General features: G+C 64.9%; 37 protein-coding genes, 1 tRNA gene and 1 other RNA gene. 20 read left to right on the top strand and 19 right to left on the bottom strand.

The window, feature by feature from the left end:
- Window positions 1-110: 110 nt before the first annotated feature.
- Genes ubiB through D5687_RS09010 form a run of 3 tightly spaced genes read right to left on the bottom strand, consistent with a single transcriptional unit; the run spans window position 111 to window position 3,548 of the window.
- Complete coding sequence (gene ubiB, locus D5687_RS09020) at window positions 111-1,769, bottom strand: ubiquinone biosynthesis regulatory protein kinase UbiB (protein WP_125199450.1); 1,659 nt, start codon at window positions 1,767-1,769, stop codon at window positions 111-113.
- The gene (locus tag D5687_RS09015) at window positions 1,769-2,407 is read right to left on the bottom strand and encodes an SCP2 domain-containing protein (protein WP_125199449.1); all 639 of its coding nucleotides are present in this window, start codon (window positions 2,405-2,407) and stop codon (window positions 1,769-1,771) included. The genes ubiB and D5687_RS09015 overlap by 1 nt, the downstream gene beginning before the upstream one ends.
- A 25-nt stretch (window positions 2,408-2,432) precedes the next feature.
- Window positions 2,433-3,548 carry a phospholipase A gene (locus tag D5687_RS09010; protein WP_158611833.1) on the bottom strand — a complete coding sequence of 372 codons (1,116 nt, stop codon included), beginning with the start codon at window positions 3,546-3,548 and terminating at the stop codon, window positions 2,433-2,435.
- A 161-nt stretch (window positions 3,549-3,709) separates the two neighbouring features.
- Here D5687_RS09010 and D5687_RS09005 point away from each other — a divergent pair, with 161 nt between their 5' ends.
- Window positions 3,710-4,654 (top strand): CHAD domain-containing protein, encoded by a 945-nt coding sequence (locus D5687_RS09005; RefSeq protein ID WP_158611832.1) that lies wholly within the window; start codon window positions 3,710-3,712, stop codon window positions 4,652-4,654.
- Between the two features lie 37 nt (window positions 4,655-4,691).
- Window positions 4,692-4,767: transfer RNA gene (locus D5687_RS09000), tRNA-Thr, on the top strand.
- 211 nt (window positions 4,768-4,978) lie between these two features.
- Here D5687_RS09000 and D5687_RS08995 read toward each other — a convergent pair.
- Window positions 4,979-5,632: a GNAT family N-acetyltransferase gene (locus tag D5687_RS08995; protein WP_158611831.1), complete on the bottom strand. Its 654-nt coding sequence runs from the start codon at window positions 5,630-5,632 to the stop codon at window positions 4,979-4,981.
- 553 nt (window positions 5,633-6,185) lie between these two features.
- Between D5687_RS08995 and ssrA the strand changes: the two genes are divergently transcribed.
- The 5 genes from ssrA (at window position 6,186) to D5687_RS08970 (ending at window position 14,550) form a co-directional block, all read left to right on the top strand.
- Window positions 6,186-6,547, top strand: a transfer-messenger RNA (tmRNA) gene (ssrA, locus tag D5687_RS08990).
- A 201-nt stretch (window positions 6,548-6,748) separates the two neighbouring features.
- The gene (locus D5687_RS08985) at window positions 6,749-9,643 is read left to right on the top strand and encodes an EAL domain-containing protein (RefSeq protein WP_158611830.1); all 2,895 of its coding nucleotides are present in this window, start codon (window positions 6,749-6,751) and stop codon (window positions 9,641-9,643) included.
- A 74-nt stretch (window positions 9,644-9,717) separates the two neighbouring features.
- Complete coding sequence (locus tag D5687_RS08980) at window positions 9,718-11,022, top strand: Glu/Leu/Phe/Val dehydrogenase (protein WP_125199444.1); 1,305 nt, start codon at window positions 9,718-9,720, stop codon at window positions 11,020-11,022.
- A 75-nt stretch (window positions 11,023-11,097) separates the two neighbouring features.
- Complete coding sequence (gene uvrD, locus D5687_RS08975; protein ID WP_125199443.1) at window positions 11,098-13,302, top strand: DNA helicase II; 2,205 nt, start codon at window positions 11,098-11,100, stop codon at window positions 13,300-13,302.
- A 120-nt stretch (window positions 13,303-13,422) separates the two neighbouring features.
- Window positions 13,423-14,550: a TRAP transporter substrate-binding protein gene (locus tag D5687_RS08970; RefSeq protein WP_125199442.1), complete on the top strand. Its 1,128-nt coding sequence runs from the start codon at window positions 13,423-13,425 to the stop codon at window positions 14,548-14,550.
- A gap of 1 nt (window position 14,551) precedes the next feature.
- Here D5687_RS08970 and D5687_RS08965 read toward each other — a convergent pair whose 3' ends face one another.
- A complete protein-coding gene (locus D5687_RS08965; RefSeq protein WP_125199441.1) occupies window positions 14,552-15,223 on the bottom strand; it encodes a metal-dependent transcriptional regulator in 672 nt (223 codons plus the stop codon).
- 140 nt (window positions 15,224-15,363) lie between these two features.
- Here D5687_RS08965 and D5687_RS08960 point away from each other — a divergent pair, with 140 nt between their 5' ends.
- Window positions 15,364-16,329: a metal ABC transporter solute-binding protein, Zn/Mn family gene (locus D5687_RS08960; protein WP_158611829.1), complete on the top strand. Its 966-nt coding sequence runs from the start codon at window positions 15,364-15,366 to the stop codon at window positions 16,327-16,329.
- Window positions 16,330-16,375: 46 nt separating this feature from the next.
- Here D5687_RS08960 and D5687_RS08955 read toward each other — a convergent pair whose 3' ends face one another.
- A complete protein-coding gene (locus tag D5687_RS08955) occupies window positions 16,376-16,906 on the bottom strand; it encodes a gamma carbonic anhydrase family protein (RefSeq protein WP_125199439.1) in 531 nt (176 codons plus the stop codon).
- 165 nt (window positions 16,907-17,071) lie between these two features.
- On the opposite strand from D5687_RS08955, the gene ubiA reads away from it, so the two are divergent.
- Both ubiA and D5687_RS08945 read left to right on the top strand, forming a co-directional pair.
- Window positions 17,072-17,932: a 4-hydroxybenzoate octaprenyltransferase gene (ubiA, locus tag D5687_RS08950; RefSeq protein WP_240031471.1), complete on the top strand. Its 861-nt coding sequence runs from the start codon at window positions 17,072-17,074 to the stop codon at window positions 17,930-17,932.
- Between the two features lie 112 nt (window positions 17,933-18,044).
- A complete protein-coding gene (locus tag D5687_RS08945) occupies window positions 18,045-18,545 on the top strand; it encodes a DsrE family protein (RefSeq protein WP_125199437.1) in 501 nt (166 codons plus the stop codon).
- Window positions 18,546-18,623: 78 nt separating this feature from the next.
- Here D5687_RS08945 and D5687_RS08940 read toward each other — a convergent pair whose 3' ends face one another.
- Entirely contained in the window at window positions 18,624-20,258 is a 1,635-nt protein-coding gene (locus D5687_RS08940) for a methyl-accepting chemotaxis protein (RefSeq protein WP_125199436.1), read from the bottom strand.
- A 204-nt stretch (window positions 20,259-20,462) separates the two neighbouring features.
- On the opposite strand from D5687_RS08940, the gene D5687_RS08935 reads away from it, so the two are divergent.
- Together D5687_RS08935 and D5687_RS08930 are read left to right on the top strand one after the other, a co-directional pair.
- Window positions 20,463-20,891 carry a hypothetical protein gene (locus D5687_RS08935; protein WP_240031470.1) on the top strand — a complete coding sequence of 143 codons (429 nt, stop codon included), beginning with the start codon at window positions 20,463-20,465 and terminating at the stop codon, window positions 20,889-20,891.
- Complete coding sequence (locus D5687_RS08930; RefSeq protein WP_125199435.1) at window positions 20,888-22,762, top strand: diguanylate cyclase domain-containing protein; 1,875 nt, start codon at window positions 20,888-20,890, stop codon at window positions 22,760-22,762. Before D5687_RS08935 ends, D5687_RS08930 begins: the two co-directional genes overlap by 4 nt.
- A gap of 63 nt (window positions 22,763-22,825) precedes the next feature.
- On the opposite strand, the gene D5687_RS08925 is transcribed toward D5687_RS08930, so the two are convergent.
- The 6 genes from D5687_RS08925 to D5687_RS08900 all read right to left on the bottom strand — a co-directional run bounded on the left by D5687_RS08925 (window position 22,826) and on the right by D5687_RS08900 (window position 33,062).
- Window positions 22,826-27,025 carry an EAL domain-containing protein gene (locus D5687_RS08925; protein ID WP_125199434.1) on the bottom strand — a complete coding sequence of 1,400 codons (4,200 nt, stop codon included), beginning with the start codon at window positions 27,023-27,025 and terminating at the stop codon, window positions 22,826-22,828.
- A 155-nt stretch (window positions 27,026-27,180) separates the two neighbouring features.
- Window positions 27,181-28,044, bottom strand: coding sequence for an amidohydrolase family protein (locus tag D5687_RS08920; protein ID WP_125199433.1), 864 nt, complete (start codon window positions 28,042-28,044; stop codon window positions 27,181-27,183).
- Entirely contained in the window at window positions 28,022-29,101 is a 1,080-nt protein-coding gene (locus tag D5687_RS08915) for an ABC transporter ATP-binding protein (protein ID WP_125199432.1), read from the bottom strand. The genes D5687_RS08920 and D5687_RS08915 overlap by 23 nt, the downstream gene beginning before the upstream one ends.
- Before the next feature lie 27 nt (window positions 29,102-29,128).
- The gene (locus tag D5687_RS08910) at window positions 29,129-30,760 is read right to left on the bottom strand and encodes an iron ABC transporter permease (protein WP_240031469.1); all 1,632 of its coding nucleotides are present in this window, start codon (window positions 30,758-30,760) and stop codon (window positions 29,129-29,131) included.
- Window positions 30,761-30,843: 83 nt separating this feature from the next.
- Entirely contained in the window at window positions 30,844-31,905 is a 1,062-nt protein-coding gene (locus tag D5687_RS08905) for a Fe(3+) ABC transporter substrate-binding protein (protein WP_125199430.1), read from the bottom strand.
- A 215-nt stretch (window positions 31,906-32,120) separates the two neighbouring features.
- The gene (locus tag D5687_RS08900) at window positions 32,121-33,062 is read right to left on the bottom strand and encodes a LysR family transcriptional regulator (protein WP_125199429.1); all 942 of its coding nucleotides are present in this window, start codon (window positions 33,060-33,062) and stop codon (window positions 32,121-32,123) included.
- Window positions 33,063-33,334: 272 nt separating this feature from the next.
- Here D5687_RS08900 and D5687_RS08895 point away from each other — a divergent pair, with 272 nt between their 5' ends.
- From D5687_RS08895 to D5687_RS08880, 4 genes are all read left to right on the top strand, one after another.
- A complete protein-coding gene (locus D5687_RS08895; RefSeq protein WP_125199428.1) occupies window positions 33,335-33,889 on the top strand; it encodes a cytochrome b in 555 nt (184 codons plus the stop codon).
- A gap of 31 nt (window positions 33,890-33,920) precedes the next feature.
- Window positions 33,921-34,511 carry a YceI family protein gene (locus tag D5687_RS08890; protein WP_125199427.1) on the top strand — a complete coding sequence of 197 codons (591 nt, stop codon included), beginning with the start codon at window positions 33,921-33,923 and terminating at the stop codon, window positions 34,509-34,511.
- A 204-nt stretch (window positions 34,512-34,715) separates the two neighbouring features.
- Window positions 34,716-35,495, top strand: coding sequence for a PhzF family phenazine biosynthesis protein (locus D5687_RS08885; RefSeq protein ID WP_125199426.1), 780 nt, complete (start codon window positions 34,716-34,718; stop codon window positions 35,493-35,495).
- A gap of 340 nt (window positions 35,496-35,835) precedes the next feature.
- Window positions 35,836-38,007, top strand: coding sequence for an SEC-C metal-binding domain-containing protein (locus D5687_RS08880; RefSeq protein ID WP_125199425.1), 2,172 nt, complete (start codon window positions 35,836-35,838; stop codon window positions 38,005-38,007).
- Between the two features lie 47 nt (window positions 38,008-38,054).
- Here D5687_RS08880 and D5687_RS08875 read toward each other — a convergent pair whose 3' ends face one another.
- Entirely contained in the window at window positions 38,055-38,480 is a 426-nt protein-coding gene (locus D5687_RS08875; RefSeq protein ID WP_370271314.1) for an integrase core domain-containing protein, read from the bottom strand.
- A gap of 758 nt (window positions 38,481-39,238) precedes the next feature.
- On the opposite strand from D5687_RS08875, the gene D5687_RS08870 reads away from it, so the two are divergent.
- A complete protein-coding gene (locus D5687_RS08870; RefSeq protein WP_125199423.1) occupies window positions 39,239-40,333 on the top strand; it encodes an ADP-ribosylglycohydrolase family protein in 1,095 nt (364 codons plus the stop codon).
- Between the two features lie 222 nt (window positions 40,334-40,555).
- Here the strand turns inward: D5687_RS08870 and D5687_RS08865 are convergent, their stop codons facing one another.
- The 5 genes from D5687_RS08865 to D5687_RS08845 form a co-directional block, all read right to left on the bottom strand.
- A complete protein-coding gene (locus D5687_RS08865) occupies window positions 40,556-42,727 on the bottom strand; it encodes a TonB-dependent receptor domain-containing protein (RefSeq protein ID WP_125199422.1) in 2,172 nt (723 codons plus the stop codon).
- Between the two features lie 87 nt (window positions 42,728-42,814).
- A complete protein-coding gene (gene hemP, locus D5687_RS08860; RefSeq protein ID WP_125199421.1) occupies window positions 42,815-42,997 on the bottom strand; it encodes a hemin uptake protein HemP in 183 nt (60 codons plus the stop codon).
- Window positions 42,994-43,407, bottom strand: coding sequence for a biopolymer transporter ExbD (locus D5687_RS08855; protein ID WP_125199420.1), 414 nt, complete (start codon window positions 43,405-43,407; stop codon window positions 42,994-42,996). The genes hemP and D5687_RS08855 overlap by 4 nt, the downstream gene beginning before the upstream one ends.
- Before the next feature lie 3 nt (window positions 43,408-43,410).
- Entirely contained in the window at window positions 43,411-44,145 is a 735-nt protein-coding gene (locus tag D5687_RS08850) for a MotA/TolQ/ExbB proton channel family protein (protein WP_125199419.1), read from the bottom strand.
- Window positions 44,146-44,241: 96 nt separating this feature from the next.
- Window positions 44,242-45,144 (bottom strand): energy transducer TonB, encoded by a 903-nt coding sequence (locus D5687_RS08845; protein WP_125199418.1) that lies wholly within the window; start codon window positions 45,142-45,144, stop codon window positions 44,242-44,244.
- A 246-nt stretch (window positions 45,145-45,390) separates the two neighbouring features.
- Here D5687_RS08845 and D5687_RS08840 point away from each other — a divergent pair, with 246 nt between their 5' ends.
- From D5687_RS08840 to D5687_RS08830, 3 genes are read left to right on the top strand one after another with little or no spacing between them, the layout of a single operon-like run.
- The gene (locus D5687_RS08840; protein ID WP_125199417.1) at window positions 45,391-46,362 is read left to right on the top strand and encodes a calcium/sodium antiporter; all 972 of its coding nucleotides are present in this window, start codon (window positions 45,391-45,393) and stop codon (window positions 46,360-46,362) included.
- Window position 46,363: 1 nt separating this feature from the next.
- Window positions 46,364-47,029 (top strand): class I SAM-dependent methyltransferase, encoded by a 666-nt coding sequence (locus D5687_RS08835; protein ID WP_125199416.1) that lies wholly within the window; start codon window positions 46,364-46,366, stop codon window positions 47,027-47,029.
- A 29-nt stretch (window positions 47,030-47,058) separates the two neighbouring features.
- Complete coding sequence (locus D5687_RS08830) at window positions 47,059-48,102, top strand: zinc-binding alcohol dehydrogenase family protein (protein ID WP_125199415.1); 1,044 nt, start codon at window positions 47,059-47,061, stop codon at window positions 48,100-48,102.
- Window positions 48,103-48,216 lie beyond the last annotated feature (114 nt).

The following is a 48,216-nucleotide window of genomic DNA, read 5'->3' as shown; positions in this document are numbered from 1 at the left end:
CCATAAGAAAACCCCTGTCAGTTGGATGGGTGTCCAACTTTCAGGGGTCACTTCATGACTGCGGGGGTTTTTGTTTGCGCGGCTGGAAAGCCGATCGATTTACAGATTCGTCAGCGACGCAGGGCGGCGAAAAGAAAGCTGGCAGCACCCACGAGTTCCGCCCAGCCGATCCACGACAAGGCCGTGATGCCCTCCTGCTCGATGCGTCCACCCTGCGTGGCGAGGAACACCACCAGCAACAGCGCACCGATGAGCGTCAGGCGGTTGCGGGCCCGATCACGATGGGCCTCGTGGCGGAGCGATACCAGCTCGCGGCGTTGCCCTTCGAGGATCTCCGACTGGCGATGGACCTGCTGCATGGCCTGGATGGACAGGCGCGGAAGTTCGGACAGGTGCTGGTTGAGATAGGGCAGTTCGTCTTTGAAGCGCTCGAGAAAGGCCTTGGGGCCGATGCGCTCGCGCATCCAGCGTTCGATGAACGGCTTGGCGGTCTGCCAGAGGTCGAGGTCCGGGTAGAGCTCCCGGCCCAGTCCCTCGATGGCCAGCAGTGTCTTCTGCAGCAGGACCAGCTGCGGCTGGACTTCCATGTCGAACTGGCGCGCGACCTGGAACAGTCGCAGCAGGAAGTGGCCGAAGGAGATCTCGCGCAGCGGCTTCTGGAAGATCGGCTCGCAGACCGTGCGGATCGCCGCCTCGAATTCCTCGACCCGCGTGGTGTTCGGCACCCAGCCCGATTCGACGTGCAGCTCGGCCACGCGGCGATAGTCGCGGTTGAAGAAGGCGTGAAAGTTCTCGGCGAGATAGCGCTGATCCTCGGGCATCAACGAACCGACGATGCCGAAATCCACCGCCATGTAGCGCGGCTGCTCCGGGTCGCTCGCGTCAACGAAGATGTTGCCCGGGTGCATGTCGGCGTGGAAAAAGTTGTGCTTGAACACCTGGGTGAAGAACACCTCCACGCCGCGTTCGGCCAGCCGCTGCATGTTGACGTTCGCCGCGCGTAGCAGGTCCGTGCGCGCGATCGGAATGCCGTGGATACGCTCCTGGACCAGCACGTCGGTGCGACACCAGTCCCAGTAGACCGCCGGCACGTAGAGCATCGGCGAGCCCTCGAACTGGCGCTTGAGTTCGGCGGCGTTGGCCGCCTCGCGCTGCAGGTCGAGCTCGTTCATCAGGGTCTTGTCGAACTCGGTGACCACTTCCACCGGGTGCAGGCGCGGGCCTTCCGACCAGTAGCGTTCGGCCAGTCGCGCCACGGTGTAGAGGATCTCGAGATCGCTGCGGATGCGGCGATGAATGCCCGGCCGGGTGATCTTGACGATCACCTCCTGGCCGTCGTCCAGCGTGGCGGCATGCACCTGGGCGATCGACGCCGAGGCCAGCGGCTCGGCCTCGAAGCAGGCGAAGTGTTCGGTGACCGAGGCGCCGAGTGCCGCCTCGATGCGCGCTCGGGCAACCTCGGCGGGGAAGGGGCGGACTCGATCCTGCAGTGCGGACAAGGCCTCGGCCAGATCCGGTGGCAGCAGGTCGCGCCGGGTGGAGAGCATCTGACCGAACTTGACGAAGATCGGCCCGAGGTCTTCGAGTGCCGCGACCAGCCGTTCGCCGCGCGTGCGCTGGCGGTTGTTCGAGAACCAGTACCAGGGCGACGCGAACTTGAGGAAGCGGATTGGGCGGAAGATCTTGAGCGCCAGCACGATCTCGTCGAGGCCGTGGCGCAGCAGCACGAACTGGATCACCACCAGGCGCCAGAGCAGTCGGGGTCGCATCAGGCCTCCTCGGGGTTGTTGCGGGGCGCGTTGCCAGCGGCTGCCTCGAGGCGCTCGATGCGACGCTCGAGCCGCTCGACGGCCGCGCGTGTCTCGTCCACGCCCTCGAGAAAGTCCGGCAGGTCGAAGTCATCGGCAATGATCCGGGCCTCGTGCACCAGGTAGTCATGCTGTTCGATGCGGCGGGTTTCGCGCCATTCAGCCGCGTTTCGTTGGGCTTGCTGTGCCGCCTGTTCGACCACCCCGGCGGCTGAGACGCCGACTTTTTCGGCCAGCCAGTCGGCCCAGTCAATATCGAGCTCGCTCAAGGCGCGTAGGAAGCGGGTGGCCGCCTGCTCGTCGCCCTCGATGGTGAGATCGCCGGTAAACAGCGAGTCCGAGGCGTGCTCGCGCTGCAGGACGGCCAGCAACGCCGGGCCGCTGGTATGAATGCGGGCATCGGGTGGCAGGTCATCGGCGGCTCGCCACATCAGCCCGTTGGTGGTAGGCGTGACGGTGATCGTGAGATGGGGGTGTTCGATCTCGACGGCGATCACCAGGCCGGACAGGTCTGCCAGTCGGGCGCGCGCGTTCGTGTCGCGCTGAATTAGTCGATTGATGACGGTTTCGGCGCTGAAACGCAGGGCGGTGGAAATCATGGGGGCACGGGCAGTGACGAATGGATCAGAGCCAGTCGGTCAGGGCGATGCCCAAGCCGATACGGCTGACCGAGCGATTGTAGTCGATCAGGCTTTCCCCGTAGCCATTGAAGTATTGCACATAGCCCTTGACGCGTTTCGACAGCGGGAAGCTGTAGTCCACCTGGACGGCGCCTTTGTTGTTGGCGAAGTCGAGGTTGTTGCGCAGGGTGGCCGCGATGGTCTGGTCTTTCCACTTGTAGGCCAGCATCAGGTCGCCGTATCCCATGTAGTCGGTGATGTCCGGGTTTTGCTCCTCACCCGCCTCGGGCAGGTGATACCAGCCGCGGAGGCGACCGGCGAAATGGCCGCGACCGAAGGAGGTGCTCGCGGCGAGCCGGTTCCAGCTGCGCGAACGCTCACCACCCTGGCCGTTGGAGGTGTGGATCAGCGATAGCCGGGAGCGCTTGAAGGTCAGGCCGGCCAGCGAGAAATCCGTGTTGAAGCTCACGCCCACCTCGGGCTCGTAGTTGGTCTCGCGAAACGGGGAGGAGGCGTCCTCGTCGGAGCCGAGAAACTCGGTGTTGTAGGTCTGCCAGAGCGAGAGCTGGGTGTAGCCGAAATACAGCGCGGTGTTGGGGCCGAATGGATCCTCGAACCAGTCGAACTGGAACGACAGCTGGAACTTGGTCTCGGCGTGCTGGGGCTCGAAGTCGTAGACGTCGCGTGACAGGTCGGTCGGTGTATAGGTCGCCGGCATGATGTAGTTCGGCTTGTAGCTGCGCATCACGAACGGATTGCGCTCACCCGACTGCTCCGACTTGAGTCGACGCTCCAGGGCCACCGGCTGGGATTCGTTGATCATCGGGGTGGACTCATCCTCTTCCGCTTGCGACGCGGCGACCGGTCCAGTACTGGTGTTGCTTGTCGTCTGCCCCTGCTCTTCGGCCTGCGTGGCATCGTCCTCGAGTGCTGCCGGGCCGCTGGAGGCCAGTCGATCGAAGCAGGCCAACCGCTTTGCGTCGGCATCGATCGCGGCACATGCCGACCAGTCGGGCGTGTCGGTCTGGGCGGTGGCCGGACTCAGAACGCCCAGCAGCGCGAGTCCGGACAGCGCAGCGGACAGGTGGAGGTGGTTGGGACGGAACAAGAAATGGGACATGGCGGCAAGTCTTTGATGGATGGCGGCCGGTGGGCCATGATAGACGGTACCGAATGGAACGCCGAACCGGCATGTCGAATCCGTGCCGGGAAAGGCCCGTCGGCGACTCATTCAGAGTTGCCGGATGGACGGGAGTTCCCCCGCGGACCCCGGAGGGCAGCATGGGACAGGCCAAGAAGCACGCTCGGCAACTGGACGCCGATTTCCTCACCCAGCCGGCCGGCGAGATCGCAGCCGTGCTCATTCGCGCCCAGCAGGCCGTCTTCCGTCGTGCCTGGGCCCATTACCTCGAGGCGGCCGACGACCCCGAGGCCCTGCACGACCTGCGGGTCGAGTTGCGGCGCCTGCGCGTCTGGTTGCGTTTGTCGCGTGACGTCGTGCGCACGCGCAAGTCAACGCGGCGGCGACTCAAGGCGCTGGCCCGTTCGAGCAGCCCGATGCGCGATCACGAGGTGATGCTCGAACTGCTCGACCGGGTCGCCAAGGATGCCGACTGTGCCGATGTGGCGGCGCGGATACGTCGCCTAGCCGATGAACGTCAGCCGGTGGTCGGCGATCTGGCGTTCGACGTCAAGCCCGGCCTCAAGCCGCGGGCACGCAAGGGCACCGTTCCGTTCGGTCGCTGGTTCGCGAGCCAGGTCTCCATGATGACCGAACACATCGAGCGTGACCTTTCGGCGGGTCGCTCGGGGTTTCATGCCGCGCGCATCCAGGTCAAGCATCTGCGCTACCTGATCGAACCCATGGACGAGCCCTTTGCCGTGGTCGAGCCCATGCTCGCCGATCTCAAGACCATCCAGGACTGGCTGGGCGACCTGCACGATCTGGTGGTCTTCCGTGCGCACTTGGCCGATTACGCCGGCTGGTTGCTGACTGACGCGCTGCCCGCGCCTCTCGCCCGCCCGGGTAAGCAGGCGAGACCCTTGAGCCAGACCTTCACTGGCGTGCGCGACGACACCATCCGGCTGTCGGCCTGGCAGGACGCCCAGTTCGAGGTGATGTGGCGTGACTGGGAAGCACGCCGTCCGGCGTCCGAGAAACGGCTGTATACCGCCCGTAACCGCCTGATCGGCGAGCTCGAAAAGGCCGCTCCGGCGGCGAATTGACAAGCCAGGGGAAAACGACAAAAATGCCCGGTCCCGCGCCGGAGTAGCTCAGTTGGTAGAGCAGGGCATTCGTAATGCCAAGGTCGTAGGTTCGACTCCTATCTCCGGCACCAGTTTCCTCGCCTGGAATCAGGGCGGCAGCAATCAACGCTGTTCCTGATTGCTCCCTCAACGTACACCCTCGGGCCCCGCAAGGTGGATTGCCCGACCGGTGGGCCGTTAACGCTTCCCGACTTTTTATGACTGTCTCCGATTCGGAGGCATGACCGGGCGTGTGGAAGGCATTCTCGACCACGGGAACACATATCCCCCGTGGACGACCCGCTAGAGCCTTTTCACATACCAGGTGACGCCCGAACCGCCGACACGATTGAACAGCAGCCAGATCGGACTCGGGTCTTCGCAAGCGATGAAGCCATGCCGCCGGTAGAACCGCTGAACGTGCTTTTCGCTGGCCCAGGCATCGAGCGTGACTTGTCGCACACCTTGCTCGCGCAAATGATCGATCGCCGCTTCGAGCAGGACGCTGCCGAACCCCCTGCCGCGGTACTCCGGGCGAATGATGAGCCGACTGATATAAGGCCCTTGGGCCGCCATCCAGCGCATGACGGCCTCTGCCCCCAGCGCACGTGGTGCGCCGTGGGGGCAGCCGAACTCGCGCCGCACGCGTGACCAGATCACTCGCTGCGGCCCCTTGCCATCGAGGTAGAACTGCAGGTGGCCGACCAGCGAATCGTCGGCACGCAGAAAGAGAATGCGCGAGTAGTCGACTGTCTCGGCGAAAATACGACGCTGGGTAACGGCCTCGCCGAGCAGCGGACGGAATACCGTGGGTCCGACCGCCGCCATCTGTTGTTCCTCGATCGTGGGGTGACGATCCCTGACCTGGTAGACCTCGACCCGTGTCGATAGCGCGTCCGCTGGTTGCATGACGACCCGTTCGGGCAGCTCGCTCAATGCCGCGCTCATGTCGGTCATCATCAGTTTTCCTTCGCGGTTGATGGTTTGTGCGGCCGCCGCCCTCACGGCGGGCCACGATGGCCTCTCCCCGGATCGGACGCAAACTGCTTTCCCCGAAGGTTCGGGTGTGCCCACGTGGATCCGCGGCGTTCACCTCAAGTCGGACGAGCAGGTCCGCCGACAGCGTTGAAACCCGGCCTTAATCTTCCGGGAAGGAGCTGTTGAACAGGTTCGAGCAATGACTGCTTAGTGCCCCCTGTCTCCGTCATGGTTCCCCTGAGCCCAAAAATACGGGCGTCGCGATACTTTCGATCGCATTTTCGACAGACGGTGAGGCATCCGATCGTCGGGTTGAGTGAGGGGCGGTGCGCGCCATTGGTTTTGTGCCCGGCGCGGTAATGACCTAGACTGCGATGTCCGGAGCATGGGCCGCGCCGACGGTCGTCGATGCGGAACTTCCCGCCCGTGCTCGGGTCTGATTCATCAGAAGATCCTGAACCCGGTTTGACGTCCTCGGACGGTTGCCGGGGACTTGAAATCTCGAGTGACGACCCAATACATGTAGCAAGCCGGGGGTGATACGGCTTCGACGTGGGTCACGAAACTCAAGGTGCATGCCGAGGTGTAGTCTCCTCGTTAAACAACTGCAAAACCAATAGTTGCCAACGACGACAACTACGCACTCGCAGCTTAAAACCCTGTAGGGTGCCGTCTGGCCGGAGCCGTGCTTGTGCGTCCGGAACCCAGGCGTCGACTCTCACAAGCTCGTGGTGAAGCGCGTCCGGCGTGGATCCACTAAAACTCTAGCCGGACTCGCCGAGTATCTTCCCTGCCTGTCGGGTAGTACTCGGTTAAAGCAATAGACAGGACAAGCATGTAGGACCGAGAGCGTAGGGCTTGCGGACGCGGGTTCGACTCCCGCCACCTCCACCAAACTCCGCCGAGAAGGGCCAGCCAGCGATGGTTGGCCCTTTTTTTGTCTCCCCCAGTCGTCGCCCAGTCGTCGCCGATTGACGAACGCCCCGCCGGCCATGCAGGCCGAGCCGTCGATTCAGTCGTTCCGCAATGCGGTAGGACATGCCATTATCCGGTTATGGAATTAACCGACTGTTTTGCGAAGGCTTAGGCCGGGCCATGCGGAGATTGGCCTGGGCACTGGCGTTGTCGTTGCTGGCCACCACGGCGTCGGCCCGCGAGGTGACGGTCGGGCTTTATGAGAACGACCCGAAGGTATTCCGTGATGCCGAGGGCCACCCTTCGGGCATTTTCGTCGAGCTCATCGAACGCATTGCGACGGAGGAAGGGTGGGTCCTGTCGTTCGAGGAATGCGCCTGGTCCGAGTGCCTGGACCGAACCCAACGCGGCGAAATCGACTTGATGCCCGATGTGGCCATAAGCGATGAGCGCGAGGCTCGACTCGACTTTCACACCCTGCCTGCCCTGCACAGTTGGTCGCAGGTCTATCGGCACCCGGACCTCGAGGTGAACTCGATCTTCGATCTGGCCGGGCGGCGCATCGCGTTGCTGGAGGGATCGATCCAGCAGGCGCGGATCGATGCCTTGTTCGACGAGTTCGGCATCGCCTTCGAGCCGCTGCTCGTCGAGGACTTTCATGCCGCCTTCGAGGTCGTCTCCGCCGAACGAGCCGATGTGGCACTCGTCAATCACCTGTTCGGCAGTCGCTATCACGCCGACTATGGCCTCAAGCGCACGCCGGTGGTCATGGAGCCGGCCCGGCTGTTCTTTGCGACCGGGCAGGGGCTCAATCCCGAGTTGCTGGACGCGATCGATCAGCATCTCGCGCGTTGGCAGGGCGATGGTGACTCGGTCTATTTCGACATCCTCGAGCATTGGTTGGGGGAGCGTCCGCGGGTGGCTGCGCCCGGCTGGGTGGGGTGGCTGATTGCCATCGGTGGGCTCCTGCTACTTGCGGCCCTCGGTGTGGTGTGGCGACTGCGTCGGGTGTCGGCGATCCGTGGTCGGCGGCTTGCCGAAACCCGTCGTGCCCTGGAGACGGCCCACGAGGTGATCGAGGCGAGCCCGGTGGTGCTGTTCCGTTGGTTGCCAAGGCCTGGCTGGCCGGTGGCGTTCGTCTCCGGCAACGTCTCGCGCTGGGGGTACACGGCCGAGGAGTTCCTCGACGGCAGCCGTCACTTCGCCGACATCGTCCACCCGGACGACATGGAACGGGTGGACGCGGAGGTCGAAGAGCGCCTCGCCGCCGGGGCGACCGCCTACCGCCAGGAGTACCGCATCCTGCATGCCGATGGCACCCCGCGCTGGGTTGGTGATCTCACCCACGTCTTCCGCGACGAGCACGGACAGGTCGAGCGGATCGAGGGGGTGGTCACCGACATCACCGAGCAGCGCGAGGGCGAGCGTCGCCAGCGCGAGGCGGCCGCGGTACTGGAAAACACGCTCGAGGGCGTGATCATCACCGATGCCGACGAGCGGATCGTGATGGTCAACCGGGCGTTCCAGTCCTTGACCGGCTACACCGAGGACGAGGTGCTGGGTCGGCCGGTTACCCTGCTGGACGCCGAGCACGCGACGAGTCCCTGGTCAGCGATTCGAGACGAACTGGCGGCGAGCGGGCACTGGCAGGGCGAGTTGACCAGCCGGCGCAAGAACGGCGAGATCTTCCCCGAGTTGCGCGCGATCAGCCGGGTGGTCGGGCCGGCCGGCGAGGGCGATCACGTGGTCCACCTGTTCACCGACATGTCGCGGCTGCGGGCCACCGAGGCGCGGCTGGATTTCCTCGCCCGCCACGATGCGCTCACCGACCTGCCCAACCGCGCGCTGCTCCTGTCGCATCTGCGTGATCGCGTCGCTTCGGCCGAGGTGGCGGCGCTGGGGCTGCTGCTGATCGATCTCGATCGTTTCCGCGACGTCAACGACAGTTATGGTCACCACGTGGGTGACACCCTGTTGCGCCAGGCCGCCCAACGGTTGGAATCGCTGCTCGAGGGGCGTTGCCTCGCCCGGCTGGGCGGTGACGAGTTCGCGGTGCTGGCGGAAAACGTCAGCCGAACCGATCTTGCGGGCCTGGCCGAGACGATCATTGAGGTGCTCAGCCGACCGTGGCGACTGGACAACGGCAGCGAGGTGCGCCTGGGCGCGAGTGTCGGCATCACCTGCTATCCGGATTTCGGCGGTAGCCCCGAGGCACTACTGCAACAGGCCGATGCGGCGGTCTATCGCGCCAAGGCCGAGGGGCGCGGGGGGTTCCGCTTCTTCGACGACAGCCTGACGGCCAGTGCCCGCCACCGCATCGAGATGGAAACCCGCCTGCGCCGAGCGATCGAGGCCGGTGAGCTCGAGTTGCATTATCAACCCCAGATCGAGATCGCCAGCGGCCGCATCATCGGTGCCGAGGCGCTGGTGCGCTGGCGGGACGGTGAACGGGGGCTGGTGCCGCCGGATGCCTTCATTCCGGTGGCCGAACAGACCGGGATGATCGCCACCCTGGGTGAATGGGTCCTGCGAGAGGCCTGCCGCCAGGGGAGCGAATGGCGCGATGCCGGCTTGCCGGTCCCCAGGCTGGCGGTGAACCTCTCGGCGCGGCAGCTGCACGATGAGTCGCTGGTCGACCGGGTCCGGGCGGCGCTCGACGAGACCGGCTACCCACCCGATCAGCTCGAGCTCGAGCTGACCGAGAGCGCACTGATGCATCAGCAGGAGCGTTCCGTCCGATTGCTGCGTGCCCTGCGTCGGCTGGGGTTGCACCTGGCCATCGACGATTTCGGCACCGGGTATTCCTCGCTGGCCTACCTGCGCCAGTTCCCCATCGATGTCCTGAAGATCGACAAGCGCTTCATCGATGATCTGGCCGACAACAACGATGACCGCGAGATTGCCGGTGCCATCCTCGCCATGGGGCACGCGCTGCGCCTGTCGGTGATCGCCGAGGGTGTCGAAACCGAGGCGCAACTGGGCTTCCTCCGCGCCAACGGCTGCGACAGCTACCAGGGTTATCTCTTCAGCCCGCCGCTGCCGCCTGCCGCCTTCGCCCGCCTCTTGGCCGAGTAACGCTGCTACGCTCAGAGCGATGGCCCCTCGGCGAAGGCCGGCGGGAACAGCCGCGTGACGATGGAGGAACGATCATGACGAAGTCCGGTGGACTGCTGGCCGATGCGCTGGTGCACCTCAAGCCGTTGATGGACGACGAACGCATCTCGGAAGACGCCCGACGGCGGTTGTCGCAACCCAATCGGCTGGTCGAGGTGGAGATTCCATTGCGCATGGACGACGGTTCGCTCAAGGTCTTCACCGGCTGGCGTTCGCTCTACGACAACACCCGTGGGCCCGGCAAGGGCGGCATCCGTTTCCACCCCAACGTCACCGGCGACGAGGTCGCCGCGTTGAGCTTCTGGATGGCCGTCAAGTGCGCGGTGGTCGACCTGCCGTTCGGCGGGGCCAAAGGGGGTATCTGCGTCGACCCGAAGCAGCTCTCGCGCCTGGAGCTCGAGCGCCTCTCGCGCGGCTACATCCGGGCGCTGCTCGACGTGATCGGCCCGGATCGGGACATCCCCGCGCCGGATGTGAACACCAACGAAACCATCATGGGCTGGATGGCCGACGAGTACCGTCAGGCCGCCGGTCAGCATCGCCGTGGCGTGATCACCGGCAAGCCGCCCGGCCACGGTGGTTCGCTGGGGCGCACGGCGGCAACCGGTCGCGGCGCACTGCAGGTGCTCAATATCTGGGAGCGCCGGCGCGGCCGTGCCGATCAGCGCCCGCGTGTCGCGGTGCAGGGCTTCGGCAACGCGGGCTTTCACTTTGCCCGCCTGGCGCACGATGCCGGCTACCGGGTCGTCGCCATTGGCGATTCGCGCGGCGCGATCTACCGGGAGGAGGGTCTGGACCCGCTGCCGATCTGGGAGCGCAAGCACCAGTCCTCCGAGCTTTCGGGGCAGGTCTACTGCGAGGCGTCCGTCTGCGCGGAGGTCGAGGTGGAAAAGCTCACCAACGAGCAACTGCTGGCGCTCGACGTCGATGTGCTCGTGCTCGCGGCCCTGGAAAACGCCATCACCGAGAAGAACGTCGATTCCATTCGTGCGCCGACGATCCTGGAAATCGCCAACGGCCCGATCAACAACGCCGCCGACGTCAAGTTGGCCGAGCGGGACGTGACGGTCATTCCCGACGTGCTCGCCAACAGTGGCGGGGTGATCGTCAGCCACATGGAATGGGTACAGAACCGGATGGGCGACTACTGGACCGAAGACGAGATCGAGCGGCGGCTGTCCGAGCGTCTTGCCGAACAGGCCGATCTGGTTTTCGAACGGGCGGTCACCGAGGAGGAATCCCTGCGTTCGGCGGCCTACCGGCAGGGGATCGAACGCATCGCCATCGCCATGGACGGGTTGGGTACCGAGCGGTATTTCTGCGGTGATACCGGACCGTAGAGCGGTCGTTGGCGCGCGGGTTGGACAACCCATTCGGGCGGTCGGTTTGCGGGTCGGTTCCGGTACAATGTGGCGATGTTTCAAGATCCGATTCTCGACCCCCTCAACGCCGCCCAGCGCGAGGCGGTGACCAGCCCGTCATTGGCCACCCTGGTGCTGGCCGGTGCCGGTTCGGGCAAGACGCGCGTGCTTACCCACCGCATGGCGTGGCTGGTCTCCGAGCAGGGCATCTCGCCGTATTCGCTGCTGGCGGTGACCTTCACCAACAAGGCCGCCGGCGAGATGCGCGGGCGGTTGGGCGCGCTGCTCGACGGGCAGGAGCTGGGCCCGCGCGGCGTCGACGGCATGTGGGTGGGCACCTTCCATGGCCTGTCGCACCGCCTGCTGCGTCAGCACGCCCGCGAGGCGGGCCTGCCCGAGGGCTTCCAGATCATCGATTCGGACGACCAGCTGCGACTGGTCAAGCGCCTGATCCGCGAGGCGGAGCTCGACGAGAATCGCTTCCCGCCGCGGCTGGTCGCCTCGATGATCAACGGCTTCAAGGAAGAGGGTCTGCGCGCCCGCCACGTGGTGCCGGGTGACGACCCCATCCGCGACCAGGTGATCGTGATCTACAAGGCCTACGAACGCGTCTGCGAACGCAGTGGCCTGGTCGATTTCACCGAGCTTCTGCTGCGCGCCACCGAGCTGCTGCGCGGCAACGATGCGCTGCGCGCGCACTACCAGCGGCGCTTTCGCCAGGTGCTGATCGACGAGTTCCAGGACACCAACGCCCTGCAGTACGCCTGGGCACGATTGCTGGTGGGCGAGGAAAACGGCATCTTCGCCGTGGGTGACGACGACCAGTCCATCTACGGCTGGCGGGGCGCGAAGGTCGAGCACATCCAGCACTTCTCGCGCGACTTTCCCAACACGCACCTGATTCGCCTCGAGCAGAATTACCGCTCGACGCGCACCATCCTCGAGGCGGCCAACAGCGTCATCGCGAGAAACGCCGGAAGGCTGGGCAAGAACCTCTGGACCGAGGGTGACCACGGCGCGCCGATCCGCTTCTACCGCGCCTTCAACGACCAGGACGAGGCCAACTTCGTGGTCGAGCAGATCGCCACCGCGGTGCGCGAGGGCCACGACCGCGCCGACTGCGCGGTGCTGTATCGCTCGAATGCCCAGTCGCGCCTGCTCGAGGAGGCGTTGATCCGCGAGGGCATGCCGTATCGCATCTACGGCGGGCTGCGCTTTTTCGAACGTGCCGAGATCCGCGATGCGCTCGCCTACTTGAAGCTGGTTGCCAATCGCCACGATGACACCTCCTTCGACCGGATCGTCAACCGGCCCACCCGCGGCATCGGCGACAAGACACTCAATGAAATCCGCCAGGCGGCGCGCGAGCAGGGCGCCTCGCTGTGGGACGCCGCGCTGATCCTGCTGGCGGAGAACCAGCTTTCTCCCCGTGCGGCCGGCGCCCTGCGCCAGTTCATGACGCTGATCGAGGCGATCGACCAGCAGACACTCAGCGACGAGCTGGGCGAGCGCATCGAGAAGACCATCGACAAGAGCGGCCTGCGCGCGCTGTTCGAGAAGGACCGTGACCGCGAGCGCGGCGAGGCGAAAATCGAGAACCTCGACGAGCTGGTCAACGCCGGGCGTGGCTTTGTCATGGATCGCGACACGGCTGAAGAGATGGGCGAGCTCGAGGCCTTCCTTGCCCACGCGAGCCTCGAGGCCGGCGAGGCGCAGGGTGCGGCGTGGGAGGACTGCGTGCAGATGATGACCCTGCACGCAGCCAAGGGACTCGAGTTCCCGCAGGTGTTCCTGGTCGGCGTCGAGGAAGGGCTGTTTCCGCACCAGATGTCGATCGACGAGCCGGGGCGGCTGGAGGAAGAGCGCCGGCTCTGCTACGTGGGCATCACCCGCGCCGAGCAGCAGTTGACCATCACCTGCGCCGAGTCGCGTCGCCTGCACGGCAAGCAGATCTTCCCCATGCCGTCGCGCTTTCTCGGCGAGCTGCCGCCGGATCTCGTCGAGGAGGTTCGGCCGCGCGCGGCCCGCGCGGCGCAGGCCTTCGGTGCCCGACGACCTGAGGGCGAGCCAGGTCCACGCACCCACAAGCAGAACGAGACCGGCTTCGAGATCGGCCAGAACGTGCGTCACGCGAAATTCGGCGAGGGCACCATCCTCGATTGCGAGGGCACCGGCGCCTCGGCGCGGGTACAGGTCAACTTCGGCCAGCACGGCGCGAAGTGGCTGATCCTGTCGTATGCGAACCTGCAACCGGCCTAGGAAGCTAGAAGCGGGGAGCTCGAAACGTCTATTCTTCCAGCTTCAGGTCTCGAGCTTCCGGCTCATGCCCCCCGTTTTCCGCACACACCGAACAATTTGAAACCTTCAAGGAGTCCTGCCATGAAACGGCGCGAGTTTCTCACCTGGGCCGGTGCCGCCGGCATTGCCGCCACTGCCCTGACCGGCTGCAACAGCGAGACCGGCGAACAGGCCGGTGCGGTTACCGCCAACGGCCCGACGCCGGCCGACCCGATCCGCTGGAAGATGGTCACGACCTGGCCGAAGAACTTCCCCGGCCTGGGCACCGGTGCGAACAACATCGCCAAGTACATCACCGATATGTCGGGAGGCCGGCTGGTGGTCGACGTCTACGGGGCCGGCGAGATCGTCCCGGCGTTGGAGGTGTTCGACGCGGTCAAGGCGGGCACCGCCCAGATGGGTCACGGCGCGGCCTACTACTGGCAGGGCAAGATGCCGGCGGCGGCCTTTTTCGCGGCCTTCCCGTTCGGTCTGACGGCCGACGAGATGAACGGTTGGCTTTACCACGGCGAAGGCATCGAGCTGTGGGAAGAGCTCTACGCCCCGCACGGCATCATCCCGCGTCCGGGCGGCAACACCGGTCCGCAGATGGGCGGCTGGTTTAGAAAGCCGATCGACTCGGTCGAGGACTTCAAGGGGCTGAAGATGCGCCTGCCGGGTATCGGTGGCGAGGTGCTGCGCCGGCTGGACGTGTCGGTCGTCAACACCCCGGGCGGCGAGCTGTTCCAGGCGCTCAACGACGGCACCATCGATGCCGCCGAATGGGTCGGGCCGTTCAACGATCTCGCCTTCGGCTTCCACCGAGCGGCCAAGTACTACTACGCGCCGGGTTGGCAGGAGCCGTCGGCAACCATGGAGGCGTTGATCAACCAGGAGGCCTTCGAGGCATTGCCCGCGGACCTGCAGGCGATCGTCGAGGGCGCGATCAAGAGCGCGGCGCTGGACATGCTGTCCGAGTTCACCGCGCGCAACAACCGGGCGCTCAAGACGCTTACCGAGGAGCACGGTGTCGAGCTGCGCTACTTCAGTGACGAGATCATGGAGGCGCTGTTCGAGAAGTCCAACGAGGTGCTCGCCGAGATCACCGAGGGGGACGAGTTCGCCAAGCGCGTGTTCGAGTCTCTGACCGACTACCGCCGCGACGTGGCCGGCTGGACCGAGGGCTCGGAGTACACCTTCCTCACCTCGCGCCAGCGCTTCCTCGACTGAGTCAGTCGCTGGCCGAGCGGATGGTCCAGACCCGTTCGGCCAGCGTCGCTGCGAGCGGGCGCTCGTGGCGACCGATGGTGACCACCACGTCGGCCGAACCCGGCTGGCTGGCGCGACGACGCACGAACTGGCCGGGCAGGATCCCCAGCTGGGTCAGGCGACGCAGGTCGGCGGCGTTCTCGGCGGCCAGCCGGACAACCGTCGCGCCTTCGTCGATGGCGAGATCCCCCAGGGCCACCATCTGGCGACGTTCGACCGGCGCCTCGTCGGGGCGCGGGATCGGCGCGCCGTGCGGGTCGAACTCCGGCTGGCCGAGGTGGTCCCACAACCGATCGATCAGGCGGCTGGAAAAGGCATGCTCGAGGATTTCCGCCTCGGCATCGACCTCGGCCAGCGGCAGCTTGAGATCCTGGGCGAGAAAGGTCTCGATCACCCGGTGGCGGCGGATCATGTCGACGGCGATGGTCCAGCCGGCATCGGTGAGCGCCGCGCCCTGGTAGCGGGCGTAGTGGATCAGCCCATCGGCGTGCAGGCGCTTGAGCATGGCCGTGACCGAGGCGCGGGCGATGCCCAGCCGGTCGGCAATCGCCGAGGTGGACACCGCCGGCTCCGGCGACTGCTCGGCCAGCTTGAAGATCGCTTTCAGGTAGTCCTCGTACGCGGTGCTCGCCATGGTTACGCCTCAGTTCGGAGGCCTTACGTTAGCATGGTCGTATCGAGCCGTCCTTGCGGAGACTGGCCCGGCTTTCTACCATCCGCAGCCCCCGATACATGACTCATATTGACCCACGCTTCACTCACGCGAGGCCCGTTGTGCAGATATTTACCCGTTGGCTTTCCCGTGTCGCGACCCTGTCGCTGGCCGTCGTTTTCCTGGTCCCCGGCGTCCAGGCGCAGGACGAGGTGCTGCAATATGGCGGCGGTGACCGGGACGTCGAACCCCTCCGAGTGGTGGTTGATACGTCGTTCACCGCCGAGCTGGTCGATAACATCGCCGGTTCGTTCGTCGAGGTCGAGGCCGTGGTCGACGGCGAAGAATCGCCGCTGGCGTACTCGCTCGACAAGGACGATCGGGAGCGGATCGAGTCGGCCGATCTCGTCGTCTACCAGGGCCTGGGGTTGATGCCGGAATTCATCCAGGCGGCCGAGGCCCGCGAGAAGACCGACCGGGTCGTGCTCACCGATCGCATTCCCGACTTCCGCCTGATCGAGACCGAGGATGGCGTCAACCCGCACACCTACCATGACCCCTCGCTGCTGCAGTACTCGGTGGATCACCTGACGATCCGGTTGAAGGAGCGTCTCGAGACGGTGGCCGGCGAGATCGAGGGCAACCGCCTGCGGATCAATATCGAGCTCCAGTCCCTGATGCGGGAGACGGAGGGGCTGATGGAAGACGTGCCGCGTTCCGAACGGGTACTGGTCACCGACAACGACGTGTTCGCCTATTTTGCCAAGGCGTATCACTTCGAACTGCTGGACGTTACCGACGAGGAGCAGAGCGAGAAGGCCATCGAGTTGATCGAGCGCAACGAGACGCCGAACGTCTTCACGGTTGCCGGGGCCGGCGAGGAGGCGATCGAGGAATGGCTCGAGGCCAAGCGCGGTTCGGCGATTCCCGAGTCCGTCGGAATGGCGCCGGAATTGACCGGCCTGTGGCTGGGCGATAGCAACCTGCCCACCGGCACCTATATCGGCCTGTTCCGTGAGAATGTCAGCGAGATTATCCTGGGGCTCAAGCCGCTGCCGGAGGCGGGAAGCGAGGCGCCGGCCGAGTAGGTTGGGGCCGGTCGGCGGTCGACCACCTGTCGGTGCCGAGGGGCGATCAGCCGCTGGCGCGATGATCCTGCGCCAATTCCCGGTAGAAGCGGGCCGATTCGGCAAGGTGCTCGCGCTCCTCGTCGGTCAGCGGCCGGACCTTGCGTGCCGGGGCGCCGACATAGAGGTGGCCGCTTTCCAGCACCTTGCCGGGTGAGACAACGCTGCCCGCGGCGATGATCACCTCGTCCTCGACCACCACGTCGTCCATCACGATCGCGCCCATGCCGACGAGCACTCGGTTGCCGACGGTGCAGGCGTGCAGGATGGCGCGATGACCCACGGTCACTTCCTCGCCGATGCGGCAGGGCATGCCCTGTGGATGAGCGGCCGACGGCTGGTTGACGTGCACGATGACGCCGTCCTGCAGGTTGGTCAGGCGACCGGCCCGGATCTGCTGGACGTCGCCGCGCAGCACCGCGTTCGGCCAGATGGAGACGCCTTCTTCCAGCACCACGTCACCGATCACCACGGCGGTCGGATCGACCCAGCAGTCCTCGGCCACGGTCGGGAGCTTTGCCTGGAAATTGCGGATCATGCGGAAACCTCGGGTTCGATCGGGCGATGGCTTGCTGGTGTTCTGGCGCGCATTCTAGCGCAGGCAGAGCGGGAAACCCGAAGTGGGCATTGCCGGGTCTGATATCGTTTCTGCCCACGACTGACGATATCCAGCAGAACCTACACAGCCGCCACAGGTAACACCGTGTCCGTGATCGCCGAGAAAACCCGCGCCTATCTTGCCCTGACCCGGCTGGATCGACCGGTGGGTATCTTCCTGCTGCTCTGGCCCACCTACTGGGCCCTGTGGGTTGCCGGGGAGGGTCGCCCGGACCTGTTCATCTTCCTGATCTTCACCCTGGGCGTGATCGCCATGCGTTCGGCGGGCTGCGCGATCAACGACTTTGCCGACCGGCACGTCGACGGCCACGTGACGCGCACCAAGGGACGACCGCTGGCAACCGGGCGGATCACCGCGCGCGAGGCGCTGGGCGTGTTCGCCGTGCTGGTGGGCATCTCTTTCCTGCTGGTCCTGCAGCTGAATACCACCACCATTGCCTTGTCGGTGGTGGCGGTGATCCTCGCGGCGACCTATCCCTTCGGCAAGCGCTTTCACCATTTGCCGCAGGTGCACCTGGGACTGGCCTTCGGCTGGGCGATCCCGATGGCCTTCGCTGCCCACCACGGCGAGGTGGCGCCGGTTGCCTGGCTACTCCTGCTGGCCAACATCGGCTGGACGCTCGCCTACGACACCCTGTATGCCATGGCCGACCGGCCGGATGATCTGAAGATCGGGGTCAAGTCCTCGGCGATCCTGTTCGGCCGGTTCGACCTGGCGGCCGTGGCCTTGGCCTACTTGTGGACGCTGGCCTGGCTGGTGGGGGTGGGCTGGATGGTCAATCTCGCCGCCGGTTACTTCGTGGGGCTCGCCATCGCTGCGGTGTCGGCCGTCTGGATCCTGCGCACCGCCCGGTCGCGGCAGCTGGACGACTGCGTGCTCGCCTTCCGGCGCAACAACGTCTTCGGTGCGATCGTCATGCTGGCGCTGATCGCGGGATTCCTCTGATTCAAGCAACACCGGTACGGCCCGGTTACACTCCGATAGCTGGCTATCTAAACACCCGTTGGCGCGTCACGGGCCAGCCGGCGTTCCCATTCAGGCGAAACGGAGTGTTCCCATGATCAAGCGCACGATCCAATCCTTCATGGCCGCCGTGGTGCTGGCCATCGCGATGCCCCTGTCGGCCCATGCCGCCGAGCCCAACGATGACACGGCGGCCCTGGCCGGGGTGGAGGAGGCCAAGGGCGTCTTCCAGATTGACTTCACCGAGGCCGAGAAAACCGCGTTCTACCTGGAAATCATCCGCGGCACGCACGCCAATTTCGTCCGTCAGGGACTGGAGCCGGATCTGGTGATCGTGTTCATCGGCCCGACGGTCCAGTTCCTGACCACCGAGGCGGACGAGGATGTCGCCGACCCGGCGACCCTGATGCGCATCGAGTCCGAGGTCGCGCGCCTGGCCGAGCTCGGCGTGCGTCTGGAAGTGTGCGCGGTGGCCACCGAGGTGTTCGGGGTCGACAACGACACGCTGTTCGACGGACTGGAGCTGACCGGTGACGGTTTCGTCGCCATGATCGGCTGGCAGGCCCAGGGTTACCACCCGGTCACCATGTTCTGACCACCCGCCCGGTCGAGGCGAGCATGAACGACGAAGGCCCCGCCGGAGCGGGGCCTTTATGGTTGCGACGTGTGGTATTCAGCCGCGTTCTAGGCGGAACTGCCCCACCATCTCGGAGAGCGAGGCGGCCAGGCGGGCGAGATCGGCGCTGGCCGTGTTGATTTGCTCGATGGCATCCAGCGACTCGTTGGAGACCTGGTCGATGTTCACGGCGTTGCGATTGATCTCCTCGGTCACGGCGGTCTGCTCCTCGACCGCGCTGGCCACCTGGGTGGAGAGATCGGTGATCTGACGCACCGACTGGGCGATTTCGTCGAGCAGGCCCTGGGTGTGGCCGGTGCGGTCGAGCGTGTCGCGGGCGCTTTCGCTGCTGCGATCCATCACGCCGACGGCCTCGCGTACGCCGGTCTGGAGCTTATCGATCATCTGCTCGATCTCGCCGATCGAATCCTGGGTGCGATTGGCCAGGCTGCGCACTTCCTCGGCCACCACGGCAAAGCCGCGACCCTGTTCGCCGGCGCGGGCCGCCTCGATCGCGGCGTTCAGTGCCAGCAGGTTGGTCTGATCGGCAATCCCGCCGATCACGTCGAGCACCGAGCCGATCGAGTCGCTGTGCTTGTTTACGTCGCGGATGACGTCGCCGGCGCGCTGCATGTCGTCGGCGAGCGACTGCATGGCGCGCATGTTGTCGTCCATCGCCTCCATGCCGGCCCGTGCCCGATCGTCGGTCTCGGTGGCCGAGTCGTTCACGCTTTGCATGTTGCGCGCGATTTCCTCGACCGCGCTGCTCATCTGGGTGATGGCGGTGGCAACCTGCGAGGTCTCGTCGCGCTGCTTCTCCGCCCCGCCCTTGGTCTGCTCGGAGACCGCCGACATTTCCTCGGTGGCCGCGGCCAGTTGCGAGGAGCTGTTGGAGATGTCGCCCATCATCTCGCGCAGGCGCTTGACGGTGGCGCCGAGACGCCGAATCAGCTGGCCGGTCTCGTCCTTGGCGTCCGAGGTCGGGTCGATGGTCAGGTCGCCCTGGGCGACGTGATCGGCGATGTCCACGGCCTCCTGGATCGGGCGGACCACCGAGCGGGTGATGAGTAGGCCGGCGAGGATGGCGATCAGCACGCCGATCAGGCTGCCGAAGAACAATACGCCCTTCATGCGGGCATCGACCGTTTGTAGGGTGGCCTCACGTTCCTCGAGCAGGGCGCGCTCCTCGTCGATCATCGCGTGATCGAGCTCGCGCATGGCGTCCATGTCGGTCTTGGCCTCGGTCATCAGCTGTTGGGCCTGGCGACGCACCTCCAGTGAGATATTGCCCGCCTCGCGGCGCAGATCGACCGCCGGTTGCATGTAGTTGTCCATCCAGCTGTGGTAACGCTTTTCCAGTTCGGCCAGGCGTTCCAGCTGCTGCGGGTTGTCCGCGGTCATCTCCTCGAGGCGGTCATTGCGGCGCAGGAAGGCCTCCTTGCCGTCGTGGTAGGGCTCGAGAAAGCTCTCGTCGCCGGTCACGAGATAGCCGCGCTGGCCCGTTTCGATGTTCACCAGCGCCAGCACCTGGCTCTCGAGTTCCTCGAGCACGAGGTAGCTGTGCTTGTTGAGCGCCTGTGCTTCACGCACCTGGCTGTACTGCGCCCAAACCGCCCCCGCGATCAGTACGATTAACAGGGTGAGCAGGCCGAAACCCAGGCCAAGTCGGGTGCCTATGGGCAGGTTCTTCATCACGGGTCTCCTGTGTCGGGACGACTTTTGGTGGGTCGGCCCGCGTGGGGCGGAAGGTGTTGGTGCATCGGCTTATCGGCCGGCATGGCCAGAGGTTTAGCGCCTACTCATAAAACGGATTGGCCGGTTGTGCCGATTGCGTAGACCGCGAACGGGTAGTCCACGAGCGATCCACTTCTCGCTTGAGCCGCTCTTGGTGAGTCTATGGCCGGGTTTCATGCGTTCATCGGCATGCGTTACAGTCGACTCAACATCGGGATGTTTTCCCGGCACGAGGAGTTGCCGATGTTGTACCTACCGCGAACCGCCCGCGCCGAGCCGGGCGAGCTGGAACCGACCTTCAAGGCCGAGATCGCTGCCTTGTCCCCGGACGACCTGCCTTTGCAGCAGGGCATGGCTCACGGCAACGTCGCCAAGGGTGATGCCCTCTCGGCGATGGTGATCAGCACCGAGATCACTCCCGGACAGGTGCGCATTCACGCGGGCCTGTTCTTCACCAGCGTGGTTGCCGGCTGCGCCTGCACCAACGATCCCACCCCGATGAATGACGAGCCGGAGTATTGCGAGGTGGAATTCGCAATCGACCGTCCCGGCGGGGCGGCGCAGGTGCGGCTGCTGGAATCCGATGGATGAGCACATCGTCAACGTCCTGCGGTGATGCCGTCGCGCCGTCATCGACGGACGTCCCTTCACGTCAAGCCGCGTGGCCTGCGCATCGGATCGGCTTGCTGCTGTTGGCGATCTGGGTGCTGATCCTCTCGGTTCTGGCCTGGTCGAGCCTGCAGGCCATCGAGCGCTACGAACGTCATGCCAATGAACAGGTCGAGCAGCGCACGCGGCTGGTGGCACTGATGCAGTCCACCCTGATCGAGAGCGAGCTCGATGCCATCGATCGGGACCTGCGGGTGATTGGCGAACGCCTCGTCCAGCGACTGGGCGAGCCCGTCTCGCAGCAGGCCCGGACGATCGAATCCTCCCTCGATGCCAACGCCCTGGTGCGTGACCTGTGGTGGCTGGACAAGGCGGGTGAGCCGCTGGCCACACGCCGCGGGAACGATGTGATGATCGATCCGGCCCAGGCCTCTTTTTTTCGCGCCCATCTCCAAGCGCCCGGTCGGCAAGCCGGTGACGAGGTGTTTCTCTCGCAGCCGATCGGCGTCGGCGACACCCGCCTGATGGCGATCAGTCGCGCACTTCGTGACGAGACCGGGGCCTTCCACGGCGTGCTGGTGGCGTATGTCGATCTCGCCGCGCTCGCCGCGCTGCTCGATCGGGTGACCGCCGGCGAGCGCCTCGTGTCGCTGGTCGCCCATCGGCAGGGGCAGTTGCTGCTCAACCTGGCAGAGCACGGCCTGTCGGCGGAGTCGCTGGCCCACTGGCTGCAGGCGGGCGATGCCTTGCCGCCGCAAGCGGGGCGGTTTGCCGGGCGATCGGACGGCCATGATTATCAATATTCCCTCGCGCAGCCCGAAGGCTGGCCGCTGAACGTGGTCGCCGCCGAGGACCTCACGGTGCTGGAGACGCGGCTGGCCGACAACGCCAGCGATCATTACTGGCGCCTGCTGATCTGGGCGGTAGTCTCGGGCCTGTTGCTGCTGCTGGTCGGCTGGCTGTTCGCCCGTCGCGCCACGGCACTGAGTCAGGTCGCCGAGAGCGAGCGGCGGCTCGCCGAGAGCCATCGCCGCAATGCCGCGATCATCGAGGCGATGCCCGACCTGCTGTTCACCATGGATGCCGAGGGACTCATCCTCGATTTCGAGCCGGGTGACGGCATTCCCTTGCTGGTCGAGCCCGAGGTGTTTCTGGGGCAGACGGTCAGGGAGGTGATGCCTCCAGCGCTGGCCGATCTCACTCAGTCGGTGATCGATCGCACCTTGTCGAGCGGCAAGGTGCAGACGTACCAGTATCACCTCGATTTTGACGGCATCCGCCATTACTACGAGGGCCGCTGCTCGCCACTGTCGGAGAACAGCGTGCTGATCCTGATCATCGACATCACGGCACGCAAGCAGGCGGAGAATGCGCTCGAGTGGGCGGCCACCCACGATGCCCTGACCCAGTTGCCCAACCGTCGCTTGTTCCTCGACCGGCTGGCGTTGGCGTCCAGCGAGTTTCACCGGTACGGCGGGATCGGATTCTGCCTGCTGTATCTCGATCTCAACGGCTTCAAGGCGGTCAACGACACCCTCGGTCACGCCGCCGGCGATCAACTCCTGCAGCAGGTGGCCGAGCGCCTGGGGCAACAGGTGCGCGGTGCGGACAGCGTGGCGCGCCTGTCCGGTGACGAATTCGTGGTGATGATCAGTCACGCCAGCCGGCCCGAGGCGCGCGTGGTGGTCGGCAAGCTGCGCGAGGAGATCGGGCGGCCTTACGCGTTGGACGAGGGCGAGGCCCGGATCAGCGTATCGATCGGTATGGCCTGCTGCCCCGAGGACGGCCGCGCGGCGGAGGCCCTGATGCGCGCGGCCGATGCCGATATGTACCGGCAGAAACCCGTCAGGTAGTCGGTTCGCTGACTGATGGGCATCCACCGGATGGCCGCGACATGCGTCTGACCTAGGCGCGGGTCAGCGTGAGGCGAGGTAACGCTGGACGAACTCGTCGGCCGGTAGCGGGTGGCTTTCGAGGTAGCCCTGGTAGATGTCGCAGTGGTACTGGCGCAGGAAGTCGAGCTGGCCCTCGCGCTCGACGCCTTCGGCGAGCACCTTGAGCCCAAGCGTGTGGCCCAGATCGATGATCACCCGCGCGATCTGTCCGCGGTCACTGGGCTCGTCGATCAGGTCGATGAAGCGCTTGTCGATCTTGAGCACGTCGATGGCGAACTCGCGCAGCTGGCCCAGCGACGAATAGCCGGTGCCGAAGTCGTCGAGGGCGACGTGCACGCCTAGCGCCCGCAGGCGATCGAGCAGGTCGCGGGCCTCGGACTCGCGCCGGACGATCGCGCTCTCGGTCAGTTCCAGTTCCAGCCGGTCGGCCGGGAAGCCGGTGTCCTCGAGCACCCGCTTGACCAGCCGGTCGACCTCGCCGTGGCGCAACTGGTGCGGCGAGAGGTTGACCGCCAGACGCCCGAACTCGTGTCCGGCATCGAGCCAGGCCTTGCCCTGGCGGCAGGCCTCGCGCAGCACCCATTCACCCAGTGGCCAGATCAGGCCGGTGGTCTCGGCCACCGGGATGAAACGGTCGGGGGAGATCAGCCCGTCGGTGGGGTGCTGCCAGCGTACCAGCACCTCGGCGCCATGCAGGCCGTGATCGTCGACGCGAGTCTGGGGCTGGAACACCAGCCGCAGTTCGTCGTTGTCGATCGCCTGGCGCAGTTGCAGCTCGAGGGCGACGCGATCGCGCGCCGCGTCGGTCATCTCGTCGGAGAAGAAGCGGAACGTGCCCCGGCCCTCGTCCTTGGCCCGGTAGAGTGCCGTGTCGGCCTGCTGGATCAGGCCCAGGGGCGAGGCGGCGTTGTCGGGGAAGAGGGAGATGCCCACCGAGGCGAGCACGCGTACCTGCTGGCCCTTGGTCAGTTCCCAGGGCTCGCCCAGCGCGTTGATCACCTGGTCGGCCAGTTCGCCCACCTCGGCGGCCGAGTCGATGCCGGCGACGGCCAGGGCGAATTCGTCGCCGCCCAGCCGGGCGATGGTGTCGGCCTCGCCGAACCGGTCGCGTAGTCGCTCGCTCACCTTGATCAAAAGCTGGTCGCCGACGGCGTGGCCGAGGCTGTCGTTGACGTCCTTGAAGCGGTCGAGGTCGACCATGAGCACCGCGAGGTGACCGTGCTCGCGGCGCGCCACGTCGATCAACTGCTCGAGGCGGGCCATCATCAGCAGGCGGTTGGGCAGGCCGGTGAGCGGGTCGTGATGGGCGAGGAAATCGAGCTTGGACTCGTTCTCCTTCTGCCGGGTGATGTCGACGAACAGCCCGACGTAGTGCGTGATGTTGTGCTCGCGGTCGGTGACCGTGCTGATGCTCAGGATCTCGGGGAAGGTCTCGCCGTTCTTGCGCCGGTTCCAGATTTCGCCCTGCCAGTGGCCGTCGCGTTCCAGCTCCTCCCACATGCGGTCGTAGAAGTCCCGGTCGTGCTGTCCCGAGGCGAGCAGATCGGGCGTCTGGCCGATCACGTCCTCGGCGCTGTACCCGGTGAGGTCGGTGAAGGCCGGGTTGATCTCGAGGATCACCTGGTCTCGGTCGGTGATCAACACGCCCTCGCGGGTGTTCTCGATCACCTTGGCCATCAGCCGCTCGTGTTGTTCGACCTCGTGCCGGTCGTGGATATCGGTGACCACGCCGTCGTACCACAGCGGCGCGCCCTCGGCGTCGCGGCGCACCAAGGTGACTTCCTCGACCCAGCGGTATTCGCCGTCGGCCATGCGCACGCGGTATTCCTGGTGGTATTGCGTCTCGCCGCTGTCGACCTTTTCTTCGAAACCGCTGGCGACCATCGCCTGGTCGTCGGGGTGGATGATCTCGGCAAACGGGAATTGCCGTTCCTGCCACTCCTCGGCCGAGTAGCCCCAACGCTCGATGTTGCTCGAGACGAAGGCCGTCGGCCAGCCGTCCTCCGGCAACCAGCGGAACAGCACGGCGGGGCTGGCCTGGACGGCCTCGCGGGCGCGCTCGAGGTCCTCGAGGCGGTCGAAATAATCCAGCGCGAACGAGATGTCGGTCGCCAGCTCCTCGACGGTGCGGCAGATCGCGTCGTCGAAGAAATCGCTGACCTCGGCGTACAAGGCCATGGCGCCGATGATCTCGCCGCCCCGGTGGATCGGGAACGACACCACGGCATCGACGCCCGCTTCGATGGCCTGCTGGTGCCAGATGCCCGTCGCTAGTGTCGTCTGGAAGTGGTTCACCACGACCAGTTCGTCGGCGCGGATCGCCCGGCCCACCGGCCCCTGGCCGGCCGGCTCGTGCGGGTGGATGCTGACCTCGAGTTTCTCGATGTAGCCGGTCTGGTCGCCGAATTGCACCACGGGGTCGACCGATCCGGTTTCCGAGTCGATCAGCCCGATCCAGGCAAAGGCGAGGTGCCCGTGCTCGACGGCCACGCGGCAGGCCGTCTCGAACAGTTCGTCGGCCGTACGGCAGCGGGTGATCGCCTGGTTGGTCTGCGAGAGCAGGTCGTAGAGGTCCTTCTGGTGTTCCAGGGCGTGGTAGGCCTCGCGCTCGCGGGTGACGTCCTCGGCGATCGAGACCAGCCGTTCGGCCCGGCCATCCTCCGAGCGCGTCAGGCGGGTGTCGAAACGCAGGTGGGCGGTCGTGCCGTCCGGGCGCTTTAGGCTGAATTCCTGGGTGCAGTGATCGACCTGACCGTCGATGAGGTCCTGCATGGCGCGGTGTTCGTCACCGTGCAGGGCATCGCCCAGCAACTCGTCCCAGCTCTTGCCGACCAGCGACTCGCCCGGGCGCCCCAGCATCTCGGCCAGCCGCGGATTGGCATCGGTAATGCGACGGTTGGCCGGGGAGCTGATCGCCATGCCGAAGAACGGCATGTCGTAGAACACGCGCAGCAATCGGTCCTGCTCGGCGCTGCGCGCCGTCCAGCGCAGGGTGTCGCTCTCGCGCGTGCGGTGCCACAGCAGGGCGAGGATCACGGCCATGATCGCCAGCAGGAAGAAGGCGACTACCGCGAGTAGCCACAGCGTCTGGTGCAGTGGCTGCAGTACGTTGGAGCGTGTCTGGGTGGCCACGACCGCCCATTCTCGTCCCGGGATCGGGTGAACGGCACCGACCACGGGTTCTCCGTCGACATTGCTGCCGTCGATCGCGCGGGGCGGGGCATCGGCGGTGAAATCCCTTGGCCGCAGGCCGCTTTGCTCCCAGGGCAGGTTGGGCCAGGGGTCGTCGGCGGACCGCCGGGCAGTATCGTCGAGCAGCAGCACGGTCTCGTCCTGGGCGCGTGCCAGGTGCGTGGTCGTGGCGTTATGTGCCATCCCGACGGGAATGGCTGGCACATCGGCGCGCAGCAGCACCTGCGCGATCGTTTCGTCGCCGCCGATCGGCACCAGCCAGTCGATATGGGCGTGTCGGTCGGTATGCAGGTTGGGTGAGAGTTCGACGATCCGGCCGTCATTGGTGAGATCCACGGCCTGGACCAGTTTGTCCGGCCAGCGAGTCACGCCGCGGTTGATCAGCGGGGTGGTGCCGCTCGCATCGAGCAGAGCGGCACCCTCGTAGTCGTAGGCGGCGCGCAGGGCCTCGAAGCGGCCGATGACCTGCTGGCGGGCCATCTCGGTTTCGGGGCCATCGGTCGGTGACTCGGCCAGCAGGCGGATTGCCTCTTGCAATGTCCCCGATGATTGCAGAACCAGTGCATCGCTGGCGCGTTCCTCGAGCCAGGCATCGATGAAATCCGCGCGCAGCGCGGCGATATCGGCCAGCCGGGATTGGGCCGATTCGATCGCCACGGGCGCGCGGTAGAGATAGGTGCCCGCTGTCACGATGGCGACAATCAGCAGGTTGGCGACAAAGACGATCAGTGGCCCGCTGCGACTGCGTCGCGGGATCTGCGTGACCGTGTCACTCGTTGGGGACGCAGGTCGAGCCGGCATCAGCCAGCGCAGCAGCAAGTAGAGAATCAAGCCGGTGACGGCGACAAAGGCCAGGCCCTTGAACAATCCCACCCGGGCGAGTTGCTCGGCTGGCACGAACAGCCCCAGCAGCCAGTCGGAGGCGAGGATCCACAGGCCGGCATAGACGACGTAGGAGATCGCCAGCGCCAAGGGCGAGAACCACCGGCGGCGTCGAGGGGTGTCGGACTGATGATCTCGCGACGTCATGTCGTCGGGGATGTCCCTGGCGTGGTTCGCGGTGGGTGGTCGTTGCAATCAACGCGGCGGCCCACACGGGCCGCCGATTGCGCCAGTTCAAGAATGGGCCAACCCGGTGGGTAAGTCCAGTGCGCCAGGGTGCCCTGGACCGCTTCGGTCCAGCCTTACGGATTGCCCAACAGCAGCGGGTCGAGCAGCAGTTCGCGGGCGTTCTCGCGGGCCAGTCGCCGGGCGACCGAGTCGGGCAACTGATCCAGCCATTGGCGGATGGTCTCGGCGGCCTCGTCGAAGCGCTGCCAGCGCGTCAGGCTGTAGGTATCCACCCCGACGACGAAGCGGTTGGGGTGGTCGACGAACAGGGCGCGCCATTCGGGCAACAACTGGCCGTCGTTATCCAGGAAGCGCTCGTCGCGTACCGACGTGTCGATGAACAGGTGTTCGGGGTGACGAGAGAGGGCGGCGCGCAGGATGGTCGGGTCGGGCGTCTCGCCCAGGTGCGCCCAGAGCACGTCGACATGCGGGGCGATCTCGAAGACGCGATCGATGATGGCCAGATCACCGTGGATCATCATCACCAGTTCGCGCTCGGCGGCGATCTCCACCAGGCGCTTTAATGTTGGGCTATCGCGGTCCTCGCCGAAGATGTGCAACTCGCCGATGCCCCGGTAGTCGCCCTCGTCCAGCCAGGTCTCTACCCGGGCGGGAAGATCCGGGCGATGCATCCAGTTTTCCTTGTCGGCCTTGGCGCGATAGACGCCCAAGAATGGCACGATGCGATCGGGGGCCAGTTCGGCGAGCAGGCGGGCATTCTCGGGTGGTCGGCTGGTGACCACGGCGTGTTCGATGCCGCTGGCCTCGAGTGTCTCGAGGATGGTCTGCGGGTCGATGGCGGCCCGCTGTTCGGCGTTGTAGTGCAGGTGGGCGTCGAACAGGGGCGTGGCCGTCAGGCCGGGGGCGGCCCAGAGACCGGCAAGCCAGGTCAGGCCGGCCAGTGCCGGGCCGTTCTTAGTCCTCATCCGAATCGGCATGGCGGGAAGCGCCTCCGCGCGGAAACAGCACCAGGTGGGTGAACGCCGGGCGCAGGTTGACCCGCACGTCCGGGGCGTAGTGATCGTGACTCGGCGCCAGGCTCAACAGTCGCGTCCCCCCCGGCAGGGCGAGGGTGTAGAGGAAGTCCGCGCCGCGAAAGACGCGTTCCTCGATCTCCGCCACCCCGGGCCCATCGGCATCGATGATCACGTCATCGGGACGGACCAGTACGTCGACCTCGGTGCCCGGCGGGTATTCGTGCGAGACCTGGCCCTCGAGCAGCCCCAGTTCGGTCTTGACCCGCCCCGGCCCGACCATGGTGCCGGCGATGCGCGTGCCCTGGCCGATAAAATCGGCGACGAACGGCGTCTCGGGCCGATGATAAAGATTGTAGGCGGTGTCCCACTGGTGCAGGCGCCCGGCCTGCATGACGCCGACGATGTCGGCCATGGCGAAGGCCTCGGTCTGATCGTGGGTGACCAGCAGGGCGGTGGTCTCCGCCTCGCGCAGGATGTCGCGCAGCTCGCGCGGCAGGGTTTCGCGCAGTTCGACGTCGAGACTGGAAAACGGCTCGTCGAGCAGCAGGATCTCGGGCTTCGGTGCGAGCGCACGGGCGATCGCCACGCGCTGCTGTTGCCCGCCGGACATGTGGTGCGGATAGCGCTTGCCCATGCCCGGCAGGCCGACGAGGTCCAGCAGTTCGTCGATGCGTTTCTGCCGGTTCTCGGCCGGTTTTTTCGGCAGGCCGAAGCCGATGTTGTCGGCCACGGTCAGGTGCGGGAACAGCGCCAGGTCCTGGAAGATCATGCCCACCCGGCGTTGCTCGGGCGGGTGGCCCCAGCCGGCGCCGGCCACCGTGTCGCCGTGCAGGCGGACCACGCCGGCGCTGGGCGATTCGAAGCCGGCTACCGTGCGCAGGATCGAGGTCTTGCCGCAGCCGGACGGCCCCAGCAGGCAGCCAATCACGCCGGTCGGCAGCTTGAGGTTGACGCCCTCGACGGCCGTGGTGCGACCAAAACGGACGGTCAGGTCCACCAGGCTAAGCCGTTCACTCATGAGTGAGCTCCACGGGAGGCCGCCGGCTTATTCATCGATCGGGTCACGGCTGGAAATGTTGCCTTCATGTCCTCTCGCGCGGGTGATCGAGCGACTCACCAGGATCACCGGGATCAGGCCCGCGGCCACGATGGCCAGGGCCGGCAGCGCGGCATCGCGCAGTCGCTCGTCGGAGGCCAGTTCGAACGCCCTGACCGCCAGCGTGTTGAAGTCGAATGGTCGCAGGACCAGTGTCGCCGGCAGCTCCTTGAGCACGTCGACGAACACCAGTAACGCGGCGGTGAGAAGACTGCCACGAATCAGCGGGATATGCACCCGCCACAGCGTGCGCCCGGCGTTCGCGCCCATCGAGCGGGCGGCATCGTCCATGCTCGGGCGGATGCGCCCGAGGCCCGCTTCCACCGTGTTGAGGCTCACGGCGAGAAAGCGCACCAGGTAGGCGAACACCAGCGCGGCGACCGTGCCCGAGAGCAGCAGCCCGCTGGAGACGCCGAACTGCTCGCGCAGCCAGGCATCGAGTGTGTTGTCGAAGGCGGCGAACGGGATGATCACGCCCACGGCGATCACCGTGCCGGGCAGGGCATAGCCCATGCCGGCGATGCGGTTGATGGTGAAGGTGAGCCGCCCGGGCATCAGGCGGTGGCCGTAGGCGAGGAACAGCGCCAGCAGCAACGCCAGGATGGCGGTCAGCCCGGCCAGGCCCACCGAGCGGGATACCAGCACCGCGAACTCGCCCAGGTCCCGGGTGGGGGCCACCTCCAGGCTCCAGGCCAGCAACTGGGCCGACGGCACCAGAAAGCCCAGCGCCAGCGGCAGGGCGCAGGCGATGAACGCCAGTGTCGCCGGCCCACGGCGCAGCTTGAACGACGGCCGGGCCTGCCAGTTGCCGTGATGGTGGTAGCGGGCCTGTCGCCGGGAAAGCCGCTCGATGATGATCACCGTGAAGATGAACGTCAGCAGCAAGGCCGAGAGTTGCGCCGCGGCGATGGCATCGTCCAGGCCGAACCAGGTGCGGAAGATGCCGGTGGTCAGCGTCGGGATGCCGAAGTACTGCACCGTGCCGTAGTCGGCCAGCGTCTCCATGATCGCCAGCGACAGGCCGGCGACGATCGACGGCCGCGCCAACGGCAGGGCGACCCGCCGGAACATCGCCCACGGCCCCAGCCCCAGCGAGCGGGCGACGTTCAGCGCGCTGGAGGACTGCTCGAGAAAGGCCGCCCGGGTGAGCATGTAGACGTAGGGGTAGAGCACCAGCGTGAGCATCACGATGGCCCCGCCCAGCGAGCGGATTTCCGGGAACGGGTAGTCGCCCACCGACCAGCCGGTCAGCGCCCGCAGGCCCGATTGCACCGGCCCGGCGACGTCGAGCAGGCCGGTGTAGGTATAGGCGATGATGTAGGCCGGCATCGCGAGCGGCAGCAGCAGTGCCCACTCGAAGATGCGCCGGCCCGGGAATTCGCACACCGACAACAGCCAGGCCGTGCCGGTGCCGAGAATGAAGGTGCCGAACCCGACACCAATCGCCAGCAGGGCGGAATTGATGACGTAGTCGGCAAGCACCGTGTCGGCCAGGTGCGACCAGGTCGCCTTGTCCGGCCAGAACACGGACGCGACGATCACCGCGAGCGGCACGGCCAGCAGCGCGGTGATCAGAATCATGCCCCCCTTCCACGCAGACAAGCCGCCCGCCCCTGTCGGGACGGCCGGCTTGTCGATCAGGACGTGGGGCTGTGGGTCCTGGCTTACTGCCATCCAGCCCGGTCCATGAGTTTCACGGCGGCCGGGTTGAGCTCACCCAGGGTGGACAAGTTGAGCTCGTCGGCCTTGAACTCGCCCCACTGGGCCAGTGTCTCGGCGGCCGGCACGCCCGGCCGGACCGGGAACTCGTTGTTCACCTGGGCATACCACTCCTGTGATTCGTTGGTGGTCAGGAACTCGAGCAGCTGCGTGACCGCTTGCGCCTTGTCGCTCGCCGCGACCATGCCGGCGCCGGATACATTCACGTGCGCGCCACGATCGCCCTGGTTCGGCCAGACGAGTCGTACGGCGTCGGCGGCGTCGCGGTCGGTGTCGCTGCCATTCTGCATGGCGCCATAGTAATAGGTATTCGCCACGGCGATGTCGCATTCGCCGGCGGCCACGGCGCGGATCTGGTCACGATCGCCGCCCTGCGGCTTGCGCGCCATGTTCTCGACCAGGCCCTTGGCCCATTCCTCGGTCCACTCTTCGCCATGCTCGGCGATCATCGAGGCGACCAGCGACTGGTTGTAGACGTTGTCCGAGGAGCGGATGCAGATCTTGCCCTTGAATTTCGGGTCGGCGAGATCGGCGTAGCTGGTGATCGCGCCTTCCTCGACGTTCTCCTTGTGGGTGAAGATCACGCGGGCGCGCTGCGACAGACCGAACCACTGGTTGTCGACGTCACGCAGGTTGGACGGGATGCGGTCGGCCAGCGAGTCGGACTCGATTGCCTGGAACACGCCGGCTTCCTTGGCGCGCTGCAAGTTGCCGGCATCGACGGTGATCAGCACGTCGGCCGGGGTGTTGCGGCCTTCGCTTTCCAGTCGGGAGAGCAGGGCGCCGGCATCGGCGGTCAGCAACTGCACCTCGATGCCGGTCTCGTCGGTGAAACGATCCAGCAGCGGCGCGATCAGGTCTTCCTTGCGTGCGGAGTAGACGTTCAGGGTGGTCGCGCCCTGGTCGGCGGTGGTGTCGCCACCCTGCTCGGCGTTGTCGCTGCAACCGGCAAGGCCGAGTCCGGCGGTGGCGAGGGCCAGGGCGGCCAACGGGAAAAGTCGGGACATGATCGAGACCTCTTGGCTCTTGTCTGAAAGGCGGTTTGGCTGATTTTTCGATCGAAAGCGAGGCCACGATAGCCAAGCTTTTTTCGGCTGTCAAATGAGAATCATTCCTAGTCCAACTTCGATTGGTATCTGAGTTTGGCTCTCGGGATTGGCGCGGGAGTTGTGGCCCGTCTCGGCGGGCATCGCCCGGCATGGGCGGCTTGCCGCCGATGGGATCAGGGCGAAGGCGGCGCCTTGCCCGCGATCGGCAGGTGGTGATCCCAGTAGGGTTCGCCGGCGAAACGCTGGGCCAGAAAGTCGATGAAGGCCCGTACCCGTGCCGAGAGGTGACGGGTCTGCGGGTAGACCGCGTAGGCGCCTATCTCCGGCCAGGGCACGTCGGTGAGGATGGGCACCAGCCGGCCCTCGGCGACCGCGCGATGCAGCAGGAAGGTCGGTTCGATCACGATGCCCGCGCCACGTATCGCCGCCTCGCGCAGGAAATCGCCGTTGTTCACCCGCAGCCGCCGCCGGCCATGCACCGGCTGCCAGCGCCCCTGGCTGTCGGTGTAGCCCCAGACGCGTGTTTCCGGGACGTTGCTGTAGATCAGGCAGTCGTGATCGGCGAGATCTGCGGGGTGGTGCGGCGTGCCGAAACGAGCGAGGTAGTCCGGGCTGGCGACGGCGAGGTTACGGATCGGGGCGAGCCGGCGGGCCATCAGGGTGGAGTCCGGCAGACTGGCCAGTCGGATCCCGAGGTCGTAACCGTCGGCGATCAGGTCGACCTCGTCGTCGTCCAGGTTGAGGTCGAAGCTCACCCCGGGATGGATGTTCATGAACGCGGTAATCGCCGGCTGCAGGTGCATCAGGCCGAACGAGAGCGGTGCGGCGATGCGCAGCACGCCGGAGAGCTCGCCATGTTCGCGGGTGACCGCCTCCTCGGCCTCGTCGAGATCGGCGAGCAGGCGGGTGGCGCGATGGTAGAAATCCTCGCCCGACGGGGTCAGCGCCAGGTGCCGGGTGGTGCGATGCACCAGCTCCACGCCGAGATGGTTTTCCAGCTCCCGCAGCCGTCGGCTGACGGCCGACTTGGCGATGCCCATCCGATCGGCCGCCGCGCTGATCGAGCCGGTATCCGCCACGCAGGTGAAGGTGGCCAGGGCCGTGAATCGGTCCATGGCCCCTCAAAAACCTATTGCGCCGCCCGATTGCAGCGTCGCGTGCTCACTCGCTTCTCGCCTATCTTGTTGATATGTCTCGTCGCTCGCTCCGCGGCTCCTTGCACTCGGGCGGCTCATGACGGTTTTTCGAGGTGCCCACATATCGTTCTCTTTTCAGCAACAGTGTTTTTCGAGATTAGTGATTTAAAAACACCCGCGCAACGGCCATGCTCTCTCTGGAATCGGAGGCCGCCGCGATAGGGCCGGCGACGTAACAGGGGAGGGCATCGATGCAGTGGCGCAACAGGGAAACGGGATACGGTCTCGTGGCCATCGGCTTTCACTGGCTGGTGGCCGTGGCCGTGATCGGCATGTTCGCGCTGGGCTGGTGGATGGTGGAGCTGACCTATTACGACCCCTGGTATCGCCAGGCGCCGGCGATCCACAAGGCGACCGGCGTGCTGCTGTTCCTGGTGATGACCGCGCGCTTGCTCTGGCGGTGGCTCAACCCGTCCCCGCGTCCGCTTGGCAAGCCGTGGGAACGGCGGATCGCCAGTCTGGTGCACGGCGCGCTCTACCTGCTGCTGTTCGCCCTGATGACCGCCGGTTACCTGATTTCCACGGCCGACGGCAGCTCGATCGACGTGTTCGGCCTGTTCTCGGTGCCCGCCACCATCAGCGACCTGCCTGACCAGGAAGACATTGCCGGGGACGTGCATCGCTGGCTGGCCTGGACCGTGATCGGCCTGGCCGTGCTGCACGCGCTGGCGGCCTTCAAACACCACGTGTTCGACCGGGACGACACCCTGCGCCGGATGCTCCGGCCCGCCGCGTCCCGGCGCTGAAACCAACCGACCTATAAGAAGGAGACGACCCATGATTACCCGACGCCTTTCCGCCGCCCTGCTGGCCGGCGCCATCGCCGCGCCCGTCTCGGCGCTTCCCATCACCGCCCAGGCGGCCGAGTACGTCATCGACACCGAGGGGCAGCACGCCTTTGTCGAGTGGCGTATCAACCACCTCGGCTTTTCCTGGCTGTACGGCCGCTTCAACGACTTCGAGGGCAGCTTCGAGTACGAGGACGGCGCCATCGAGGATGCCAGCGTCGACGTGACCATCGACATGGCCAGCCTCGATTCCAACCACGCCGAGCGCGACAAGCACCTGCGCGAGGCCGACTTCTTCCACGTGAAGGAATACCCCGAAGCCACCTTCAAGAGCACCGGCATCGAGTCGACCGACGACGGCTTCGTCATCACCGGCGATCTGACCATGCGCGGCGTGACCAAGGAGATCGAGATCGAGGCCGAGAAGGTCGGCGAGGGCGAGGACCCCTGGGGCGGCTACCGTGCCGGTTTCCACGGCACCACCACGCTGACGCTCAAGGACTTCGGTATCGACTACGACCTGGGGCCGGCGGCGACCACGGCCGAAGTGACGCTCTCGGTGGAGGGTGTTCGCCAGTAAGCCGATACCTTGCGGGTCCGTCCGGCCCGCCCATTGCTCCACACCCCGGCAGACGTGTCGGGGTGTTTTGTTTTCCGGGCCGGTCATGCCGATCCGGCCCGGCATCGATCAACCCTGTCGAATAGGGGCGCTGCTGTTTGGGCCGTTTCGGCCGGTTACCATCGGCATTGACGTTGTCGAGGAATATCACCGAGAAGATCGCCAATGAAACTGACGCAATACCAGGTCGATGCCTTTGCCACGCGCGCCTTCGAAGGCAACCCGGCCGCCGTGTGCCCGCTCGAGCGCTGGCTCGACGATGACCTGCTCCAGGCCATCGCCGAAGAGAACAACCTCTCCGAGACGGCCTTCTTCGTCCCCACCGAGAACGGCTTCGACCTGCGCTGGTTCACCCCCACCCGGGAAGTCGACCTTTGCGGGCACGCCACGCTCGCCGCCGCCCACGTCATCTTCGAGTCGATCGGCCACGACGAACCGGTGATCACCTTCGACAGCCGCAGCGGCCCGTTGTTCGTGAGACGGGCAGGCGAGGCCCTGCAACTGGATTTCCCGGCCTGCCCACCGACACCTCGGGACATTCCCGATCTGCTGGTTCGCGGGCTCGGCGCGCAGCCGCTCGAGGTGCTCGCCGGTGACGACTACGTGGTCGTGTTCGATTCCGAGGCGACCATCCGCACCCTGTCACCCGACCAGGCCCTGCTCGGCCAGCTCGACCGACGCGGCGTGATCGTGACCGCGCCGGGTGACGAGGTGGACTTCGTCAGTCGGTTCTTCGCACCGAAGCTCGGTATCCCGGAAGACCCGGTCACCGGCTCGGCGCATTGTCAGCTTGCGCCGTATTGGGCCGATCGGCTGGGTAAGGAGAGATTGTCCGCCAGGCAGGTTTCCAGGCGGGGTGGCAATCTCGGTTGTGAAGTGGTGGGTGATCGGGTGCGGTTGGCTGGTGGGGCGGTGACGGTGATGGTGGCGGAGGTTGCGCTCTGATTCCCCAAATCTCGGAAAACGCGGAAAATGGATCTGACCCCTTTTCTATATGGCGTGGATGCCGCCCCATGAGCCCATCAGGGACGATCAGCCGCCCCCAGGCTTTCAGACGTGCCATACGCAGGAAACCGTATGGCACGGTGCCCCTTATGCCGTGGAACCGCCGCATAAGGCAATATCATGCGTAATCGCCGCATAACAGTCCCAACGAATTTCTTCCTCCTGGTTGCAAGTCACTGACTGTGTGCATCATTCGGCGGTGGGACGAGCCAATCCCGGAATTTATGCGGCGCTTAGGTCGTCCATTTATAGCTAGGAAATTCAATCTGGAGAGTAGTGGATGCTGGAAAATAAAGTAGCCAGAAAAGAAAGCGACGTTTTTAAAGAACTAGAAGACCTTTGTCACTCTCCAGGATATATTCATGTAATCGCCTATTTCTGCTTTAGAGATAACACCATCAGATATGCCGATGAAGTAAAGCCCGAAGATGTTTTGCAGCAATTTTCAATGGAGCGATTGGTAAGAACAGAAATATCTACTCTAATTGGGCTGGCATGTAAAATAGATATAGATGAAACCTTGCCTTCTCCAAAGATGATGCAGGAATATCTTGGCAAGACTGAATCCCTGCTTCAGGAATTGCATCGCTCCATGATGCCGCCACTCGAAGACATATTCGACCCAAGTAAAATTGGGGATGATAACTTTAATCCTTTCAATTCTGGCGCTGTGTTAAGAGAATCAATTTTTTATGGGGGCGAATCAGCATATCACTTTCAATATAGAGATCTATCGAAGGATAAGTATAGAAACGATAACGAATGGCTGGTTGAAAATAAAGGCTACTCTCTCGAGCAAGCACTTTCTGTCGTGGCGTCTATTCAGGTTCTGCAAAATGATAAGCTCAATGATGTTCTTGTCGGCCTAATTAAAAAGCACCCAAATGAATGGAGTTTCCTTGAAGCCTATGCGTTTTCTTTAGAAGAAATAGCCGGTAGGTGCGAATTAGATGTTGAGGTTGCTAAAGAGGTTGTTGAGTCGTTTGTGTCGCCAGTCGGGCAGGAAGACTTCACGTCCTTAGGTGACTTTAATCCGATAAACGCCTATCCAATCATAAAGATTCAAGACGACAAGTACCTTTTGTTCCAAAATTACAGTTTGGTTGAAGCGTTATACGAAACCCCGTTTTTCTGGTTCAATTCGGATGCCGCATATAGAAGCATTGCGATGCGCCATAGAGGCGAATTCACCGAAGATTTTTCGAGCACAAGACTTAAGCGTGTTTTCGGAGAAAGGCGGGTTTTTCAAAACGTTTATGTTCTCGACGAAAGGGGTAATACGGCAGGCGAAATAGATGTGCTTGTAGTGTTTGCAAACAGAGCAATAGTATTGCAAGCAAAGTCAAAGAAACTGACCATCGCCGCTCGTAAAGGGAATGACCTTTCTCTAAAGGATGACTTTAAAAAGGCTGTTCAAGATGCATATGATCAAGCCTTGTCATGCTCAAATTTATTAACCAACAGTAGCTACAAAATAGTTGATGAGAGCGGTAATGAAATAGCCATTACCAGAGACTTCAAGGAGATTTATCCTTTCTGTGTGGTGTCTGATCATTATCCAGCTTTGTCGTTTCAAGCCAGGCAATTCTTAGAGCAAAATCCAACTGAAGTGATCAAGCCGGCTTTTGTGATGGACGTCTTTTTCTTGGATGTCGCCACAGAGATGCTGCAGTCCCCTTTGCATTTCTTGAGTTACGTAAATAGAAGGACAATGTATGGTGATAAAATATTATGCACGCATGAGCTGACGATATTGTCATACCATCTAAAACAGAATCTTTGGATGGATGGCGAATATACTATGATGCAGTTGGGCGATGATGTTTGCGCTGACTTAGATCTTGCAATGCTAGCCAGACGGGATGGCGTTCCTGGCGCTGCAACTCCAGATGGAATATTAACAAAGTACGAAGGAACGCACTTTGAAAGATTGGTTAAGGATATTGAGTTACGTGATCATCCAGCCACTGTAGATTTCGGCTTTATGCTGTTGACTCTTAGTGGTGGCACAATCGAAATTATTAATGACGGAATATCTGAGCTGGTAAAGCTGGGGCGAAAAGATGGTAAACATCATGATTTAACGCTCGCTATAAGCGAGGGAAGATCGGGGCTTACTATTCACTGTAATGAAGACTTAGACGCCGAAGCAGCCAATCGGTTGGATCGTCATTGTGAGCTTAGAAAGTATGAGCAGAAGGCTGACCAATGGTTTGGTATATGCCTTGGCTCAAAAACCGAGAGATTGAGGTTTGGGGTTAACAAGCATTTCAGATGGGAGCAGTCAATTGAAATGGATGAGTTGACTAAAGATCTCCCCAAACCGCAGTCGTTGAAAGGAAAAAATAAGGTCAATTTTAAAACAGTAACTAAAAAATCGAGAAAGATAGGGCGTAATGAAAAATGCCCGTGCGGAAGTGGGGAAAAATACAAGAAGTGCTGCTTAAAGTAAGGATCTTTCTCCAACTATGCCCGGAAAGGGGTCAGAACCTGTAGTGGTCAAGCAATCTTGGACAGTTGGTTGAGTGATTTCTCGGCTTCCGCCGGCGTCTTGCCTTCCAGATACTGGTGCGGGCGGACCGAATCGTAGTAGCCCATCAGGTATGCCCCGGCGTCTCTTCGGGCCGCGGTGATCGAATCGTAGCCACCGCGTGGCATCCACTCGCTCTTGAAGCTGCGGAAGAGTCGCTCCATCGGCGCATTGTCCCAGCAGTTGCCCCGGCGGCTCATGCTGGGTTCGATGCCAAACCGTGACAGGGCCTTGGAATAAGAGGCTGCGGCGTACTGCACGCCCTGGTCGGAGTGGAACATCACGTTGCCAGGGCGCCCCCGTTGTTGCCAGGCATGGGCCAAGGCGTTCTCCGTCAGCCGGGCATCCCAGAAAAAGGGGTCAGAACCCTTTAAGAGGCTTCTATGATTTCGCACGCCTTCAACGCAAGTGCTGATTGCCAAACCGCATTGGCAGGCGTGCGAGGCACTTTCTCTTGCTTGCCCAAGAGAAAGTGCCCAAACAGAAGGGCACCCCTCGCCTTGGCCCTACGGGCTTCCCTCCCGTCCGGGGTGTCGCGGTCGGGTCGGTTCGACGCGACGTCGTGTAGCGGCGAACCTCGGGGCGGCGTCCATGCCGCCCCGACCCTGCGGCACCCCGGCCGCTCGGCAAGGGCGAAGGGGACAGTCGAGCCAGATAACTCGGTGCCATGAATCATTTGCTTGGTGCGGCTTATGGTTGGGCACGCGCCGCTGGCGCGTTTCGGTAAAGGCAGATTACTTTTTGCGTGTGCCGGCACGGCGGCAAACGAAGGTTCCCGCCCCCTGACGGCTTGCCTCACGGCCGGCGGGTGGCCGGGGTCGGAGCGACAGGGACGTCGCTCCGAGGCTCAGCGCGACACGACGTCGCGTCGAGCCGGCCCCGAGACAGCCGTCGGTCGTGAGGCTTCGAGGCCGGACTTTGTCCGGCCTCGAAGGCCCGAAGGGCCAAGCCGTGGGGTGTCCTTCTTTTCGGGTCTTTTCTTGGACAAGCAAGAAAAGGCCCTCGCGCGCCGGGCACGGCGATGACTCAAGGCCACTCCGCGCAACAGGCGTGCGAAAAGACTCTCACCCGGTGATGGATGCCCACTCGAGTGGCGACTACGCTTGTAACCGATAACCGGAGACGTCTTCACCGAACCACCGTCGGAGGCCCCATGACCAATCGCGAAGTTATAAAAGACCGGGTCGCCGGCGCGATCATGGGGGCCTTCATCGGCGATGCCCTGGGGCTGGGGCCGCACTGGTACTACAACCTCGACGAGTTGCGTCGGGATTACGGCGACTGGATCGACGATTACACCGACCCCAAGCCCGGTCGATACCACGAGGGCCTCAAGGCCGGCCAGCTCTCCCAGGCGGGGATCATCCTCGACTTGATGCTGCGTTCGCTGGTGGAGTCGAATGGTTACGACGAAGGGGATTTCTGCCGGCGGCTGGATGATGACCTCTTCCCAATGCTTGATGGCACCCCGGCCGCTGGTCCCGGCGGTTACACCAGTCAATCCATCCGCGATGCCTGGCGAAAACGTGTCGAGCACGGCTTGCCCTGGGGTGAAGTCGGTGGCCACGCCGACACCACCGAAGCCATTGAACGTACACTTGCCATTGCCGTGCGCCATGCATTCGAGCCCAAGAAACTGGCGGCAGCCATTGCGGATAACACCGCACTGACGCAGGTGGACGAAACGGTGGTCTCCATGACCGTGGCGTACGGTGCGTTGCTGGCCCAGCTGGTCCAGGGGCAACGCCTGGATACGGGAATCTCCGACAAGCTGATGGCTTTGGTGAAAAGCGGTGAGTTGCCGTTTCATGCCGTCACCAGCGATGATCTTCAGCCGCCCCGGCCGGGGCAACCGGACCCGCCCCGGGCAGGCCGTTTTGCCTCGCCCGATGCGCTGCTGACACCGTCGTTCATCGCCGCAGCGGCTGCCGATCCCGGGGTGCGCATTGAGCCACCCTGGAAGGTTTCCCTGGTGTACGGCATGCCGTGCGCCATTTATCACCAGCTTCCGGCTGCCTACTACCTCTCGGCACGATTTGCCGACGATTTCGAGGCGGCGGTATTGCACGCGGTCAATGGCGGTGGCCAGAACATGGCTCGGGCGATGCTGACCGGTGCGCTTACGGGGGCTCAGGTGGGGCTCAGCGGCATCCCCCAGCGGTTTATCGACGGATTGGAGAACGCCGGCGAGTTGCAGCAGCGGGCGGAGCAAGTGGCCTCGGCGGTGGCCGCCGCCGCGCTTCCGTGATGGCTGTTCACGCCGACGGGCGATGAACCAAAAAACCCCGGCAAGGGAGACCTTGCCGGGGTTGTGTTTTTCGGAGAAGTTGATCGGTCAGAAGTCGAACTGCGCCCCGACCATCACGGTGCGGGCATCGACTCCTTCAAAGCCATCGTCGACGATGAAGCGATAGTGTCCAACGAAAACACCCTGCACTCAGCGGGGTGTCGACAGCTCGAGTGAGCCGGTTCAGAACCGAGTGTTGATCGACAGCCACAGGCGCCGCCCCTGGTCGGGGTTGGCGTAGGTGTTGCCGTAGACGTCGTCGCCGTCGCGGTTGGTGAAGCCGGCGTAGCGGTAGTCGAGCATGTCCTTGTCGAACAAGTTGTAGACCGTGGCATTGAGCGTCACGTTGGGGGTGAGCCGGTAGCTGCCGCCGAGGTTGACCAGGGTGAACGCCTTGAAGTCGCCCAGGTCGTCGTAGGAAGGCTGGCCGCGTACCCGTTCGCGATCGCGGTAGCGCTCGCTCTCGTAGTGGGCGGCGATCCAGGTGTCGAGTTTCTCGGTGGCCGCCCAGGCAAGACGCAGGTTGGCCATGTGCTCGGGTGTGTCGGTCAGCGGTTCGCCGGCCATGGAGCCGGTTTCCTGCTCGCTGTCGGTGTAGGTGTAGTTGGCCGATAGGCTCCAGTCCTCGCCGATCGGCAAGCGCCCGGTCAACTCGATGCCGCGGGTCCAGGCCTCGTCGATATTGATGTCACGACCATAGAATTCCAGGTCGGGGAAGTCGCCGTAGCTGATGCAGCCCGGGCGGTTCGGATCGGCGGCGTAGCCGCAGTTGGGGATGTCCGGCCCGGCGGCGATCTTGTCGGTGAACTCGTTGTAGAAGAGCGTCGCGCCGGCCGAGACACCGTTGTCACCTTCGTAGAGGAAGGCGAGTTCGGCCGAGGTGCTTTTCTCGGGCTCGAGGTCCGGGTTGCCGATCAGCGGGATGGTGCCTTGACCGGAAAAGCCGACGATGCCATCGGCAAGCGCCTCGAGACCCGGTGTCTTGTAGCCGCGCGAGACACCGCCCTTGACGGTCCATTCGTCGGTTGCGTTGTAGACGAGGTAGGCGCGCGGACTGAGCTGGCCGCCAAAGGCGTCGTGCTGGTCGTAGCGCGCCCCGAGTGTCAGGGCGAGGTCGTCGCGGAGGAACCACTCGTCCTCGGCGAACAGCGCCCAGGTGGTCTGTTCGAACTCGTCGCTGGCCACGCCGTCAGTCATCGAGGCATCCCACCACTGGCCGCCCACGGTCAGGCTGTGGTCGCCGAGCGGCAGGGTGTATTTCGTGTCGAGCACGATGTTCTCGGTGGTCAATTCGCGATCCGCGCCGCCCACCTTGCCGGGCGTGCCCGGCGGGATGAGGCGTCCCTCGGTCTCGGTGCGGTTGACCATCAGGCTGGAAATCCAGTCGCCCGGCCCCACGCGGCCGTCATGTCCCACGGCAACCTGGTCGCGCAGGTAGCGTTGCTCGGGGCCGTAGCCCCGCGCACCGAGCGTGCCGAGTTGGCCTTCGCTGTTGTCGTATTTCTGCCGTGCCGACTCGGCGTCGATCCAGAATTCCTGGTCGTCGGTTGGGGTGAACGAGAGCTTGCCGCCCACGCTGTAGATGTCGGCCTCGACCGGGCTGGGGCCGCGCTGGTCGACGGCCAGGACATCACCGTTTCGACCCAGAAACTCGAGGTCGGATTCGTCGCGCTTGTACACGCGTGCCCGGAACTGTGCCCCCACCTTGTCTTTGACCACGGGACCAGCGGAATACAGGCTGATCGCCCGGTCGTTGCCGTAGTCGCTGTCCTCGTTGAGCGTCCCGTCGACGGTCAGCGAATGCGTCCACTCGTCCGGTACCTTGCGGGTGATGATGTTGATCACGCCGCCCATGGCGTCCGAGCCGTACAGCGTCGACATGGGCCCACGGATGACCTCGATGCGTTCGATCGCCGATGGTGGCGGCAGGAAGCTGGTCTGCGTGGAATTGAAGCCGTTGGGCGTGACATTGCCGGCGACGTTCTGTCGGCGCCCGTCGATCAGGATCAGGGTGTAGTCGGCCGGCAGGCCCCGCATGCGGATCTCCTTGCCACCGGTCTTGCCGGGTGAACCGCCCACGTCGACGCCCTCGATGTCGTCGACGATCTCGGCGATGGAGTTGGCATCCTTGCGTTCCAGTTCATCGCGCGTGATTACCGAAATGGACGCCGGTGCCTGCGTCTTGTCCTGCTCGAAGCCGGCGGCCGTGACGACGACCGTGGAAAGGGATTGCGCCGGCGCGGCGGTGACGGCGGTGGTGGGTTCGTCGGCAAGGGCCGGTGTGCTGCCGGCAAGGATGCTGGCGGCAAGCAGGTGACGTCGGAATGGCGTGGAACGTGGGCGTCGAGTGGACATGGAAGGCTCCTCCATCGAGTTTCAGGGCATTCCGCTGGCTGGCTCGACGCCGATGGCGTCTGGCTGGCTTGCGTTCGGGGTGTCTGGTTACTTGGTGAGAATCAGCTTGTTGGCGGCGGTGACTCGCAGTTGATAGCGCTGGCCGTCGTGGCAGATCCAGCATTGGCCGTCGCGCGAGATCAGCTCGCGGCTTTCGATGCAGTGGCCTTGCGCTCCGATCCGTTCGGCGCCCGTCGCCTTGGGTTTGTCCTGGTTGCTGGGCTTGCTCATGGCGTTTCCGGTTCCGAGACGAAACCCAGGCGTTCGATGCCGGCGGTCTTTACCGAGGCCATCGCGCGGGCAACCAGTCGGTAGGGCACGGACTCGTCGGCGCGCAGGTAGACGACCAGCTCGTCGTTGTCGCGGCGGGCCTGGATCAGCACGCTTTTGAGCCGGTCCTGCGAGACGGGCTGGTCGTCGAGGTAGAGCTGGCCTTGGCCGTCGAGCGAGAGGGTGACCGACTCGGGGTCCTCGTCCTGGCGTTCGCTGCTGGCCTTGGGCAGATCGAGCGTCACCGAGTGGGTGATCACCGGCGCGGCGACGATGAACACCACCAGCAGCACCAGCATCACGTCGACCAGCGGGATGACATTCATCTCCGCCATCGGCTCGTCGTGATCGTCGAGTCGACCGAATGCCATGGCTCAGACCTCCGCCGGCCGGCTGGCGGACGTCGCTGGTTGCGCGAACGATTGGCGACGGGGCGCTGCCCACGTGGCCAGGTCCGGGTCGTTCATCAGCAGCGAGTGCACGTCATGGGCCGCGGCATCCAGCGTCTGGCGGTAGAGCCGATGGCTGCGGTTGAACAGGTTGAAGAACAGCACCGCCGGGATCGCCGCGGCCAGGCCCGCGGCGGTGGCGACCAGCGCCTCGCCCAGCGGGCCGGCGACCAGGCCCATCGACACGCTCTTGGCCGAGGACAGGTCGATCAGGGCGCCGTAGATGCCCCAGACCGTGCCGAACAGGCCGACGAATGGGGCGAGCGAACCGACCGTGGCGAACAGCAGCTGGCCGGCCTGCAGGCGGGTTTCCTGTCGGTCGAGCGCCTGGCGGATGCCGCGGATCAGGGCCTCGTCGAGGCGTTGGCGGGCCTGGGCATCGCCGTCGAGCGGGCCACGATAATCGCGCACCGCTTGCAGCCCGGCCCGGGCGAGGGCGGCGGTGGGGTCGTCGCGGCCGGCGAGGCGGGGCTCGAGCTCGGCTGCCCGGTGGCTGCGCGCGATGGCGTCCATGCTGTCGCGCGTCGTGCGTCGACGCCGGATCAGGGCGAACAGCTTGGCGGCGGCGACCGCCCAGGTGGCCAGCGACATGATCAGCAGGGTGAGGAACACCCCGACAAGGACGCCGTCGCCGTGGTCGAAGACAAGAAAGAGATCCATCGGACAAGCCCCGGGTTGGTTCGATAGCTGGCTAACCAGCGGCATGATAATCAAGATAAAACGAAATGCAAACCGTTCGCAATCGCGAAAAGGATATTACCGTAGCGTGAATCGCAGCGGCACGATCACCTCGCCCCGCACCGGTTCGCCGCCGCGCGTCGCCGGGTCGAAACGCCACTTGGCGACGGCCTCCTTGGCCGCCCGGTCGAGCCGCTCGTGGCCGCTGGACTGCACGACCGACCAGGTGACCGGTTTGCCGTCGCGATCGACCACGACGCGCAGGCGTACCTCCCCCTCTTCGCGCAAGCGCTGCGAAGCGCGTGGGTAGGTCGGCGGCGGGTTGTCGAGGTAGCCGGCCGAAAAGCCCGGCTCGGTGGTCGGTGCGTCGCTTGCGGCACTGGCCTGGGCCGCCGTCGTCTCGTCGGTCGCGGTATCCGTCGCGGCGTCCGAGGCGCGCTCGGGCGATTCGTCGGCTTCGGTCGCCGGCTCCGGCGTCGTCTCGGAGGCTGGCTGAGGTTCCGGTTCCGGTTTTGGCTCCGGCTCCGGCTCTGACTCCGGCTCTGGCTCTGGCTCTGGCTCTGACTCCGGCTCTGGCTCTGGCTCTGGCTCTGGCTCGGGCCCCGGCTCTGGCTCTGGCTCTGGCTTCGGCTCCGGCTCCGGCTCCGGCTCCGGCTCCGGCTCCGGCTCTGGCTCTGGCTCCTGCTCCTGCTCCGGTTCCGGCTCCGGTTCTTGCGACGCCGTGGGCGTCGGCATGGGGACGTGATTGGGGGGCGTCGACTCGGCCGGCGACGGCGACGGCGGCGCGGATGTGGTCTCGCTGAGATCCACCCACTGCGCCTCGACCGGCTCGCTGCCGCCCCGATTGGCCGCCATCAGGACGTCGTCCTCGCGCGTCCACGTCAGCAGGGCCCAGACGATCAGGCCGTGCAGAACGAGGCTGGTAACGGCGCCCGCAAGCCAGACCAGGTGGCGCGGACGGGTGAGGCGAAAGTGGGTCATGGTGACTCGACGACGTAATGGAGCGGGCAGCGTATTGAATCGCGAAGGCGGATGCAAACCGGAATGATTCGCAACATAGGGTGGGTGGCGTGGCTCGCCATCACCCCGGTGGGCGTTCTGCAGTAAAGTGCCGCCCCAGGGAAACTCTGCACGAATGCCAGGCCCCGCAGGGCATGCAGAGCGGTATGGCATTCGTGCAGAGTTTCCCTAAACGACCACCGAACGATTCGAAACGAGGAAATGGCGATGTTGATGCCTGTGTTGGCAGTCCTGGCGGGGCTGGTGTTGCTTGTCTGGAGCGCGGATCGATTTGTCGACGGCGCGGCGGCGACCGCTAAGCACCTGGGCATGTCGCCGTTGCTGATCGGCATGGTGATCATGGGGTTCGGCACCTCGGCGCCGGAACTGGTGGTGTCGGTCATGGCCTCGTTGGACGGCAGTCCCGGCATCGCGTTGGGCAACGCCTACGGCTCGAACATCGCCAATATCGCGCTGATCCTCGGCCTGACGGCGGTGATCGCGCCGATCGCGGTGCATTCGCAGGTGATCCGTCGCGAGATGCCGATCCTGCTGGCGGTCACGGCCGTCGCCGCCTTGCAGGTCTACGACGGCGAGGTGACCCGCGTCGAAGGCGCGGTGCTGCTCGTGCTGCTGGTCGCCCTGCTTGGCTGGAACATCTACCAGGGGCGTCGCGGGCAGGTGGATGCCCTGGGCGGCGAGGTCGAGCAGGAGCTGGTCGCCCACCCCATGCCGCTGAAGAAGGCGCTGATCTGGGTGGCGATCGGCCTGTTGCTGCTGGTGGCCAGTTCCCGGTTGCTGGTGTGGGGCGCGGTGGACATCGCGCAGTTCTTCGGCGTCTCGGACCTGGTCATCGGCCTGACGGTGGTGGCGATCGGCACCTCCCTGCCCGAGCTGGCCTCCTCGATCGCCGCGATCCGCAAGGGCGAGCACGACATGGCGCTGGGCAACGTCATCGGCTCGAACCTGTTCAACACCTTGGGCGTGGTGGGTCTGGCCGGCGTGATTCACCCGATGGTCGCCGAGCCCGAGGTGTTCACGCGCGACATGCTGGTGATGGGCGTGCTCACCCTGGCGCTGTTCTTGTTCGCCTACGGCTTCCGCGGCCCGGGCCGGATCAACCGGCTGGAGGGCAGCGTGTTGCTGGTCGCCTTCGTCGCCTATACCGCCTACCTGCTGAGCACGACCTTCGCCGCCTGACATGCGTGAGGCCTGTCCGCTCTGCGAGGCCCGGTTATCGCCCTTCGCGACCGTGACGACCGGCAGGAAGGCCACCGGGCGGGCACTCGCCTTCGTCGAGTGCCCCCGCTGCGAGCTGGTGGTGCGTGACCCGAGTGCCTGGCCCGACCGGGCGGCCGAGCAGGCGCATTACCAGCTGCACGAGAATCGCGCCGATGACCCGGGCTACCGGCGCTTCCTTGCACCGAGCATCGAGCGGATGACCGCCCGGCTTGGCCCGGGCGTGGCGGCATTGGATTTCGGCTGCGGCCCGGATTCGGCGCTGATCGCGGTGGCTCGGGAGGCGGGTGCGGCGATGGTGGGCTACGATCCCTTGTTCGCCCCGGACGAGGCCCTGCTGCGCGCGTCGGCCTACGACCTGGTCACCTGTACCGAAACGGTCGAGCACCTGCATCGGCCACGGGCGGTATTCGACCGGATCGTCCGCTTGCTGCGATCAGGCGGTTGGTTGATCGTCCAGACGGGGTTTGCCCCGGAGGCCGCGCGCTTTTCGAACTGGCACTACTGGCGTGATCCCACCCACGTGATCTTCTTTCGCGCCCGGACCTTCGAGTGGTTGGCGGCAACCTACGGCTGGCGGGTGGTGGAGATCGCCGCGCCGGTGGCGGTGTTCGAGAAGCCCGGCTGACCCACTGACACCGTGAAGGAGAGAGCGTGATGAAGGCGATCGGATTCAACCGGCACCTGCCCATCGACCACGAGCAGGCGTTCGAGGCATACGAGCTGGCGGTGCCCGAACCGGGACCGACGGACCTGCGGGTGGCGGTCGAGGCCGTGTCGGTCAACCCGGTGGACACCAAGGTGCGCGCACCGCGTCACCCCGATCCGGATCACCCCGACAACCGGGCCGATCCGGCCCCGCGCGTGCTGGGTTTCGATGCCTGCGGCGTGGTCGATGCGGTGGGTGCCAAGGTCACGCGCTTTCGTCCCGGCGACGTGGTGTTCTACGCCGGCGATATCGGCCGGCCGGGCAGCAACGCCGAATTCCAGCTGGTCGACGAGGCGATCGTCGGTCACGCCCCGCGTGGCACCGAGCCGGCCGACGCCGCGGCCCTGCCGCTGACCGCACTCACCGCCTGGGAAACCCTGTTCGACCGGCTCGGGTTGTCGCCCGACGGCGAGGATGCCGGCCCCCCCGTGCTGCTGATCAACGGTGCCGGCGGGGTGGGCTCGATGGCGATCCAGCTGGCCCACGTGGCCGGGCTCAAGGTGATCGCCACCGCCTCGCGGCCCGAGTCGCGCCAGTGGTGCCTCGATCTGGGCGCCGATGAGGTGGTGGACCATTTCGGCGATCTCCCGGCGCAGCTGGCCGAGCGGGGCATCGAGTCGATCCCGGCGATCGCCTGTTTCAACGACCTCGACCGACATTACCCCGCGATGGCGAAACTGGTCGCCCCGCAGGGCCGGCTGGCCAGCATCATCGGCAACAAGACGCCGCTGCCGTTCCACGAACTGCGCGACAAGAGCGTCGGGTTCTTCTGGGAGTACATGTTCACCCGCCCGCGGTTCGACACCCCGGACAAGGGGCGGCAGGGCGAGATCCTCGACACGGTGGCGCGCCTGCTCGAGGCGGGGCGCCTGCGGACCACGCGGCACGAGGTGTTGGGTCCGATCAACGTCGACAACCTGCGTGCCGCGCACCGGGCGCTGGAGGGTGGGCACGTGATCGGCAAGCTCACCCTGGCCGGGTTCGACGGCTAGCGTGGCGCAGCCGGGGCGTTCCCGGTCGATCGTGACGCACAAAAAAATCCCCCGGCTGGTGAAGTGACCCCTGAAAGTTGGACACCCATCCAACTGACAGGGGTTTTCTTATGG

The organism is Guyparkeria sp. SCN-R1, from assembly GCF_003932495.1.
Classification (GTDB): domain Bacteria; phylum Pseudomonadota; class Gammaproteobacteria; order Halothiobacillales; family Halothiobacillaceae; genus Guyparkeria.
This window is presented reverse-complemented; position numbering and strand designations above follow the sequence as displayed.

Coding starts and splice junctions, on each gene's coding strand:
- ubiB (WP_125199450.1), bottom strand. CDS start 1,769: ATGCGACCCCGACTGCTCTGGCGCCTGGTGGTGATCCAGTTCGTGCTG.
- D5687_RS09015 (WP_125199449.1), bottom strand. CDS start 2,407: ATGATTTCCACCGCCCTGCGTTTCAGCGCCGAAACCGTCATCAATCGA.
- D5687_RS09010 (WP_158611833.1), bottom strand. CDS start 3,548: ATGTCCCATTTCTTGTTCCGTCCCAACCACCTCCACCTGTCCGCTGCG.
- D5687_RS09005 (WP_158611832.1), top strand. CDS start 3,710: ATGGGACAGGCCAAGAAGCACGCTCGGCAACTGGACGCCGATTTCCTC.
- D5687_RS08995 (WP_158611831.1), bottom strand. CDS start 5,632: ATGACCGACATGAGCGCGGCATTGAGCGAGCTGCCCGAACGGGTCGTC.
- D5687_RS08985 (WP_158611830.1), top strand. CDS start 6,749: ATGCGGAGATTGGCCTGGGCACTGGCGTTGTCGTTGCTGGCCACCACG.
- D5687_RS08980 (WP_125199444.1), top strand. CDS start 9,718: ATGACGAAGTCCGGTGGACTGCTGGCCGATGCGCTGGTGCACCTCAAG.
- uvrD (WP_125199443.1), top strand. CDS start 11,098: ATGTTTCAAGATCCGATTCTCGACCCCCTCAACGCCGCCCAGCGCGAG.
- D5687_RS08970 (WP_125199442.1), top strand. CDS start 13,423: ATGAAACGGCGCGAGTTTCTCACCTGGGCCGGTGCCGCCGGCATTGCC.
- D5687_RS08965 (WP_125199441.1), bottom strand. CDS start 15,223: ATGGCGAGCACCGCGTACGAGGACTACCTGAAAGCGATCTTCAAGCTG.
- D5687_RS08955 (WP_125199439.1), bottom strand. CDS start 16,906: ATGATCCGCAATTTCCAGGCAAAGCTCCCGACCGTGGCCGAGGACTGC.
- D5687_RS08945 (WP_125199437.1), top strand. CDS start 18,045: ATGATCAAGCGCACGATCCAATCCTTCATGGCCGCCGTGGTGCTGGCC.
- D5687_RS08940 (WP_125199436.1), bottom strand. CDS start 20,258: ATGAAGAACCTGCCCATAGGCACCCGACTTGGCCTGGGTTTCGGCCTG.
- D5687_RS08935 (WP_240031470.1), top strand. CDS start 20,463: ATGGCCGGGTTTCATGCGTTCATCGGCATGCGTTACAGTCGACTCAAC.
- D5687_RS08930 (WP_125199435.1), top strand. CDS start 20,888: ATGAGCACATCGTCAACGTCCTGCGGTGATGCCGTCGCGCCGTCATCG.
- D5687_RS08925 (WP_125199434.1), bottom strand. CDS start 27,025: ATGACGTCGCGAGATCATCAGTCCGACACCCCTCGACGCCGCCGGTGG.
- D5687_RS08920 (WP_125199433.1), bottom strand. CDS start 28,044: ATGCCGATTCGGATGAGGACTAAGAACGGCCCGGCACTGGCCGGCCTG.
- D5687_RS08915 (WP_125199432.1), bottom strand. CDS start 29,101: ATGAGTGAACGGCTTAGCCTGGTGGACCTGACCGTCCGTTTTGGTCGC.
- D5687_RS08910 (WP_240031469.1), bottom strand. CDS start 30,760: ATGATTCTGATCACCGCGCTGCTGGCCGTGCCGCTCGCGGTGATCGTC.
- D5687_RS08905 (WP_125199430.1), bottom strand. CDS start 31,905: ATGTCCCGACTTTTCCCGTTGGCCGCCCTGGCCCTCGCCACCGCCGGA.
- D5687_RS08900 (WP_125199429.1), bottom strand. CDS start 33,062: ATGGACCGATTCACGGCCCTGGCCACCTTCACCTGCGTGGCGGATACC.
- D5687_RS08895 (WP_125199428.1), top strand. CDS start 33,335: ATGCAGTGGCGCAACAGGGAAACGGGATACGGTCTCGTGGCCATCGGC.
- D5687_RS08890 (WP_125199427.1), top strand. CDS start 33,921: ATGATTACCCGACGCCTTTCCGCCGCCCTGCTGGCCGGCGCCATCGCC.
- D5687_RS08885 (WP_125199426.1), top strand. CDS start 34,716: ATGAAACTGACGCAATACCAGGTCGATGCCTTTGCCACGCGCGCCTTC.
- D5687_RS08880 (WP_125199425.1), top strand. CDS start 35,836: ATGCTGGAAAATAAAGTAGCCAGAAAAGAAAGCGACGTTTTTAAAGAA.
- D5687_RS08870 (WP_125199423.1), top strand. CDS start 39,239: ATGACCAATCGCGAAGTTATAAAAGACCGGGTCGCCGGCGCGATCATG.
- D5687_RS08865 (WP_125199422.1), bottom strand. CDS start 42,727: ATGTCCACTCGACGCCCACGTTCCACGCCATTCCGACGTCACCTGCTT.
- hemP (WP_125199421.1), bottom strand. CDS start 42,997: ATGAGCAAGCCCAGCAACCAGGACAAACCCAAGGCGACGGGCGCCGAA.
- D5687_RS08855 (WP_125199420.1), bottom strand. CDS start 43,407: ATGGCATTCGGTCGACTCGACGATCACGACGAGCCGATGGCGGAGATG.
- D5687_RS08850 (WP_125199419.1), bottom strand. CDS start 44,145: ATGGATCTCTTTCTTGTCTTCGACCACGGCGACGGCGTCCTTGTCGGG.
- D5687_RS08845 (WP_125199418.1), bottom strand. CDS start 45,144: ATGACCCACTTTCGCCTCACCCGTCCGCGCCACCTGGTCTGGCTTGCG.
- D5687_RS08840 (WP_125199417.1), top strand. CDS start 45,391: ATGTTGATGCCTGTGTTGGCAGTCCTGGCGGGGCTGGTGTTGCTTGTC.
- D5687_RS08835 (WP_125199416.1), top strand. CDS start 46,364: ATGCGTGAGGCCTGTCCGCTCTGCGAGGCCCGGTTATCGCCCTTCGCG.
- D5687_RS08830 (WP_125199415.1), top strand. CDS start 47,059: ATGAAGGCGATCGGATTCAACCGGCACCTGCCCATCGACCACGAGCAG.